Annotated in this window: 56 protein-coding genes and 1 riboswitch (2 of these 57 only partly in view); of the genes, 30 read left to right on the top strand and 26 right to left on the bottom strand. The window is 69.2% G+C overall.

The annotated features are described in order from the left end of the window. Together AC4GYY_RS08680 and AC4GYY_RS08675 are read right to left on the bottom strand one after the other, a co-directional pair. Positions 1-1,019 carry the 5' portion of a hypothetical protein gene (locus tag AC4GYY_RS08680; RefSeq protein ID WP_491119869.1) on the bottom strand. It extends 256 nt beyond the left edge of the window, so 1,019 of the gene's 1,275 nt are visible here — the first part of the coding sequence; its start codon is at positions 1,017-1,019; its stop codon lies beyond the left edge, outside the window. 190 nt (positions 1,020-1,209) lie between these two features. Then, a complete protein-coding gene (locus AC4GYY_RS08675) occupies positions 1,210-3,531 on the bottom strand; it encodes an FtsK/SpoIIIE family DNA translocase (protein ID WP_491119868.1) in 2,322 nt (773 codons plus the stop codon). Positions 3,532-3,639: 108 nt separating this feature from the next. On the opposite strand from AC4GYY_RS08675, the gene AC4GYY_RS08670 reads away from it, so the two are divergent. Beyond that, complete coding sequence (locus AC4GYY_RS08670; protein ID WP_491119867.1) at positions 3,640-4,854, top strand: FAD-dependent monooxygenase; 1,215 nt, start codon at positions 3,640-3,642, stop codon at positions 4,852-4,854. Between the two features lie 72 nt (positions 4,855-4,926). On the opposite strand, the gene AC4GYY_RS08665 is transcribed toward AC4GYY_RS08670, so the two are convergent. The 3 genes from AC4GYY_RS08665 to AC4GYY_RS08655 are packed head-to-tail and all read right to left on the bottom strand — an operon-like array spanning position 4,927 to position 7,917. After that, on the bottom strand, positions 4,927-5,445 hold the full coding sequence (locus AC4GYY_RS08665; RefSeq protein ID WP_491119866.1) for a YcnI family protein: 519 nt from the start codon (positions 5,443-5,445) through the stop codon (positions 4,927-4,929). An 11-nt stretch (positions 5,446-5,456) separates the two neighbouring features. Continuing rightward, positions 5,457-7,484: a TonB-dependent receptor family protein gene (locus AC4GYY_RS08660; protein ID WP_491119865.1), complete on the bottom strand. Its 2,028-nt coding sequence runs from the start codon at positions 7,482-7,484 to the stop codon at positions 5,457-5,459. A 46-nt stretch (positions 7,485-7,530) separates the two neighbouring features. After that, on the bottom strand, positions 7,531-7,917 hold the full coding sequence (locus tag AC4GYY_RS08655; protein ID WP_491119864.1) for a DUF2946 family protein: 387 nt from the start codon (positions 7,915-7,917) through the stop codon (positions 7,531-7,533). A 125-nt stretch (positions 7,918-8,042) separates the two neighbouring features. On the opposite strand from AC4GYY_RS08655, the gene AC4GYY_RS08650 reads away from it, so the two are divergent. Then, positions 8,043-8,615: a biliverdin-producing heme oxygenase gene (locus AC4GYY_RS08650; protein ID WP_491119863.1), complete on the top strand. Its 573-nt coding sequence runs from the start codon at positions 8,043-8,045 to the stop codon at positions 8,613-8,615. Further along, positions 8,608-11,181 carry an HWE histidine kinase domain-containing protein gene (locus AC4GYY_RS08645; RefSeq protein WP_491119862.1) on the top strand — a complete coding sequence of 858 codons (2,574 nt, stop codon included), beginning with the start codon at positions 8,608-8,610 and terminating at the stop codon, positions 11,179-11,181. Before AC4GYY_RS08650 ends, AC4GYY_RS08645 begins: the two co-directional genes overlap by 8 nt. On the opposite strand, the gene AC4GYY_RS08640 is transcribed toward AC4GYY_RS08645, so the two are convergent. The 3 genes from AC4GYY_RS08640 to AC4GYY_RS08630 form a co-directional block, all read right to left on the bottom strand. Beyond that, on the bottom strand, positions 11,178-12,200 hold the full coding sequence (locus tag AC4GYY_RS08640; RefSeq protein WP_491119861.1) for a glycosyltransferase family 4 protein: 1,023 nt from the start codon (positions 12,198-12,200) through the stop codon (positions 11,178-11,180). The genes AC4GYY_RS08645 and AC4GYY_RS08640 overlap by 4 nt on opposite strands. 5 nt (positions 12,201-12,205) lie before the next feature. After that, entirely contained in the window at positions 12,206-13,045 is an 840-nt protein-coding gene (locus AC4GYY_RS08635) for a UDP-2,3-diacylglucosamine diphosphatase (protein ID WP_491120239.1), read from the bottom strand. A 112-nt stretch (positions 13,046-13,157) separates the two neighbouring features. After that, complete coding sequence (locus tag AC4GYY_RS08630) at positions 13,158-13,775, bottom strand: glutathione S-transferase family protein (RefSeq protein WP_491119860.1); 618 nt, start codon at positions 13,773-13,775, stop codon at positions 13,158-13,160. A gap of 79 nt (positions 13,776-13,854) precedes the next feature. On the opposite strand from AC4GYY_RS08630, the gene AC4GYY_RS08625 reads away from it, so the two are divergent. Next, a complete protein-coding gene (locus tag AC4GYY_RS08625) occupies positions 13,855-14,967 on the top strand; it encodes an S-(hydroxymethyl)glutathione dehydrogenase/class III alcohol dehydrogenase (RefSeq protein WP_491119859.1) in 1,113 nt (370 codons plus the stop codon). 23 nt (positions 14,968-14,990) lie between these two features. Further along, positions 14,991-15,374: a VOC family protein gene (locus tag AC4GYY_RS08620; protein ID WP_491119858.1), complete on the top strand. Its 384-nt coding sequence runs from the start codon at positions 14,991-14,993 to the stop codon at positions 15,372-15,374. A gap of 47 nt (positions 15,375-15,421) precedes the next feature. On the opposite strand, the gene AC4GYY_RS08615 is transcribed toward AC4GYY_RS08620, so the two are convergent. Further along, positions 15,422-16,498 carry an SAM-dependent methyltransferase gene (locus AC4GYY_RS08615; protein WP_491119857.1) on the bottom strand — a complete coding sequence of 359 codons (1,077 nt, stop codon included), beginning with the start codon at positions 16,496-16,498 and terminating at the stop codon, positions 15,422-15,424. A gap of 90 nt (positions 16,499-16,588) precedes the next feature. Here AC4GYY_RS08615 and fghA point away from each other — a divergent pair, with 90 nt between their 5' ends. The 7 genes from fghA to AC4GYY_RS08580 all read left to right on the top strand — a co-directional run bounded on the left by fghA (position 16,589) and on the right by AC4GYY_RS08580 (position 21,009). After that, a complete protein-coding gene (fghA, locus tag AC4GYY_RS08610) occupies positions 16,589-17,422 on the top strand; it encodes an S-formylglutathione hydrolase (RefSeq protein ID WP_491119856.1) in 834 nt (277 codons plus the stop codon). A gap of 32 nt (positions 17,423-17,454) precedes the next feature. Further along, a complete protein-coding gene (locus AC4GYY_RS08605; RefSeq protein WP_491119855.1) occupies positions 17,455-18,357 on the top strand; it encodes a heme o synthase in 903 nt (300 codons plus the stop codon). Then, positions 18,354-18,491, top strand: coding sequence for a cytochrome c oxidase system small membrane protein (locus AC4GYY_RS08600; protein ID WP_491119854.1), 138 nt, complete (start codon positions 18,354-18,356; stop codon positions 18,489-18,491). The genes AC4GYY_RS08605 and AC4GYY_RS08600 overlap by 4 nt, the downstream gene beginning before the upstream one ends. Continuing rightward, positions 18,491-19,048: a cytochrome c oxidase assembly protein gene (locus AC4GYY_RS08595; protein ID WP_491119853.1), complete on the top strand. Its 558-nt coding sequence runs from the start codon at positions 18,491-18,493 to the stop codon at positions 19,046-19,048. Before AC4GYY_RS08600 ends, AC4GYY_RS08595 begins: the two co-directional genes overlap by 1 nt. A gap of 62 nt (positions 19,049-19,110) precedes the next feature. Beyond that, positions 19,111-20,037, top strand: coding sequence for a cytochrome c oxidase subunit 3 (locus AC4GYY_RS08590; RefSeq protein WP_491119852.1), 927 nt, complete (start codon positions 19,111-19,113; stop codon positions 20,035-20,037). 10 nt (positions 20,038-20,047) lie between these two features. Next, complete coding sequence (locus AC4GYY_RS08585; RefSeq protein WP_491119851.1) at positions 20,048-20,422, top strand: DUF983 domain-containing protein; 375 nt, start codon at positions 20,048-20,050, stop codon at positions 20,420-20,422. After that, the gene (locus AC4GYY_RS08580; RefSeq protein ID WP_491119850.1) at positions 20,419-21,009 is read left to right on the top strand and encodes an SURF1 family cytochrome oxidase biogenesis protein; all 591 of its coding nucleotides are present in this window, start codon (positions 20,419-20,421) and stop codon (positions 21,007-21,009) included. The genes AC4GYY_RS08585 and AC4GYY_RS08580 overlap by 4 nt, the downstream gene beginning before the upstream one ends. Here AC4GYY_RS08580 and AC4GYY_RS08575 read toward each other — a convergent pair. Beyond that, the gene (locus AC4GYY_RS08575; RefSeq protein WP_491119849.1) at positions 21,006-21,659 is read right to left on the bottom strand and encodes an SOS response-associated peptidase family protein; all 654 of its coding nucleotides are present in this window, start codon (positions 21,657-21,659) and stop codon (positions 21,006-21,008) included. The genes AC4GYY_RS08580 and AC4GYY_RS08575 overlap by 4 nt on opposite strands. Positions 21,660-21,806: 147 nt before the next feature. Here AC4GYY_RS08575 and AC4GYY_RS08570 point away from each other — a divergent pair, with 147 nt between their 5' ends. From AC4GYY_RS08570 to AC4GYY_RS08540, 7 genes are all read left to right on the top strand, one after another. After that, on the top strand, positions 21,807-22,247 hold the full coding sequence (locus AC4GYY_RS08570; RefSeq protein WP_491119848.1) for a pyridoxamine 5'-phosphate oxidase family protein: 441 nt from the start codon (positions 21,807-21,809) through the stop codon (positions 22,245-22,247). Further along, the gene (locus AC4GYY_RS08565) at positions 22,238-22,483 is read left to right on the top strand and encodes a DUF3253 domain-containing protein (protein WP_491119847.1); all 246 of its coding nucleotides are present in this window, start codon (positions 22,238-22,240) and stop codon (positions 22,481-22,483) included. Before AC4GYY_RS08570 ends, AC4GYY_RS08565 begins: the two co-directional genes overlap by 10 nt. A gap of 31 nt (positions 22,484-22,514) precedes the next feature. Further along, a complete protein-coding gene (locus AC4GYY_RS08560) occupies positions 22,515-22,769 on the top strand; it encodes a type II toxin-antitoxin system Phd/YefM family antitoxin (protein ID WP_491119846.1) in 255 nt (84 codons plus the stop codon). Continuing rightward, on the top strand, positions 22,766-23,032 hold the full coding sequence (locus tag AC4GYY_RS08555) for a Txe/YoeB family addiction module toxin (protein WP_491119845.1): 267 nt from the start codon (positions 22,766-22,768) through the stop codon (positions 23,030-23,032). Before AC4GYY_RS08560 ends, AC4GYY_RS08555 begins: the two co-directional genes overlap by 4 nt. Before the next feature lie 19 nt (positions 23,033-23,051). Beyond that, entirely contained in the window at positions 23,052-23,225 is a 174-nt protein-coding gene (locus tag AC4GYY_RS08550) for a hypothetical protein (protein ID WP_491119844.1), read from the top strand. Positions 23,226-23,285: 60 nt separating this feature from the next. Continuing rightward, positions 23,286-23,486: a hypothetical protein gene (locus tag AC4GYY_RS08545; protein ID WP_491119843.1), complete on the top strand. Its 201-nt coding sequence runs from the start codon at positions 23,286-23,288 to the stop codon at positions 23,484-23,486. A gap of 88 nt (positions 23,487-23,574) precedes the next feature. Continuing rightward, positions 23,575-24,621, top strand: a complete 1,047-nt coding sequence (locus AC4GYY_RS08540; protein WP_491119842.1) for an FRG domain-containing protein — start codon at positions 23,575-23,577, stop codon at positions 24,619-24,621. Positions 24,622-24,694: 73 nt separating this feature from the next. Here AC4GYY_RS08540 and thiC read toward each other — a convergent pair whose 3' ends face one another. The 6 genes from thiC to AC4GYY_RS08510 all read right to left on the bottom strand — a co-directional run bounded on the left by thiC (position 24,695) and on the right by AC4GYY_RS08510 (position 31,032). Then, positions 24,695-26,554 (bottom strand): phosphomethylpyrimidine synthase ThiC, encoded by a 1,860-nt coding sequence (gene thiC, locus AC4GYY_RS08535; protein ID WP_491119841.1) that lies wholly within the window; start codon positions 26,552-26,554, stop codon positions 24,695-24,697. A gap of 29 nt (positions 26,555-26,583) precedes the next feature. Then, positions 26,584-26,694, bottom strand: a riboswitch (TPP riboswitch). Positions 26,695-26,740: 46 nt separating this feature from the next. After that, positions 26,741-27,829, bottom strand: coding sequence for a ferritin-like domain-containing protein (locus AC4GYY_RS08530; RefSeq protein ID WP_491119840.1), 1,089 nt, complete (start codon positions 27,827-27,829; stop codon positions 26,741-26,743). Position 27,830: 1 nt separating this feature from the next. Beyond that, a complete protein-coding gene (locus tag AC4GYY_RS08525) occupies positions 27,831-28,799 on the bottom strand; it encodes a ferritin-like domain-containing protein (protein ID WP_491119839.1) in 969 nt (322 codons plus the stop codon). A 124-nt stretch (positions 28,800-28,923) separates the two neighbouring features. Next, complete coding sequence (locus AC4GYY_RS08520; RefSeq protein ID WP_491119838.1) at positions 28,924-29,793, bottom strand: MipA/OmpV family protein; 870 nt, start codon at positions 29,791-29,793, stop codon at positions 28,924-28,926. 71 nt (positions 29,794-29,864) lie between these two features. After that, the gene (locus tag AC4GYY_RS08515; RefSeq protein ID WP_491120237.1) at positions 29,865-30,251 is read right to left on the bottom strand and encodes a DUF2141 domain-containing protein; all 387 of its coding nucleotides are present in this window, start codon (positions 30,249-30,251) and stop codon (positions 29,865-29,867) included. Continuing rightward, positions 30,220-31,032, bottom strand: coding sequence for a sterol desaturase family protein (locus tag AC4GYY_RS08510; RefSeq protein WP_491119837.1), 813 nt, complete (start codon positions 31,030-31,032; stop codon positions 30,220-30,222). Before AC4GYY_RS08510 ends, AC4GYY_RS08515 begins: the two co-directional genes overlap by 32 nt. Positions 31,033-31,094: 62 nt before the next feature. On the opposite strand from AC4GYY_RS08510, the gene AC4GYY_RS08505 reads away from it, so the two are divergent. The 3 genes from AC4GYY_RS08505 to AC4GYY_RS08495 are packed head-to-tail and all read left to right on the top strand — an operon-like array spanning position 31,095 to position 34,027. Further along, positions 31,095-31,295 (top strand): hypothetical protein, encoded by a 201-nt coding sequence (locus AC4GYY_RS08505; RefSeq protein ID WP_491119836.1) that lies wholly within the window; start codon positions 31,095-31,097, stop codon positions 31,293-31,295. 51 nt (positions 31,296-31,346) lie between these two features. Beyond that, positions 31,347-32,507: a lycopene beta-cyclase CrtY gene (gene crtY / locus AC4GYY_RS08500; protein WP_491119835.1), complete on the top strand. Its 1,161-nt coding sequence runs from the start codon at positions 31,347-31,349 to the stop codon at positions 32,505-32,507. Next, positions 32,504-34,027 carry a phytoene desaturase gene (locus AC4GYY_RS08495; RefSeq protein WP_491119834.1) on the top strand — a complete coding sequence of 508 codons (1,524 nt, stop codon included), beginning with the start codon at positions 32,504-32,506 and terminating at the stop codon, positions 34,025-34,027. The genes crtY and AC4GYY_RS08495 overlap by 4 nt, the downstream gene beginning before the upstream one ends. A gap of 804 nt (positions 34,028-34,831) precedes the next feature. On the opposite strand, the gene mutS is transcribed toward AC4GYY_RS08495, so the two are convergent. Next, on the bottom strand, positions 34,832-37,420 hold the full coding sequence (gene mutS / locus AC4GYY_RS08490) for a DNA mismatch repair protein MutS (protein ID WP_491120235.1): 2,589 nt from the start codon (positions 37,418-37,420) through the stop codon (positions 34,832-34,834). Positions 37,421-37,530: 110 nt separating this feature from the next. On the opposite strand from mutS, the gene AC4GYY_RS08485 reads away from it, so the two are divergent. Beyond that, entirely contained in the window at positions 37,531-39,789 is a 2,259-nt protein-coding gene (locus AC4GYY_RS08485) for an NADP-dependent malic enzyme (protein WP_491119833.1), read from the top strand. A gap of 68 nt (positions 39,790-39,857) precedes the next feature. Further along, positions 39,858-40,265, top strand: a complete 408-nt coding sequence (locus tag AC4GYY_RS08480; RefSeq protein ID WP_491119832.1) for a hypothetical protein — start codon at positions 39,858-39,860, stop codon at positions 40,263-40,265. Between the two features lie 48 nt (positions 40,266-40,313). Here AC4GYY_RS08480 and AC4GYY_RS08475 read toward each other — a convergent pair whose 3' ends face one another. The 7 genes from AC4GYY_RS08475 to AC4GYY_RS08445 form a co-directional block, all read right to left on the bottom strand. Beyond that, positions 40,314-41,111, bottom strand: coding sequence for a calcium-binding protein (locus AC4GYY_RS08475; RefSeq protein WP_491119831.1), 798 nt, complete (start codon positions 41,109-41,111; stop codon positions 40,314-40,316). A 74-nt stretch (positions 41,112-41,185) separates the two neighbouring features. Then, positions 41,186-42,229 (bottom strand): cell wall hydrolase, encoded by a 1,044-nt coding sequence (locus AC4GYY_RS08470; RefSeq protein ID WP_491119830.1) that lies wholly within the window; start codon positions 42,227-42,229, stop codon positions 41,186-41,188. Between the two features lie 180 nt (positions 42,230-42,409). Then, positions 42,410-43,711 carry an amidohydrolase family protein gene (locus AC4GYY_RS08465; RefSeq protein WP_491120234.1) on the bottom strand — a complete coding sequence of 434 codons (1,302 nt, stop codon included), beginning with the start codon at positions 43,709-43,711 and terminating at the stop codon, positions 42,410-42,412. Next, positions 43,711-45,117, bottom strand: coding sequence for an amidohydrolase (locus tag AC4GYY_RS08460; RefSeq protein ID WP_491119829.1), 1,407 nt, complete (start codon positions 45,115-45,117; stop codon positions 43,711-43,713). Before AC4GYY_RS08460 ends, AC4GYY_RS08465 begins: the two co-directional genes overlap by 1 nt. A 158-nt stretch (positions 45,118-45,275) precedes the next feature. Next, complete coding sequence (locus tag AC4GYY_RS08455) at positions 45,276-46,733, bottom strand: S10 family peptidase (RefSeq protein WP_491119828.1); 1,458 nt, start codon at positions 46,731-46,733, stop codon at positions 45,276-45,278. A 140-nt stretch (positions 46,734-46,873) separates the two neighbouring features. Further along, a complete protein-coding gene (locus AC4GYY_RS08450; protein ID WP_491120233.1) occupies positions 46,874-48,700 on the bottom strand; it encodes a DUF885 domain-containing protein in 1,827 nt (608 codons plus the stop codon). A gap of 179 nt (positions 48,701-48,879) precedes the next feature. After that, positions 48,880-51,033, bottom strand: a complete 2,154-nt coding sequence (locus AC4GYY_RS08445; RefSeq protein WP_491119827.1) for a TonB-dependent receptor — start codon at positions 51,031-51,033, stop codon at positions 48,880-48,882. A 145-nt stretch (positions 51,034-51,178) separates the two neighbouring features. Between AC4GYY_RS08445 and AC4GYY_RS08440 the strand changes: the two genes are divergently transcribed. Both AC4GYY_RS08440 and AC4GYY_RS08435 read left to right on the top strand, forming a co-directional pair. Continuing rightward, a complete protein-coding gene (locus AC4GYY_RS08440) occupies positions 51,179-51,829 on the top strand; it encodes a DUF969 domain-containing protein (RefSeq protein ID WP_491119826.1) in 651 nt (216 codons plus the stop codon). Next, positions 51,826-52,743 carry a 5-oxoproline transporter, DUF979 family subunit gene (locus AC4GYY_RS08435; RefSeq protein WP_491119825.1) on the top strand — a complete coding sequence of 306 codons (918 nt, stop codon included), beginning with the start codon at positions 51,826-51,828 and terminating at the stop codon, positions 52,741-52,743. The genes AC4GYY_RS08440 and AC4GYY_RS08435 overlap by 4 nt, the downstream gene beginning before the upstream one ends. Before the next feature lie 8 nt (positions 52,744-52,751). Here AC4GYY_RS08435 and AC4GYY_RS08430 read toward each other — a convergent pair whose 3' ends face one another. Both AC4GYY_RS08430 and AC4GYY_RS08425 read right to left on the bottom strand, forming a co-directional pair. After that, the gene (locus AC4GYY_RS08430) at positions 52,752-53,234 is read right to left on the bottom strand and encodes an EF-hand domain-containing protein (protein ID WP_491119824.1); all 483 of its coding nucleotides are present in this window, start codon (positions 53,232-53,234) and stop codon (positions 52,752-52,754) included. 19 nt (positions 53,235-53,253) lie between these two features. Next, a complete protein-coding gene (locus AC4GYY_RS08425; RefSeq protein ID WP_491119823.1) occupies positions 53,254-53,820 on the bottom strand; it encodes an HNH endonuclease in 567 nt (188 codons plus the stop codon). A gap of 50 nt (positions 53,821-53,870) precedes the next feature. Here AC4GYY_RS08425 and gluQRS point away from each other — a divergent pair, with 50 nt between their 5' ends. The 4 genes from gluQRS to egtB form a co-directional block, all read left to right on the top strand. Beyond that, positions 53,871-54,734: a tRNA glutamyl-Q(34) synthetase GluQRS gene (gluQRS, locus tag AC4GYY_RS08420; protein WP_491119822.1), complete on the top strand. Its 864-nt coding sequence runs from the start codon at positions 53,871-53,873 to the stop codon at positions 54,732-54,734. A gap of 9 nt (positions 54,735-54,743) precedes the next feature. Next, positions 54,744-54,974 (top strand): twin transmembrane helix small protein, encoded by a 231-nt coding sequence (locus AC4GYY_RS08415; protein WP_491119821.1) that lies wholly within the window; start codon positions 54,744-54,746, stop codon positions 54,972-54,974. A gap of 22 nt (positions 54,975-54,996) precedes the next feature. Then, complete coding sequence (locus AC4GYY_RS08410; protein ID WP_491119820.1) at positions 54,997-55,551, top strand: cob(I)yrinic acid a,c-diamide adenosyltransferase; 555 nt, start codon at positions 54,997-54,999, stop codon at positions 55,549-55,551. A gap of 76 nt (positions 55,552-55,627) precedes the next feature. Beyond that, positions 55,628-55,919 carry the start of an ergothioneine biosynthesis protein EgtB gene (gene egtB, locus AC4GYY_RS08405; protein ID WP_491120231.1) on the top strand. Its footprint extends 923 nt past the window's final position, so only the first 292 of its 1,215 coding nucleotides appear in the window; its start codon is at positions 55,628-55,630; the stop codon falls past the right edge of the window.

Genomic DNA, 55,919 nt, shown 5'->3' with positions numbered 1-55,919 from the left:
GGGCTCACGGCGAGGAAGCGTTGCGGGTCGGCGCTCGGCAGGGGCTTCCACGGCGCGACCGCGTCGTGCCAGTCGCGGGCCGCGACATTGGCGCCGAGATGAAGCCAGAACGCGGTTTCGCGCGGTTCCGGGGCGAGCCCCTCGAGCGACTTGGCCGCGCCGAGATACTCGTATTCATGACCCGACGTGCAGGTGAAGGCGACATCGTGATCGCGGACGGCCTTGCTGGCCCAGCGCGCCAGCGACAGCCAGACGGCGACACCAGGGCCACGCTCCCCCGCGCAGACGGTCCACCCCGAGCGCGGGGTCGACACGACGAGCCAGCGTCCGCGACCACGATCGATCCGCCCGGCAAGATTGAATGCGGGACGACGCCCGCCATCGCCGGTGACGGTCAGCGTCGCCCGCTCGCCCCGGATCGCCGCGGCCAGGAACGGTTGCGCGTCGCGGGGTGCGAGCAGCGCGACGGGGCCGGGAAACATCGCCGCGCGGCCATCGGCGTTGAGCGGGATGACCTGCCCGGTGGGCCCGGTGGTGATCACCACCACGGCCTTCGCGCCCGCCGCGAATGCGTCCGCGACCGGCTTCGCGACCGGCTTGGCCACGGCGGTGCTCCAGCGTGCGAAGGGCAATTCGACGAGCGCGATCGCGCCCGCGAGCGCCCCGCCGCCGTCGATCCGCACCAGTGGACCGGAAACTCCGGCATCTCCGGTCGGAACGACGATCCGCTGCGGCCAGACGCCCGCGGTCGTCCCGCCGCTCGCCAGCTCGGCTCGGCGGGCGGTGAAGTAGGGAACCGAGATCGACTGGCGCTCGATCGCGTAGCCGTTCCCTTGCAGTTCGCCGGCGAGCCACGCCCCGCTCGCCTCGTCTCCGCGACCGCCCGACCGCTTTTCGCCATAGCCGATGTAGCGGTCGAGGTCCGCGGCCGCCGAGTCCACTTGGGCCGCGGGCGCGCGAACGACCAGCGGAAGCGCGGCTCCGCCGGCGAGGACCGCGCGTCTGTTCGGTTCGATCATCCGCCCACTCTCCGGCTCGACCCCGCTTCAACCCTCATCAGAGGCGGAGAGATTGTGCAAGAGCGGCAGACAGGCGGTGCGCAGCCAAGAGCGACGGCCGTGCTGGCTGCGAGCATGGCCGCGCCGCCCCGGCGCGCTGATGGCCGGGGACGGAACCCGACCGCGGCGCCCTCGCCGGCGCTGCCGCGTGTCAGATCGCGTGGCCTTCGGCGTCCCGCAGCACTTCGCGCCGCCCGACGTGGTCGGGGCGACCGACGATGCCGTCCTTCTCCATCCGCTCGATCAGGCGTGCCGCCGAATTGTAGCCGATGCGGAGCTGGCGCTGGAGCCAGGAGGTCGACGCCTTGCGGCTTTCGCAGACGAGCTGGATCGCGGCGCGATACTGCTGATCCTCGGCCGAATCCTCGCCGGTCGGCGCGCCGTCGAGCGCGAAGCTCTCCTCGGGCTCCTCGGTGACGCTCGAGATGTAATCGGGCTGACCCTGCGCGCGCCAGTGATCAGTGACCGCCTGCACCTCTTCGTCCGAAACGAAGGGGCCGTGGACGCGGACGATGCCCTTGCCGCCGGGCATGTAGAGCATGTCGCCCTTGCCCAGCAGCTGCTCGGCGCCCTGCTCGCCCAGGATCGTGCGGCTGTCGATCTTCGAGGTGACGTGGAAGGAGATGCGGGTCGGCAGGTTCGCCTTGATCACGCCGGTGATGACGTCGACCGAGGGGCGCTGGGTCGCCATGATGAGGTGGATGCCCGCCGCGCGCGCCTTCTGGGCGAGCCGCTGGATCAGGAACTCGACCTCTTTCCCCGCGGTCATCATCAGGTCCGCGAGTTCGTCGACGATGACGACGATCTGCGGCAGCACGCGGTAGTCGAGCTGCTCCTCCTCGTAGATCGGCTGCCCGCCGTCGCCGAACCCGGTCTGGACGCGGCGGCCGAGGGGCGCGCCCTTGACCTTGGCGGCGCGGACCTTGTCGTTGAAGCTGCCGAGCGAGCGGACGCCGAGCGACGACATCTGGCGGTAGCGGTCCTCCATCTGCTCGACCGCCCATTTGAGCGCGCGCACCGCCTTCGCCGGATCGGTGACGACGGGGCTGAGCAGGTGGGGGATGTCGTCGTACATGCTCAATTCGAGCATCTTCGGGTCGATCATGATCATCCGGCACTGGTCCGGAGTCAGTCGGTAGAGCAGCGACAGGATCATCGAGTTGAGGCCCACCGACTTGCCCGAGCCGGTGGTGCCGGCGACCAGCAGGTGCGGCATCGGCGCGAGATCGGCGATGACGGGATCGCCGGCAATGTTCTTGCCCAGGATGATCGGCAGCTGCGCCGAGAGATCGTGGAAGGTCTGCGACCCGATCAGCTCGTGGATCGAGACCGGCTCGCGCCGCGCGTTCGGCAGCTCGATCCCGATCACGCTGCGACCCGGGATGGTGGCGACGCGCGCGGAGATCGCGCTCATGTTGCGCGCGATGTCGTCGGCGAGCTGGATCACGCGGCTGGCCTTGATCCCGGCGGCGGGCTCCAGCTCGTACATGGTGACGACCGGGCCGGGGCGGACCTCGACGATCTGGCCACGGACGTTGAAGTCGTCGAGCACGGTTTCGAGCAGGCGGGCGTTGCGCTCGAGCGCGGCCTTGTCGATCGCGCCGGGCGGCGTGGGCGGGGAGGGGATGAGCAGGTCGAGCGAGGGCAGCTCGTAATCGTCGCGCAGATCGAGCGATTGCTGCGGCTTCGGCATCGCCGCCGACGGCGCGACGGCACGCTCGCCGATCTTGGGGGCGGGACGCGGATCAGGGGTGGCGACCGCGCGGGGCGCGACGCCGCGGCGGATCTCGGCGCGGGGCTCGGGCCGACGCTCGATCGCCTCGGAACCGTCATCCTCGTCCTCGTCGGCCCGCGCGTAGGTCAGCCGCTCGACCCGCGCCGCGCGCCAGCGGCTGGCCCGGCCGCCCAGGTCCATCTCCAGGCTGCGCGCCCAGACGATCACCCCGGCGAGACCGATCAGGCTGCCGAGCCCGATCAGCCCCCAGCGCTCCCAGACCGGATCGCCGATCTGCGCCAGCGCCAGCCTGGCCGCGCCCGACACGCCGAGCCCGACGACCCCGCCCCAGCCGGCGGGGAGCGCCAGCACCGCCCGGTCGGAGACGAAGGCGAGCGCGCTCGCCATGAGCGCGACGCCCAAGGTCGCGCCGCGCAGCATCCGGCCCCAGCGTCCGGCGGGGGCATCGCGCCAGAGCCGCAGGCCGACGATCGGCGCTACCGGGAGGAGCAGCGCGGCCGTGGGGCCGAAGACGGTGAGCGCGAGATCGGCGAACCAGGCCCCGACCGGGCCGAGCCAGTTGGCGACCGACCCCCCTTGCGTGTTGAGCGCGCTGTCGCCCGGATGGTAGCTGGCGAGCGCCGCGGCCATCGCCAGCGTCGCGGCGAACAGCGCCAGCGCGCCGATCAGCGCGCCGCTGCGCAGCGCGCCCGCCTTTACCGATTCGCGCCACAAACTCGGCTGCGCCCGCGACGCCATCGCCCGTGTCCTGTCAGAAGAAGCCCCGCGGAATCATCCTCTCCCCGCGACTCCGCGTCAAGGCGAGCGGCGTTGTCGGCGCGGTCGGCGGCGGCTAGGGCGAGTCGAATGGAGCATGATGTCCTGATCCTGGGCGGCGGGCTGGTCGGCGGCACCCTGGGGGTGGCGCTGGCGAAGTCCGGCCTGTCGGTGGTGGTGGTCGATCCCGCCGACCCCGCGGTGACCGCCACGGCGGCGTTCGACGGCCGCGCCTCGGCGATCGCGAGCGCCAGCGGGCGGATGCTGGACGCGATCGGCATCGGCGAGCGGCTGAAGGGTCAGGGCTGCGCGATCCGTCAGATCCGGGTCGCCGACGGGCTGGAGCCGGGAAAGCTCGACTTCGTCGCGGGCGAGGCGGACGATCCGCTCGGCACGATGTACGAGAATCGCCGGCTCCGCGCGGCGCTCTACGCGACGGCGGCGGAGACGCCCGGGCTCGACCTGCGGATGACGACGCGCGCCGTCTCGGTGGATCGCGGCGCGGCGAACATAACGGCGCATTTGTCCGACGGCAACGTCGTCACCGCCGCGCTGCTCGTCGCCGCTGACGGACGCGCCTCGCCGACGCGCGAGGCGGCGGGGATCAAGGTCGCGCGGTGGCGCTACGATCACCAGGCGGTGGTCGGCGCGTTCCACCACGAACGCCCGCACGAGAGCATCGCGTTCGAGATCTTCTATCCCTCCGGTCCGTTCGCGCTCTTGCCACTCCTCGACGACGAGATCGGGCACCGCTCGGCGATCGTCTGGACGGTCGATGCCAGGGACGGACCCGCCATGCTCAAGCTCGGCGACCGCGCGTTCCTCGCAGAGGCGGAAGCGCGGATGGGCGGGTTTCTCGGCGCGCTGTCGTCGGCGAGCCCGCGCGCGGGCTGGCCGCTCGGCTTCCACCATGCGGCGCGGATCACGGCGGAGCGGCTGGCGCTGGTCGGCGACGCCGCGCACGGCATCCACCCGATTGCAGGGCAGGGGCTGAACCTCGGCTTGCGCGACGTCGCGGCACTGACCGAGGTGCTGGTCGAGGGCAAGCGCGTCGGGCTCGATCTTGGCGATGCGGCGCTGCTCGCGCGGTATCAGGCGTGGCGCGGGCTCGACACGCTGATGACCGCGGCGGCGACCGACACGCTGACGCGGCTGTTCGGCATTCGGGGCCGCGCGGCGAGCGCGGTGCGGCGCTTCGGCATCTCGGCGGTCGACCGGATCGGGCCGCTCAAGGACCGCTTCATGGCGGAAGCGCGGGGCGAATCGGGCGATCTGCCGAAGCTGTTGCAGGGGCTGCCGGTCTGACCCGTGTCCCCGCGCAGGTGGGGACCCGGAGCGGCAAACACCGCGCTCGCGGCTCTGGGCTCCAGCACCGCGCTACATCGGGTGATCCATCGCCATTGGCTTCGCGCCGAGCATCAGCATCGGCGCGGGCGAGGGCGTCGCATGCCATTGGTCGGGCGACGCCGGTATCGCCGTCCACGCATTCACCCCGTTCTCGCACGTCTGCGTCGTCGGGAAGTACAGCGGCCCCGCCGCGTCGGGCAGCTTGAGCGCCATCCCGAACTGGTCGAACTCGTCGGCGGGGAGCTTGCCCGTCCAGGTGATCGCGGTGACGCGGGTGGTGATGCTCGCGCCGCCTTCGCCCTTGATCGGGATCGCCAGCGGCGCGCGGTCGATCCGGAGCGTCCAGCCGGGCTTGGGCTGCGGCCGCGCCGAGAGCACGTCGGCGGGAATGTCGACCCGCACCGACACCGTCGGCGACTCGCCGCACCCGTGCGTCACGCGCAGGAAGCCGGCGTAATAGCCGCCGGCGGTCGCCTGCGGCTGATCGAACACGACGTGCGCGCCCGCGGCGGCGGGGAGGAGCGCGGCGAGAACGATGAGCTTTTTCATGGTCGGACTCCTCAGAAGGCGAAGCGGAGCCCGCCGAAGACCGATCGGCCCTCGCTGGGATAGAAGACGGCGGTGTTGACGCCGGGCAGACGTGCGTCCGTGATCGCGCCGAACTCGGCGGCGTAGCGTTCGTCGGTGAGGTTGCGCGCGTCGACGAACAGCGTCGTCGGCCCGAGCGCGACGCCGGCGCCGACGTTCAGCAGCGCGTAGCCGGGCGCCTTGAGCGTGTTGGCATAGTCGACCCACACGTCGCGGATGCGCCAGTCGACGAACGGTTCGACATAGAGGCCATGCGCGCCGTCGTAGCGCAGCCCGGCACGATATTGGTGCTCGGGCGCGACCGGCAGGCGGTTGTCGCCGTAGCTCGGATCACCCCGAAATCGGAAGTCGGACCAGGCGTAGGTCTGGCGCAGGCGGACGTGACGGAGAATGCGCCAGTCGAGGCTTGCCTCCACCCCCTGGTGGCGCGTGCGACCGGCGTTGAACACGGTCGCCGGCAGGCTGGCGGCCGGGATGAAGCTCAGCAGCTCGCCGCGGATCGCCGCGCGGTAGTAGTCGACGTCCCAGGTGACCGCGCCCGCGCGGCCGCGCGTGCCGACCTCGAACGTCCAGGCGCGCTGGGTCGCGAGGGGGACGAACAGCTGACCGCCGGTGTTCGTCTGGGTCAGCGCGCCGAAGGTCGGCGGTTCGACCGAGCGGGTGTAATTGGCATAGACCTGCGTTGCCCCGTGTTCGAACAGCAGCCCGGCGCGTGGAGCGAACCAGTCGTAGCTCGCGTCGTCGGTGCGCCCGGCGAGGCGGTCGAGGGAGGTGCGTCCCGCATGGCCGTACGATCCGCCGGCGACCAAAGCGAGCTCGGGCAGAACGAAGAAGCGCGCCTCGCCGAACACGTCCAGCCCTTGCGCGAGCTGGCGCGCGTCGCCGATCCTGGGGCCGTTCTGACCGGCGAAGTTGAGGTAGAGGTCCTGCTCGGTCCCGCCCTCGCGGTAGAAGGCGCCGACGTACAGGTCCGCCTTGTGGCCGGCGATCTCGCCGGTGATGTCGAAGCGGCCGAACCCGCCCTGCGTATCGGTGTCCTGGTCGATCACGATCGAGATCGGGTGGTGGAGATCGGTCTGGGTCGCATAGGCCGCGCCCTCGAACACCACGCCGTCGGACAGGCGCAGGCGGGTCTGGACCGTCACCCGCTCGACCGTCTGGTCGCGCGCCTGCCGACGGGCGACCACGCCGTTGCCGGCATAAGTGGGGCGGGTGAGCGCGTCCGCCAGCGTCACGGCGCCGGGAACCTGCTGGCGGATGTCGGCGGCATAGGCGATGGCGCGGACCTCGCTGTCGTCCCCGAAGGACCAGCCGAGGTTAAGCGTGCCGCGCTCCTGGTCTTGCGCCTCCTGCTCGCGGAAGCCCGCGGAGTGATAGCTGTTGAGGCTGGCGAGATAGTCGAATGCGCCGCTCCGCCCTGCTCCCGCCGCCTGTGCGCGCCAGGTGTCGAACGAACCGCCCTCCAGCCGCATCGCGAACGGCGTCTCGGCGGTCTTGCCGTTGGCGGTGACGAGGTTCACCGCGCCGCCGAGCTGCGCGCCGCCGAAGCGCAGCGCGTTGCCGCCCTTGTAGACCTCGATCAGCCGCGCGTTCAGCGGATCGACCTTCTGGAAATCGGAGAAGCCGTCGGCGTCGGCGAACGGCACCCCGTCCTGCGCCAGCAGCACGCCCCGCTGGTGGTAGCTCTGGTCGAGTCCCGAACCGCGGATCGAGAGCCGCGATTCCTCGCCGTAGCGCTTGTTCGAGAGCACGCCGGGCACGTCGCGGAGCAGATCCGGCAGGCCGACGACGCTGCGGTCGTCGTAGGTTTCGGCGGCGACGACCGCGACCGCGCCGGGGGTTCGCGACAGGCGCGCGCGGGCGTCAGCGACGACGGGCGGATCGCCGTCGTCGGGGTGGGCGGTGACGATCACGTCGGGATCGGTGCGCGGCGTCGTCTGGGCGAGCGCGGGCACGGCGGCGGTGGTCGCGGCGAGCGCGACCAGCAGATGCTTGGTCATGGAAGTCCCCTGGTGTCTGTTCGCTGTCGCGCCAAAGCGCGGCGGATCAGACGAGGGGAGGGGCGCGCAGCGGGGGGCGCAACCGCGCGGCTTTGCGCGTCGGCACCGGGACCATACACCGGATCGCCAGTGCCAGGATGAAGGCCGGTGCGGCGACGAGGAGCGCCGGGCCCGCCGCGCCGAGCGCCGGCAGCGCCAGGTCGGCGTAGGCGCAGGGGCCGACAGCCCGACCTTCGTCCTCGTGATGCGCCATCCCGCGCATCGCCACCGGCGCGGCGGGCTGCACGCCCGCGCATAGCGTCAGCGTCGGGCGACCGTCCAGGACGGTCGGCATGAATCCGGCGGGGACGAGCACGCGCAGCATCAACGATGCCGCCACGATCCAGGCGGCAAGCCAGGGATATGATCGCAAGGCGTGGCGCGCTTCAGTCACGCCGCACACCTAGGGAACGATCGAAGGTGTGTCACGCCGGAGAGATGCGCATTGATCTGGATCATCGTACGGTGGGGCGGCCTTGCACGTCCTTGGAGTTGCTTATAATTCGTGGAGCCTCTTCGATGGCCACGGTTCTCGATCACTCGCGCCCGCTGTCGGCCGCTCAGACCCTGCGACGCGCGACGGCGACGGCGCATGGCGAGGTCGATGCGATCTTCTCGAGCGTCGATCTGTCGACCGCGGTCGGTTATCGCGCGTTCCTCTCGGCGCAAGCCGAGGCGCATCTGCCGGTCGAGGCGGCGCTGGACCGCGCCGGGGCCGAGCAGGTCTTGGCCGACTGGTCCTGCCGGCGTCGCGCCACGCTGCTCCGCGCCGATCTCGACGATTTGGGCGCGGCGCCGGCGCAGTGCCGCGCGCATGTCGTCGACGGCGCGGCGGAGATCGCGGGGGCGGCGTACGTCATCGAGGGATCGCGGCTCGGCGGGGCGATGCTGCGGCGCTCGGTCGGGGAGGGTCTGCCGGTGCGTTTCCTTTCGGCTTCGGCGGAGCCGGGCGCGTGGCGCGCGCTGTTGCTGCGGCTCGACCAGGTCCTGGCGGACGAAGCCGACCTCCGGCGGGCGGTCGCCTCGGCGATCGCGGTCTTCGCACTGTTCGCCACCGCGGGGCGCGCTGCGGTGGAGCCGGCGCGTGGCTGACGGCGGCGACGGGACGGTCACGCTCACGAACTGCGATCGCGAGCCGATCCACCTGCTCGGTGCGATCCAGCCGATCGGGTTCCTCGTCGCGATCTCGACCGATTGGATCGTCGAGCGGGTCTCGACGAACCTCAAGGACTTCCTCGGGATCGAGCCCGCGAGCGCGCTGGGCCGGCCGATCGCCGAGCTGTTCTCCGCGGAGGCGATCCACCTGCTGCGCAACCGTCTGTCGCTGCTGCTCGGGGCGGATGCGGTCGAGCGCGTGTTCGCGTGCCGGCTGCGCGAGGAGTTGCCGCGGTTCGACGTGGCGCTTCACGTGTCCGGCAGGCAGGTGGTGATCGAAGCCGAGCCCACCGCGGGCGAGCCCGGCGACGCGACCAACACGGTCCGGTCGATGATGGCGCGCGTCGACCGTGCGGAAGCATTCGGCACCTTCTTCACCGAGGGCGCGCGGCTGGTGCGGGCGCTGACCGGATTCGATCGGGTGATGGTCTATCGCTTCGACGAAAGCGGATCGGGCGAGGTCGTGGCCGAGGCGTGCCGCGCCGGGATCGGCTCGTTCAAGGGGCTCCATTATCCCGCCGCCGACATCCCGGCGCAGGCGCGCGTCCTCTACAAGCGCAACGCGGTGAGGGTGATCGCCGACGTCGGCGCGACTCCGGTGCCGATCGTCCCGGCGTTCGATGCGAGAGGGGGGCCGATCGACCTGTCGCTCTCGATCCTGCGCTCGGTCTCGCCGATCCATATCGAGTATCTCAAGAACATGGGCGTCGCCGCCTCGATGTCGATCTCGATCATCGTCGACGATCAGCTCTGGGGCCTGTTCGCCTGCCATCATTACGCGCCGATGGCGCCCAGCTACGAACGCCGTTCGACCTGCGAGCTGTTCGCGCACCTGTTCTCGATGCGGATCGAGAGCCGCCAGCGCAAGGAGACGATGGAGTTCGAACGGCGCGCGCGCGACATCTCCGACCAGCTGCTCGGCGCCGTCGCGTCGGACGAGACCCTGCTGAACGATCCCGATTGGTTGGGGGACATCCTGACGCAGGCCATTCCGGCGGACGGCGTCGGCGTGTGGATCAACGGGTCGAGCGCCTTTTCCGGCTCGACGCCTCCGCCGGGCGATTTCCGGCGGCTGATCGCCCGTCTGGGCGAGGTCGGCGGGAGCCGTGTGTTCACCACGGACCAGATCTCGACCCTCCTGCCCGGCGCAGAGGCATGGGCGGGCGAGGCGGCGGGCATGCTTGCCATTCCGATCTCGCGCGCCGCGCGCGACTATGTCGTGCTGTTCCGCCAGGAGCGGATCCGCTCGGTGCGGTGGGGCGGCGATCCGTACAAGCCGGTCGAATACGGGCCCAACGGCCCGCGCCTCTCCCCGCGCGAGAGCTTCGCCGAGTGGAAGGAGCTGGTCCACGGCCGCGCCAAGGCGTTCACGCCGTCGGAGCTGCGGGTGGCCGAGACGCTCCGCGCGACGCTGATCGAGGTGGTGCTGCGGATGGCCGACGCGGCGAGCAGCCAGCGGCAGCAGGCGAACGAGCGGCAGGAGCTGTTGATCGCCGAGCTCAATCACCGCGTGCGCAACATCCTGGGCGTGATCCGCGGGCTGATCCGGCAATCGAAGCCGCACGACGACAGCATCGAAAGCTTCGTCCGGCTGGTCGACGGCCGCATCCATGCGCTCGCCCGCGCCCACAATCAGATCACCGACGATCACTGGGGGCCGGCGCCGATCCAGGCATTGATCGACGCGGAGGCCGCCGCCTTCCTCGCGGACGACCCGGACCGGATCCGCACGACGGGGGGCTATGTGCTGCTCAATCCGCAGGCCTATTCGACGATGGCGCTGGTGATCCACGAACTCGTCACCAATTCGGCCAAGTACGGCAGCCTGTCGGCCGGCGGGCGGGTCGAGATCGACTGGCGGCGCAACGCCGAGGCGGACCTCGAGATCGTCTGGCGCGAGATCGACGGCCCGCCGGTGGCACCGCCCTCGCGCAAGGGCTTCGGGAGCACGATCGTCGACCGCTCGGTTCCGTACGATCTCGGCGGCAAGGCCTCGATCGAATATGATGTCGGCGGTGTGGTCGCGCGATTCTGCATCCCCGCTCGCCATGTCAGCGAAGCGGGGCTCGACCGGGCGCCCGCGATCCGCGTTCAGCGGCCCGCGGTCGGACACCCGGCACCGCCGCCGCAGCGCATCTTGGGTGGCCACGAGGTCCTGCTCGTCGAGGACAGCCTGATCATCGCGCTCGACGCCGAGGATCATCTGGTCCGGCTCGGGGCGGATGCGGTCGCCACGTCGGCGAGCGTCGGCGCCGCTCTGGCGAGCATCGACGCGGCTCCGCCGACGCTGGCGGTGCTCGACATCAATCTCGGCGACGGGACGAGCTTTCCGGTGGCGGACCGGCTGAAGGCCTTGGGAGTTCCGTTCCTCTTCGCCTCGGGCTATGGCGAGCAGGCCAACCTGCCGCCCGAGCACGCCGAGCGTCGCGTCATCCAGAAGCCTTATACGATCGAGAACCTCGCCCGGGCGATGGCCGAACTGATCGCGCCCGCCACCGCCTAAGCGGCGATGCGGGCGGGGACGAAGGGGACCAGCGCGTCGAGGAACTCGCGGGCGCTCGCCTGCCAGGTGAAGGTCGCGCCGTAGCACGCGCAGGCGGCGCGGTCGCGGGTGAGCGAGCCGGCGACGGCGACCGCGAGGTCGCGGTCCATCGCCGCGACCTCCGCGGTCAGCACGTCGACCGGTCCGGTCACCGGATATGCGGCGACCGGGGTGCCGCAGGCGAGCGCCTCGATCATGACCAGCCCGAACGTGTCGGTGCGGCTGGGAAAGACGAGCGCGTCGGCGGCGCGGTAGGCGGCGGCGAGATCGGCCCCGTGGCGCGCCCCGACGAACCGCGCGGCCGGATATCTCGCGGCGAGCGTCGCACGCGCCGGACCGTCCCCGACGACCACCTTGGTCCCGGGCATGTCGAGGTCGAGGAAGGCGGCGATGTTCTTCTCGGGCGCGACCCGGCCGACGTGGAGCAGCACCGGGCCGGGCAGCGCGCGGATCGCCGCTTCGATCGCGCCCTCGGGCGTGAAGAGGCCGAGATCGACCCCGCGCCCCCAATGGCGGACCTGCGTCAGCCCGTGCGCGTGGAGCGTCGCCGCGATCGACGCGGTCGACGCCAGCACATTTTCCGCCGGCGCGTGGAACCACCGGATGTAGCGCCACAGCAGCTCGGGAGGGAGGCCGGTCCGCGCGGCCACGTAATCGGGAAACTGCGTGTGGTAGGCGGTGGTGAAGGGAATGCCGCGGCGCAGGCACCAGGCGCGCGCGGCGAGCCCGAGCGGGCCCTCGGTCGCGATGTGCAGCGCCTCGGTCCCGAACCGCTCGACCGCGGCCCCGATCGTCCCGGGCAGCGCCGCCGCCAGCCGGATCTCGGGATAGGTCGGGCAGGGCCACGACCAGCGTCCCTCGGGCGAGATCACCAGCACCTCGTGGCCCCAGGCGGTCAGCTGCGCGCGCGTCGCCTCCAGCGTGCGGACGACGCCGTTGATCTGCGGGCGCCAGGCGTCGGTGACGATCGCGATCCGCATGGAGGTCAGGCCGCCAGCGGCAGGACCGTCGCGTCGGGCCCGGCAGGGCGCCGCGCCATTTCGTCGGCCCAGTGGATCAGCTCCATCCGCCCGTCATGATGCTCGACCAGGGCGGTGCAGCCCTCGACCCAGTCGCCGTCGTTGTAATAAGCGACGCCGGCGATGTCGCGGATCTCGGCGGTGTGGATATGTCCGCACACGACCCCGTCGACCCCGCGCACTCCGGCCTCGTGCGCGACGACCTCCTCGAAGTGCGAGATGAAGTTCACCGCGTTCTTGACCTTGGCCTTGGCGTGCTTCGAGAGCGACCAATACGGCATCCCGAATCGCCGCCGTACCGCGCTGACGTGGCGGTTGAGCTGCATCAGCACGGTATAGGCAACGTCGCCGACATGCGCGAGCCAGCGGTGGCCGAGCGTGATCGCGTCGAACTCGTCGCCGTGGAGGATCAACAGGCGGCGGCCGTCGGCGGTCTCGTGGATCGCCTTGCGGCGGATCTGGATGCCGCCGAAGTCGAGCCCGGCGAACTGGCGGAACATCTCGTCGTGGTTGCCGGGGATGTAGACCATCCGCGTGCCGCGACGCGCGCGCTTCATCAGCCGCCAGATCACGTCGTTGTGCGCGGCCGGCCAGAAGAACTTCTTCTTGAGCCGCCAGCCGTCGATGATGTCGCCGACCAAGTACATCGCGTCGCTGTCGACATGGTCGAGGAAGTCGATCAGCAGCTCGGCGTTGCAGCCGCGCGTGCCGAGATGGACGTCGCTGATCCAGACGGTGCGGTAGTGACGGCGCTCCTCCACCTGCCGTTCCGGATGGTGCGGGCGGGTGGCGGCGAAGTCGAGCAGATCGGTCACGTCGGCAGCGGTGATGGTCGTCGGCACGCAGCGGCCCTCCCTCACCCCGCGCCAATGGACTCGTTATGTTACGTGGGCGTCTCGCCCGCGTGACGGTTCCGCGTCAGGCGGTGATCGGGATATGGCGCGGCGTCGCCGCGACGCGGGTGATCCATGCCTGCACGTTGGGATAGGAGTGCAACGCCACGCCGCCCTCCTCGGCGACGTGCGTGTAGGCGTAGAGCGCGATGTCGGCGAGCGTGAAGCGGTTGCCCGCGAACCACTCGGCGCGCGCGAGCTGCGCGTCCATCAGCGAGAGCGCGTCGTGCGCAGCCGCCTCCTTCGCGCCGAGCTGGAGACGCTGTGCATCGCTCAGCCGATCCTCGCCCACGAACGCGCGCCAGAAGCGCAGCGTCGCGACATTGGGTTCGTGATGATATTGCTCCCAGAACATCCAGCGCAGCATGTCGGCGTGGTCGAACCGGTCGTGCGGGATCAGCGCGGAGCCGTGCGCGAGATAGACGCAGGCAGCGTTGCTCTCGGGGAGGAAATCGTCGCCGATCTGGAGCACCGGGATGCGCCCGTTCCCGTTGACCTCGGCGAGGAACGCGGGCGTTCGCGTCTCGCCGCCGAGGATGTCGTACGCCCGACGCGCGAGCGGAATGCCGAGATGCGCGGCGGTCAGGCGGACCTTGTAGCAGTTTCCGGACAAGGCGTACTCGTGCAGGATCAGATCGGACATCGCGGGCCTCCCGCCGTCGCCCTTGATCCGTGCGCGACGCCGGTACAAGGCTCGCCGCGCGATCACTTGAGGAGTCCCGATGAAGACCCGCGCCGCCGTCGCCTTCGAAGCCAAGCGCCCGCTCGAGATCGTCGAGCTCGATCTCGAAGGTCCGAAGGCGGGCGAGGTGCTGGTCGAGATCATGGCGACCGGCATCTGCCACACCGACGCCTATACGCTGGGCGGCCTCGACAGCGAGGGCCTGTTCCCGAGCGTGCTGGGCCACGAGGGCTGCGGGGTGGTGCGCGAGGTCGGGGCGGGGGTGGCCAGCGTGGTGCCGGGCGACCACGTCATTCCGCTCTACACGCCGGAATGCCGCCAATGTAAGTCGTGCCTCAGCGGCAAGACGAACCTGTGCACCGCGATCCGCGCCACCCAAGGCAAGGGCGTGATGCCCGATGGCACCAGCCGGTTCAGTTACCGGGGCCGGCCGATCTTCCACTACATGGGCTGCTCGACCTTCTCGAACTTCACCGTCCTGCCCGAGATCGCGGTGGCGAGGATCCGCGCGGACGCGCCGTTCGACACCAGCTGCTACATCGGCTGCGGCGTGACGACCGGGGTCGGCGCGGTGGTCAACACCGCCAAGGTGGCTCCGGGCGAGAATGTGGTGGTGTTCGGGCTCGGCGGGATCGGCCTCAATGTGATCCAGGGTGCGAAGCTCGCAGGTGCGGCGAAGATCGTCGGCGTCGACATCAACCCCGACCGCGAGGACTGGGGCCGCCGCTTCGGCATGACCCACTTCCTCAACTCGAAAGGGCTGAGCCGCGACGAGACGGTCGCGAAGGTCGTGGAGCTGACCGACGGTGGCGCCGACTATACCTTCGACGCGACCGGCAACACCGAGGTGATGCGCACCGCGCTGGAGGCGTGCCACCGCGGCTGGGGCACCAGCATCATCATCGGCGTGGCCGAGGCCGGGCGCGAGATCGCGACCCGGCCGTTCCAGCTCGTCACCGGCCGCAATTGGCGCGGGACCGCCTTCGGCGGCGCCAAAGGACGCACCGACGTGCCGAAGATCGTCGACTGGTATATGGACGGGATGATCGAGATCGATCCGATGATCACCCACCGGCTGACGCTCGACGAGATCAACACCGGCTTCGATCTGATGCATGCGGGCGAGAGCATCCGCAGCGTCGTGATCTACTGAGACCAACGAGGGAGGAGAGGACGATGTTCAGTCATGTGGTGCTCGGCTCGAACGACATCGCGCGTTCGAAGCGGTTCTACGACGCGACGCTGGGTGCGCTGGGGGCGAAGCCCGGGTTCACCGACGACAAGGGCCGTCTGATCTACATGCACGACGGCGGGCTGCTGCTGGTCACCCCGCCGATCGACGGCGAACCCGCGACTCACGCGAACGGCGGCACGATCGGCTTCACGATGTCCGGTCCCGAGCAGGCGGACGCATGGCACCAGGCGGGCGTCGAGAACGGCGGCACTGCGATCGAGGAGGCGCCGGGCGTGCGCAAGGGCGGCTTCGGCGATCTGTACCTCGCCTATCTGCGCGATCCCGACGGCAACAAGCTGTGCGCGCTCCACCGGATGCCTGCCTGAGCCGCTGGTCCGGACTCCACGTCGTGCCCGACGTGGAGCGGTTCGGCTCAGGCCGCCTTGGTGACGGTGATCCCGAAGCAGGTGGTGACGAAGCCGTCGATGGCCACTTTCAGGTGCGCCTTGCTGCCCAGCCGTCCGCTGAGGTACGCCATCGTGCCTTCGTCCCAGGGCGGCAGATCGATGAACTGGTCGAGGGGCTTGTTCCCCGGATCGAAGTTCAGCTTCGCCACCTTGTGCCCGGCCGCTGTCAGCCGCTCGGCGAGCGCCTCGAAATGCTGCCGCTGGAACAGCACGGTGCCCCAATTGTCGATCGTCGGCCCAAGCGGGTTGATGTTGTATTCGGTCGTATGGATCGCGACGCCGCCGGGCTTCAGCGGCCGAAGCGAGTTCTCGATGAAGGCGAGGCCGTGCTCGATCGAGCCGAGATGCTCGAGCGCGCACGTCGACCAGCAGAAGTTGTAGCCGGTCAGATCGTCGGGGATCGCGTTCATGTCGACGCTGCGGTACTCGACCAGCGCGTCGAACTGCTCGCGCGAGACGAGCTTTGCGACATGCGCGTCGTCCAGCGTCGAGGCGTGCTGGTTCGTGCCGGTCCAGCTTTCGCTGCGCGCGTCTTCCGGGGCGAGGTCGGTCATCGTCACCGCGACGCCGCGTGCGGCGAAGTAGCTCGTGAGCGGCTCGACCCCGCAACCGAAGCCCAGCCCGCGCCGACCCGGCTTGAGGTTGCCGGTGTTGTGAGCGACCTGGAGGATGTAGGCGAGCTCCCACAGCTTGCGGTGATAGACCACCGGCACCTGGAGCTGGCCGCACCAGTGCCGAACCCAATCGCTCTCCATGTCGCGCTGCGTCGATGGCTTCGACCCCAGGCGGACCCGACCTGCCTCGGTGTCTTCCGGAGGAGGCAGTGCGGCCGCCATCTGGGTCGCGAGCTGATAGCCGAGGGCCTTCACGCTCAGCGCCATCAGATCCAGATTTCGGCTGACCTGAGTGAGCGCGTTGATGTTCGGCTGCGAGTCGTCGTTGAGCAGCGCCATGATCCGCCGGAGCTTCTCGTGATCGATGCGCTGCGCGTCGTCGCGGCTCGGGCCGACGACACGCCGCCGCAGAGTCTTGAGCCAGGTCATGCCGCCGACATAGCGGTTTGCCGCCGCGACGGAACCCGTTAACGCTCGGCCGCGTCCCGGGACAGGTCCGGCCGGGAAGGCGGGGGCGAGATGACCATCGAGACGATTTCCGAGGTCATGGCGCAGGGTGGGGTCCAAGGGGTCTATCGGCATCGCTCGGCTGCGACGGGAACCATGATGACCTTCTCGGTCTTCGTTCCCCCGCATGCGCCCGGTGCGGCGCTCCCCGTCGTCTGGTATCTTTCCGGCCTCACCTGCACCCACGCGAACGTGACCGACAAGGGCGAGTACCGGCGCGCCTGCGCCGATCTGGGGCTGGTTTTCGTCGCGCCGGACACCAGCCCGCGAGGCGAGGGCGTTCCTGACGATCCTGCCTGGGATTTCGCCCAGGGCGCCGGCTTTTACGTCGATGCGACGCAGGCGCCGTGGGCGACCAACTTCCGGATGTGGCGCTACGTCACCGACGAGCTGCCGACGCTGATCGGCGAGTCCTTCCCGGTCGACCTTCGGCGGCAGGGAATCACGGGTCACTCGATGGGGGGGCACGGCGCGCTGACCATCGCGCTGACCTATCCTGACCGCTACCGCAGCGTCTCCGCCTTCGCGCCGATCGTCGCGCCGATCCAGGTGCCGTGGGGAAAGGCGCTCGACCGGTACCTGGGCGACGACATCGCGGCGAAGCGCGCGCACGACGCCGTGGCGCTGATCGAGGACGGCGCGCGCGTCGCCGAACTGCTGGTCGACCAGGGCGAGGCCGATTCGTTCCTCGCCGAGCAGCTCCGCCCCGAGCTGCTCGACCGCGCCTGCGCCGAGGCGGGCATCGCGCTCACGCTCCGGCGGCATGCGGGCTACGACCACAGCTATCTCTTCGTCTCCACCTTCATGGCGGATCATCTGCGCTGGCACGCCGAGCGGCTGGCGTGAAGGGAGAGTCACGCCTATAGCGCGCGGCGACCATGACCGTTGCCGCTCCCGTGCTGCCTCCCGCCGACTGGCGGGATTTTCTTGCGCTGACCAAGCCACGGGTGATGACGCTCGTCGTCTTCACCGCGTTGTGCGGGATGCTCGCCGCGCCGACGCCGATCCATCCGGTGCTGGGGTTCACCGCCATCCTCTGCATCGCGCTGGGCGCGGGTGCCGCGGGCGCGCTCAACCAATGGTATGAATCCGACATCGACGCGGTGATGAAGCGGACGCGCGCGCGTCCGTTGCCCGGGGGGCGGATGGACCGCCAGTCGGCGCTCCATTTCGGGGTCGGGCTCAGCGCGTTCTCGGTCATCCTGATGGGGCTGGCGCTCAATGTCGTCGCAGCGGCGATCCTGGCGGCGTCGATCCTGTTCTACGTGCTCGTCTACACCGTCTGGCTCAAGCGGCGGACGCCGCAGAACATCGTCATCGGCGGCGCCGCGGGCGCCTTCCCGCCGCTGATCGGCTGGGCGGCGGCGACCGGCGGGGTCGACGTGCTGCCCGTGCTGCTGTTCGCGCTCGTCTTCCTGTGGACGCCGCCGCATTTCTGGGCCTTGGCGCTGTTCGTCGAGATCGATTACGCCAATGCCGGGGTGCCGATGCTGCCGGTGGTCGCGGGCGAGGCCGAGACGCGCCGCCAGATGGCGCTCTACACCGTGCCGATGGCCGCCGCCGCGATCGCGCCCTGGCCGTTGGGGCTCGCCGGCCCGGTCTATGGCGTGCTCGCCACCGCGCTGACCGCCGCGTTCGTGGTGCTGGTCTGGCAGGTCGCCCGCCACCGGCCCGCGACCGGGGACCCGATGATCCCCGAAAAGCGCCTGTTCCGCTATTCGATCCTGTACCTGTTCGCCGTGTTCGGCGTTCTGGTCGTCGACCATTGGATATCCGCATGACCCCCGAAGACCAGGCTCTGATCCAGCGACGCCAGCAGGCGCGCGCCAGGGTGATGGCGCTGCTGCTCGGCGCGTTCGTCGTGCTCGTGTTCGCGATCGCGATCGTCAAGATCGCGGCGGGCGCGCGCCACTGATGCGCATCGTCGCGGGCAAGGGGCGCACCGCGCTGCTCGCGGTGCTCGGCATCTGCTTCATGACCGGGCTCGCCTTCGCCAGCGTGCCGCTCTACCGGCTGTTCTGCCAGGCGACCGGGCTCAACGGGACCACCAACCGCGGACTGACGGCGCCCGGGGCGACCGACCACCGCGTGGTGATCCAGTTCGATTCGAACGTCGCCCCGGACATGCCGTGGCGCTTCCGCCCGGAGACCCGATCGGACACGATCGACATCGGCGCGCGCGACATGGCCTTCTTCACCGCGACCAACACGAGCGACCACGAGGTCACCGGCACCGCGACCTACAACGTCACGCCGGCGATCGCGGGCAAGTATTTCACCAAGATCCAGTGCTTCTGCTTCACCCAGCAGACGCTGAAGCCGGGCGAGACCGCACGGATGCCGGTGATCTTCTTCGTCGATCCCAAGATCCTCGACGATCCCGACACTAGGGACGTGCAGGCGATCACGCTCAGCTACACCTTCTTCCCGGTGACCGGCGGCGCGGGCAAGCGCGCGTCGCCCGAGGGGTGATCCGTTGACGCGCGCGGAAACGCGGGTAGAGACCAAATCGAACGTATAGGGGATGGGCGCAGATGGCCGGCGCGAAGAACCACGATTACCATATCCTTCCGCCCGATCCGTGGCCGATCATCGGCTCGTTCTCGGCGCTGGCGATGGCGGCGGGCGGGATCGCCTGGATGCACGGCGGCCACGTCGGCAAGCCCAATGGCGGCGGCTTCCTGTTCTTCGCCGGGCTCGCCGCGGTGCTGTTCACGATGTTCTGCTGGTGGCGCAACGTCATCAAGGAAGCGCATCACGGTGACCATACCCCGGTCGTCCAGCTCCATTTCCGCTACGGCATGATCCTGTTCATCGCGTCGGAGGTGATGTTCTTCGTCGGCTGGTTCTGGGCCTATTTCGACTTCAGCCTGTTCCCGACCGCGATGAGCTTCGCCGACGGGCAGGTGACCCGCGCCAGCGAGGGTGCGGCCGCGCTCGCCGCGACCTGGCCGCCCAAGGGGCTGGAGGTGATCGATCCCTTCAAGTTCCCGTTGCTCAACACGCTGATCCTGCTGACCAGCGGCACCACCGTCACCTGGGCGCACCATGCGCTGATCCACAATCAGCGGGGCGGCGTGAAGAAGGGGTTCTGGGGGCTGCTGGGCGTCGGCGACCGCGACAGCGTGCTCAAGGGCCTGTGGCTGACGATCCTGCTCGGCGTGCTGTTCTCGTCGATCCAGGCGTATGAGTACATCCACGCGCCCTTCCCGTTCAAGGGCATCAACTACGGCGCGTCCTTCTTCATGGCGACGGGCTTCCACGGCTTCCACGTCCTGATCGGGACGATCTTCCTGACGGTGTGCCTGGTCCGCGCATATCGGGGCGATTTCACCCCCAAGCAGCATTTCGGGTTCGAGGCGGCGGCCTGGTATTGGCACTTCGTCGACGTCGTGTGGCTGTTCCTGTTCGTGGTGATCTACGTCTGGGGCGGCTGGGGCGCGCCGATCGCGGTCGAGTGAGCCGCGCCACGTGACCGACGGTGGCCGCGTCGAGCCCCGCCCGCTCGACTGCGGCCTCCACGGGCTGTGTCCGCGCTGCGGCGCGAAGACGATCTTCACCGGCATGATCAAGTTCGCCGACCGCTGCCGCGCCTGCGGGCTCGACATATCCGCGTATAACGTCGGCGACGGTCCCGCGGCGTTCCTCACGCTGATCCTGGGGACACTGGTCGTGATCGGCGCGGTGGCGCTGGAGCTGTCTCTCGCGCCGCCGTTCTGGATCCATCTCCTCATCTGGCCGCCGGTGACGATCGCCGGGGTGATCGTCTCGCTTCGTCTCGCCAAGGGCTGGCTGCTCGCGCTCGAATATCGCAACGCCGCGGTCGAGGGCCGGTTGAAGCCGTGAGGCGCGCGCCGCCGATCCCGACGATCGTCGTCGGCCTCGCGGTCGCGGCGATGGTCGCGCTCGGGCTGTGGCAACTGCTGATCCGCTTGCCTCAGAAGGAGGCGTATCTCGCCCTGCTCGCCGCCAATCCGGCCCGGCCGCCGGTCGCCTTTCCGCGGCGGCCCGACGACACGCTCCTCTTCCGGCGCACCTACGCCACCTGCCGGCCGCCGGTGACGATCGACCGCGCGGGGGCGGGGAACGCCGGCTACCGGCTGATCGCGACCTGCGCCGACGGGGCGAAGGTGCAGCTGGGGACGACGCATGATCCCGTCCGCACCGTCGCCTGGCCGGGCGGACCGGTGACCGGCTGGGTGAGCCACGCTCCCGATTCCGCGCCGCTGATCGCGCAGCTGTGGGACCGCCGCCCGCAGACGATGCTGCTGGTCGCCGCAGCGCCGGTCGCCGGGCTCGCGGCGAACACACGGCCGGATATCGGCCTCGTTCCCAACAACCACCTGGCCTATGCCGTCCAGTGGTTCATCTTCGCCGCGCTGGCGGCCGTGATCTACGCGCTGGCGGTGCGGCGGCGGGGGCCGCCGCGCTAACGCACCTGACGCACCTCCAGGCTGCCGCGCGGCAACGGCCGGCACAGGTCGGCGGCAGAGACCGACGGGTCCAGCCAGCGCGCGGCGTCGGCGAGCGAGAGCACCACGACCTGACGATCGTGATACGGCGCGATGTCCTCGCTCGGCGGACAGGTGAGCATCGCCCACGCCTCCCCGACCGACGGCTCGGCGCGCCAGACGCCGGCGATGCAGAACCAGTCGTGGCGGGCCAAGGTGAACGCCCACTTGCTCTTGAGCGGCTTCTTCGCGCGCGCCGGGGCGCCGGCCGGCGGGGCCGGGGGATTGGTGAACTCGAAGAAGCCGTCGACGGGGATCAGGCAGCGCTGCGCGGCCGGGATGACGCGCCCGTCCGAGCGGACGTTGTAGACGGGGCGGCCGCCCGGCGCGGGCCAGCTCCAGCGACGGGTGACCATCTCCGCTGCACCGGACGCCTCTGCCACCGGGCGGACGATCTCGACGCGGTCGGTGATGCGGAAGCCGTCGAGCGGGGCGAAATTGGGAATGCCCTCGGGGAAGCGCAGCGGAATCCGCAGCTGCGCGAAGTCTTGTTGCACCTGACCGATCTGGGCGTGGCGATAGGCCTCGTTGCACATCGCGGCAGGGTAGCGCCAGCCGAGGACGCGCGCCACCGGCGGGGTTTCGCGGAGCCGTCCCGACGCGGCCGTCGACGGGAGGCGCATTTATCACGTGACCGCGCGGGGTCCGCATCCGGCAGAACGCGGGGTGCGAACGGCGGCCCCGTGCGTTGTCGCGGCGACACTGGAGGAGTTCGCGCGATGACCGACAAGACCTGGGACGTGGCGGCGCTGGCCGAGCGGATGCGCGACATCGACTTCTGCGTGCTGTCGACCCGAGCGCCGAACGGCGCGATCGCGGGGCGGCCGATGAGCAACAACCGCGAGGTCGCGTTCGACGGGACGAGCTGGTTCTTCGCCGACGACAGCGCGCACCTGGTCGGCGAGATCGAGGCGGACCCGCAGGTGGGGCTTTCCTATCAGGGGAAGGCCGGGCTGCTCGGGATGCGGCCCCTGTTCATCACGATCGAGGGCCGCGCCGAGATCGTCCGCGACCGCGCCGCCTTCGCCGCGCACTGGACCAAGGACCTCGAGCGCTGGTGGCCCGAGGGGATCGATGCGCCGGGGCTGGTGCTGGTCAAGGTCGCGGCGACGCGCGCGCATTACTGGGACGGCGAGGACGAGGGCGAGGTGTGGCTGTAGCCGCCGACGCCCGCGCCGCGGTGCTGGCGCTGCTCGACGCGCGCGCGGACGGGGCGACGGTGTGCCCGAGCGAGGCGGCGCGGGCGCTGGCGGGGGATGGCGACTGGCGGGCGGAGATGGCTCCTGTCCGCGAGGCGGTGGACGCGCTGGTGGCTGAGGCTGCGGTGCGGTTGAGCTGGAAGGGAGATGGGCTGGCGCAGCGGGCGGGGCCGTATCGGATCGGGCGGGCGGATTGACATTGGACAAGTCTTTGTCCAACTTAATGCCATGTATGCTGTCAGCTATTCCGAAGCGCGCGAGAACCTGAAGGCGATGATCGACAAGGTCGTCGCCGACGGCGCGCCGCTCGCGATCACCCGCCAGCGCGGGGAGGGTGCGGTACTTATCTCGGCGAGCGAATGGGCCTCGATTGAGGAGACCCTGCACCTGCTCTCGTCGCCGCGGAACGCCGAAGTGCTGCTGGCGGCGGTGCGCGGGCTGGAAACGGGCGGTGGCGAAGAGCATGAGCTGATCGACCCGTGAAGCTCACCTTTTGGCCCAGCGCCTGGGCTGAGTACCTCGAATGGCAGGGCGACGACGGGCGAGGGCTGGAGAAGATCAACGCGCTGCTGCGCGACTGCAAGCGCGATCCGTTTCGCGGGATCGGCAAGCCCGAGCCCCTTGGCGGCAACCTTGCGGGCTGGTGGTCTCGCCGGATCACCGGCGAGCACCGCTTGGTGTACCGAGTGGTCGGTCGCGGCGAGGAGCAGGTGCTGGAGGTCGCGCAATGCCGGTATCATTATTGAGGCCGACACGGGAGGCACGGTGAAGGTCATCTTTGAGAAGGCGGATGAGCGCGAGACGCGAGAGATCGACCGTCTTCGTGCGGCGTGGACCGACGGACTCGCCAGCGGTCCGCCGGTCGACGGAAACTTCGATGTCGAGGATATCGTCCGTCGCGGCCGGAAGCGGTTGGCGGCGGAGCGCGACGCCAAGTGAGGCTTCGCCACTCGTCGCAGACGACCCCGTGCGACGACGAGTAGGCGTTATTCGGCGCTGATGCTGCGGATCATCGACCTGGCGTTCGAGCAGCCGGTGCGCTCGATCTCGAACATCGCGGAGGCGCTGGGCGTTACCTATGCGGGGGCCGCGAACAACGTGCGCGAGCTGGTGACGCAGGGCGTGGCGGAGGAGGTGGAGGGGACGTACCCCAAGCTGATCCGGTTCCCGGGGGTGGTGGAGGCGTTGCGGGTGGTATAAGTAAGAGAAAGCGCCACAAAAACCGGCTAGTAGGACCATGCCGCATTCGAGCACAGACCCTCTAGGAGTACAAGGCCAGTGGATCGGTGTGCCGAGCGGCACCAACGTAGGGCTTGTGGTTCTTGATCTTGATGAGCTAGAACATGGCTACGCGGGGCACGCATACCTCTTTGACGAAGAGCCTGGGGTTCCACATTCCGCAACGAAAGTTGAGCTCGCGGATAAGGCCGGTAAGTACGAAAATCTGACGACATCGGTATTTGCCCTACATCCCAGGTTCCCGATCACGCTGTCGGCTCTAGATCTTGCTCGGGATTTCCCAAGCGTTTCCTTCCCCCAGTCCGCTCAAATAAGCCTGACTCTAGATAGTGAAATTATTCACGCGACTTGGACTACAAATATCGGCACGGGTGGGACGGTTGACTTGCATAAAAGCAGGGCAAGCTGCAAATCCGATTTGCGTATCTTAACGGAGGTTCATGGCTGGGAGGAGTTTAAGAGCTTTGCTCTTGACAGAGAGCCGCGCAGATTTGTCTTTCGAGGGCAAGATAAGCCATATCGTCTTCGTACATCCTTTCATCGCACTCGCAGAAAGGATCTTATAACTTATCTGCGTTATGACATACCAAGCGCGCATCATACGCTGTCAGCTCAGACAAAGCATTTGTTCAATCTTGGTAATAACGTCGAGAACGCGGCTTTCTTCAACCTGTTGCAGCATCACGCTTACCCAACACCTCTGTTAGACTGGACGTACTCACCCTTTGTCGCCGCTTTTTTCGCCTATCGCTTCCGAAGAAACCGGTCTACTAGTGACGATCACGTTAGAATCCTTATGCTTGATAAGGTAGGATGGGAAGAACGGTTTGAGCCGGTATCAGCGATAGCGTTTGGGAGACCTCATTTTTCAATGCTCGAGCCGTTGAGTATAGAAAACCCTCGAGCATTACCTCAGCAATCAGTCAGCAGCGTAACCAACCTTGATGATATCGAAACCTTTATTCAAAGCCAAGAAACGATAGTTGGTCGCGACTTTCTTACTGCTATAGACCTGCCATTTTTCTTCTCGTCGAAAAGTCATGCAGGAACTAAGCGCTATGGGTATTACGGCCGGCTCTCTATTTCCGGGCCTTGACGGAGCTTGTGAAGAGCTTCGCGGCCGCTTCTTCCATCCATTTGATTAAAACTCGCTCCTTACTTGTGAGCGGCTAATCATTTTCACGTCCACCCGCTCCTACATACAATTCGCGACCAGACTCGTTATAGAGTTTGCTCATCCCCGCCATCCCAGCCTCCGCCTCTTCCGCCGCGACGAACGTCTCCACTCCCGCGTTCTGCTTCGCGGCGAACTCGCGGACTTCGGCGGTGATCTTCATCGAGCAGAACTTGGGGCCGCACATCGAGCAGAAGTGGGCGGTCTTGGCGCCCTCCGCCGGCAAGGTCTGGTCGTGGTACGATTCCGCGGTGTCGGGGTCGAGCGACAGGTTGAACTGGTCGCGCCAGCGGAACTCAAAGCGGGCGCGGGACAGCGCATCGTCGCGGACCTTGGCGGCGGGGTGGCCCTTGGCGAGATCGGCGGCGTGGGCGGCGAGTTTGTAGGTGACGACGCCGACCTTGACGTCGTCGCGGTCGGGCAACCCCAGATGCTCCTTGGGGGTGACGTAGCAGAGCATCGCGGTGCCGTACCAACCGATCATCGCCGCGCCGATGCCGCTGGTGATGTGGTCGTAGCCCGGCGCGATGTCGGTGGTGAGCGGCCCCAATGTGTAGAAGGGGGCCTCGCCGCAGACCTGGAGCTGCTTGTCCATGTTCTCCTTGATCTTGTGCATCGGCACGTGGCCGGGGCCTTCGATCATGACCTGGACGTCCGACTTCCACGCGCGGTGGGTGAGTTCGCCGAGCGTGTAGAGCTCGCTGAACTGCGCCTCGTCGTTGGCGTCGGCGATGCTGCCGGGGCGCAGGCCATCGCCGAGCGAATAGGCGATGTCGTACGCCTTCATGATCTCGGTGATCTCGTCGAACCGCTCGTAGAGGAAGCTCTCCTTGTGGTGGCTGAGGCACCATTTCGCCATGATGCTGCCGCCGCGGCTGACGATGCCGGTGACGCGCTTCGCCGTCATCGGGATGTAGGCGAGGCGGACGCCGGCGTGGATCGTGAAGTAATCGACGCCCTGTTCGGCCTGCTCGATCAGCGTGTCGCGGAAGATCTCCCACGTCAGCTCCTCGGCGACGCCGCCGACCTTCTCGAGCGCCTGGTAGATCGGCACGGTGCCGATCGGGACGGGCGAGTTGCGGAGGATCCATTCGCGGGTGTCGTGGATGTTGCGCCCGGTCGAGAGGTCCATCACCGTGTCCGCGCCCCAGCGGATCGACCAGACGAGCTTGTCGACCTCGGCGGCGACGTTCGAGGCGACCGCGCTGTTGCCGATGTTGGCGTTGATCTTGACCAGGAAGTTGCGGCCGATCGCCATCGGCTCGGATTCGGGGTGGTTGATGTTCGACGGGATGATCGCGCGGCCGCGGGCGACCTCGTCGCGGACGAACTCGGGGGTGACGTAGTCGGGGATGCTCGCGCCGAAGGACTCGCCGTCGCGGACGTGATCGCGGATCATCGCGCGGCCGAGGTTCTCGCGCGTGGCGACATATTCCATCTCGGGGGTGATGATGCCGCGGCGCGCGTAGTGCATCTGCGAGACGTTCTGCCCGGGCTTGGCGCGCAGGGGCCGCTTGATCGTGTTAGGATAGCGCGGGACGCCGCCCGAACGGTCCGGGCCGAGCTGGCCGTTATCCTCGGGGCGGAGTTCACGGGCGTCGTAGCTCTCGACGTCGCCGCGCGCCTCGATCCACTGGCGGCGGAGCTGGGGGAGGCCGGTCTGGATGTCGATGCGCGCGTTCGGGTCGGTATAGGGACCCGACGTGTCGTAGACGTTGAGCGGGGGCTCGCCGCAGCCGGGGTCGAGGTCGATCGCGCGCATCGCCACGTTCAGCGGGCCGACGTGGACTTTTCGCGACCCGCGGATCGGGCCGGTGGTGACGCCGATCTCGATTTTGGAGGGGATGTCGGCCATGTCTCTTGTCTCTCCATGCTGGAGTGAAGAGACGCGAGCCGCTCCACTCCCTACGCCGGTGTGAGCCGGATCAGGTTCGGCGGGTCGCAGGCTGCTGCCTGCCTCTCAAGCGCGCATGAGCGCTCCCCCGGGGATGCGGGAAGGTTAGGCGGACGGGGCGCGGTTGTCCACCGCTCCCCGTCCGGCTCAGGTCGTGGCGGCGGCGGTGCCGACGGTCGGGTCGGTCGAGTTGAGCGTGCCGTTCACCCCCGCCGGGAAGAACCCGCCCTGCTTGACGTAGGGAGTCGGCTTCGACGGGTCCGGCGACGGCGTGAGGAACACGATGTCGAACACCTGCGCCGGGCTGCGGATGAAGACCAGCCCGTTGGTGTCGGCGGGTGTGATGTTCGAGGCGGTATCGCTGCCGACGATCGGCTGGTCGAGATCGCTGCCCGAGCCGTCGAGCTGATCGCGCGCGTTCGAGATCGCGGTGGTCGCGGTGAGCAGCGAGGCGGTGTTGACGCCGCGCGCATAGAGCACCGAGCGGATCAGCCCGGCGTGATACGCCTCGGCGGCATGGATGCCGGCGGCCGCCTCGATCGTCGCCTTCGCGCGGATCGAGGTGATCGCGCCGCGATAGGCGGTGACCCCGACATCCTCGAACAGGAAGGCGGCGAGGAGGAAATTGTCGTCGCTCGCATAGGGATCGAAGATCGCCGGCTTGGTCACGACTCCCGCCCCGCGCGCTGCCGCGGTGAACGCCCCGATGTACGTCTCGTCGCCGTTGACCGCGCCGTCGATGTTGATCGCCGGCCGTGCCACCGCCGACGCGCCGAGCGCGGAGCGGAGGAAGGCGACGTGCGCGATCTCGTCGGCCGCGATCTCGCGCGCGTAGGCGGCGACGGTCGCGTCGGCGAACGACACCTGGCGGCCGCCGGTGACCGTGCCCGGGGTGCCGGTCCCGGTCACAAGCGCGGCCGGAAGGTCCGTCCCGAACGCCGCGAACGAATAGAAGGTGGCCTCGAGATATTCGAGGTTGAGCGCGAAGTTGAGCACGTCGACCTCGGCGAACGCCGGCGACGGGGTGGGCGTAGGCGTCGGCGACGCCGTGGACGACGGGGTGGGCGTCGGCGTCGGCGTGGACGTCCCGCCGTCGCCGCCGCCGCACGCCGCGAGCAGCGATAGGGTACCGGCCGAGGCGGCGGCCCCGCCGGCGAACTTCAGGAAGCGGCGGCGCTCGGCGCGGCGCTGGTCGGAAGCCTCGAGCGCGAGGCGCAGGGTGTCGGGATGGATCATGTCAGGCGCCCGCGTTGGTCTTGATGACGCCGTTGACGCCGACGGGGAAGAAACCGCCGCCGGCGACCGGGGTGGTCGTCAGATAGAGGATGTTGAGCACCTGGCCGGTGCTGCGGCTGTAGATGACGCCGTCCGTATCGGCGGGGACGATGTTGGTCGCCGTGCCCGCGGGAGTGGCGACCGGCGCGATCCCCTGGTCGGTGTCGCCGCCCCCGTCGAAGCGGTCGCGAAACGCCGACAGCGCTTCTGTCGAGGAGATCAGCGAGGGATTGGTGAGCCCCTTGCGATAGAGCGTCGTGCGGATCATCGACGCATGATAGGCGCTCGTCCCAAGCATCGCCGCGAGCAGATCGAGATAGATCAGGTTCGAGATCAGCGGCGCGATGCCCTTGAACGCGGTGACCGTCACGTCTTCGAACATGAACGCGCCGAGCAGGAAGTTCTCGTCGGAGGCGTAAGGATCGAAGGTCGCGCCGTCGCCGATCAGCCCCGAGGCGCGCGCGAAGACGCTGAAGGCCGTGGCCGCATTGACGCTCAGGTCTATCGCGGGCTGCGCCACCGCCGCCGCGCCGAGCGCCGAACGGAGGATGGCGACATGCGCCAGTTTCTCCGCGGCGATCTCGACCGCGAACTTGGAGACGAGCGTGTCGGTGAAGGTCAGCTTGCGCCCGCCGGTCGCCGCCCCGGCCGCGCCCGCGGTCGTGACGCCGCTGGTGTAGGCGGCGGTGATCGCCGCGCCGGTGGTGACGAAGGCGTAATAGTTCGCTTCGAGATATTTGAGGTTGAGCGCGAAGTTGAGCAGATCGGCGTCGGTGACTGTCTGCGCCTCGGCGCGGCTGGCGAAGGCGAGCGCGCCCGCGCCGGCGGTGACGCCCAGCGCGGCGGTGAAGAGCGCGCGGCGCGTCTCACGCCGCTCGGCGAGGGGTTCGGGCGCGGCGTCGCGCTCCTGGGTCGGGGTCTGGTCGGACATCGCGCGCGGCGCTCCTCGATTACTCACTCGAGGAGCGCCTTAGCGCGGTGGAACGGGAACGGCGAGACCCCTAAACGCTCGCGCCGACCGGCGCCTTCAGCCCGGCGCCTTCTGCCCGGCGCCTTCAGAAGGTGTAGCCGAGCCCCAGCGCATAATACCATTGGTTCCGGCTGCCCGCGACGCTGACGATCGGCGAGCGCGCGAAATCGTTCAGCAGGCGCGAATAGGAGACGCCGCCGACGAGCAGCAGCCCGTGGAGCAGATCGCCGGTCAGCGAATAGGTGCCAAGCCCCGAGACCGACCAGTTCTTCCATCCGGCGCGCGGATCGTAGAACGGCAGTCCGCTGGCGAGCGCGGCTGCGCCGTCGACGCCGAAATAGGTGTTGGCATAGCGGTTGCCGGCATAGGTCGCGCTGCCCGAGATGCCGACATAGGCCTTGCGGCTGAGCGGGGTGCCGTAATCGATCTGCGGAGTCAGCGTATAGCTATGGTTCACCCCGGACACGTCCTGGACATAGACCACACTCGCCGAGAGCTTGTCATAGTCGCTGGTGAGCACGCCGGTCTTGCCGACGCCGGCATAGCCGCCGAGCTCGAGCGCGACCTTGCGACGGCCGACCGCGTCGACGCGGTCGTCCTTGGGATCACCGTTGCGATTGAAGTTGAGCGAGACGACGGGACCGAACTGATAGTCCCAGGTCGGTCCCGGATCGTTGGGGATGATGTCGACCAGGAACTTGGTTCCGCGTGTCGAGAAGGAATAGCCGTCAATGTTCCCGCGCAGCGCGGGAACGGGAACGACGCGCGAATCGTCCGATCCCTCATAGCTGGGGACGACGCCGATCCCGGCGCCGATCGTCACCGAGTTCCGGGCGAGGTCCGCATCCGGGACGATCGGGCCCTGGGCCGGGGCGGGGCCGGAGTCGTCCTGCGCGAGCGCGGGGGTGGCGGCTGCGATCAGGGCGACGCCGGCGAGAAGGAGGGGTGCGCGCAAGGTGTGGTGCTCCGGCCAAAAAGTTTCAGGCGCGTAACACAGTTTATCGCGGATTGATCCGCGCGCTCCGGCTAGAAGATGTAGCGCATTCTGATCTGTTGCCGGTTTGCATCACCCGCGAGATCGAACCGAGCCGCCGCGAACTTGGGCGGCCCGAAGCGCACGGGGGCGTTGTTGGAGAAGCCATAGCCTTCGCGCGGGATGCCGGCGAGCGTATCGAGGCGGTTGTTGCCGTTCTCGTCGTGGATCACCGCCACCGCATAGGCGCCGCGCGGCAGCCCGTCGAACCGCAGGGCGTGGTCGGCGGCGGGAACCGATCGTCCGATCGCATGCGCGTCGTCGATGCAGTTCGGGAAATTGTCCGGCTCGGCGGTCAGGCAGACGCGGAGCATCCCCTGATCCGAGCGCAGGTGATCGACCCCGACCTCAAGCGAGGCGATCGGCGCCGCGCCGATCAGCGCCGGCACCAGTGCCGCCATCCCGAGCGGCCCCGCGACTCGCCGCGCGCGCATGGTCGCGCGCGAAGTCGCCGACGCCGCCGTCGGTGCCGCACAGCCGATCCCAGACGCGGAAGTAGAGACCATAATTGCACCCGTACCGCTCGTGGTGACGTTGATGGTGGCTTGCGGTGATCAGCCAGCGCCCCGCTACGCCCCGCCACATGAACGGGGGGAAAATCTCCCAACCCATGTGATTGGTCACGCCCATAACCGTCATGATCGTCAGGACCAGCCCGAGCGCGGCGACATGGATCGGAATCAGGAATACCAGTAGCGGAATTGCCACAGCGCCGGTCAGCGCCTCGATCGGGTGGAACGCCATCGCCGCCCAGGCGGTCGGCGGTCGGCTGGCGTGGTGGACCGCATGGGCGAGCTTGAACGGTCCGGGCCGGTGCATCCAGCGGTGGGTCCAATAGAACCAGGTGTCGTGCGCGGCGAGGTAGAGCAGCACCGCGACCGGCCAATACCAGAGCGGGAAGGCGTGGACGTCGGTGTAGATCCGCGTCCAGCCGTGTTCGCGCCAGCCCCAGGCGACGACGCCCGCGGGCACGCCGTAGATCGCGGCGGATGCGAGGCTCCAGGCGATCTCCCGCCGGACCTGCCCGTCCAGGCCGCGGTAGAGCCCGGGATGGCGGACGCGCGTCGCCAGCGCGAACCCGCCGCTGGCGAGCAGATACCGCACCCCGACGATGGCGGTCATCGCCAGCGCGGAGAGGAGGAGGGCGAGGAGCACCGACATCGGGGCTCGTATAGCGGGAGCCTGCGGCCGTGTCGCCCGTTGGTGGCGCGAGGAGATTCGCCATGCCCACCGATCAGCCCGGCGCCACGCCGGGAACCCCGTCCGAGACGGTCGTCCCACCCCCGCTCGAGGTGGAGGGCGGGGCGCCGCGAGGCCCCGATCACAACAGCCCGATCGATCCCGGGATGCCGCCGACCGACGCCGGCGGGACGCCGCGGCCGGGCGGCGTCGACGGACCGGGCCAGCACCCGCGCTGGGAGTAGGTACGCCCGCCGCGGTTGCCGCGGCTCGGGATCGGGCCTAGTCCCGTGCCCATGACGGGAGCGGCAAGGTGCGACGTGGCGATCGTCGGCGGGGGGCTCGCGGGGACGCTGATCGCGCTCGCGCTGCGACGGCGCGATCCGGCGCTCGACATCCGCGTGATCGAGGCGGGCGAGACGCTGGGCGGCAACCACGTCTGGTCGTTCTTCGGATCGGACGTGGCGGAGGCGGACCGCCCCTTGGTCGCGCCGCTCGTCTGCCATGCCTGGCCCGAATATGAGGTCGCCTTCCCCGGCCACCGCCGGACCATCCGCCAACCCTATTACTCGATCACCTCCGACCGGCTGGACGAGGTCGCGCGGCGGCAGCTCGGCGACCGGTCGCTCCTGTTCGGGCGCAAGGCGCTGGGGCTGAGCCCGACCGCGGTCGTGATGGCCGACGGCGAGCGGGTCGAGGCGGGCGGCGTGATCGACGCGCGCGGAGCGGGCGATCTGTCGACGCTCGAGGTCGGCTGGCAGAAGTTCGTCGGGCGCGAGTTCCACGTGCCGGCGCGGCACGGTCTGGAACGCCCGGTCGTGATGGACGCGACCGTGCCGCAGTTCGACGGCTATCGCTTCGTCTATCTGCTGCCGTTCGACGAGACGACGGTGTTCGTCGAGGACACCTATTATGCCGACACGCCGACGCTCAACGCCAAGGCGCTGTCCCGCCGCATCGACGCTTATGCCGCCGCGCGCGGCTGGACCGTCGCGCCGACCGGACGCGAGGAGCGCGGCGCGCTGCCGGTGGTGATCGGCGGCGATTTCGAGGGTTATTGGCGATCGGGCGGGGCGAAGGTGGCGAAGGCGGGGGTGCGCGCGGGACTGTTCCAGCCGACCACCGGCTACTCGCTGCCCGATGCGGTGCGGCTGGCGGCGGCGATCGCCGCGTCGCGCGACCTCGCCGGCCCGGCGCTGCACGACTTGACCTATGCCCGCGCCAAGGCGGCGTGGGAGGAGCGGGGATTTTACCGGATGCTCGATGCGATGCTGTTCCGCGGTGCGGAGCCCGAGGGGCGCTACCGCGTCCTCGAACGCTTCTACCGGCTGTCGCCGGGGCTGATCGGGCGCTTCTACGCCAGCCGCTCGACGCTGGCGGACAAGGCGCGGATCCTGATGGGTCGGCCGCCGATCCCGATCGGACGCGCCGTGCGCGCGATCGCGAGCGTCCGATGAGCGATCTGGCGACAGCCTCCCGGGCGATGACCCCGCCGGCGACGCGGGGACGCACCGCGATCGTGGTCGGCGCGGGGTTCGGCGGGCTGGCGCTCGCGATCCGGCTGCAGTCGGCGGGGGTCGCGACGACGATCGTCGAGGCGCGCGACAAGCCGGGCGGGCGGGCGTACTTCTGGGAACGCGACGGCTTCACGTTCGACGGCGGGCCGACCGTGATCACCGATCCGGCGTGCCTCGCCGAGCTGTGGGCGCTGTCGGGCAACGACATCGCGGCAGACGTGACGCTGATGCCGATCCAGCCCTTCTACCGGCTCAACTGGCCCGACGGGACGAACTTCGATTATACCAACGACGACACCATCCTGCGTGAGCAGATCGCGCGACTGAACCCCGACGATGTCGCGGGCTATGGCAAGTTCCTCGACTATTCGGCGGGCGTGTACCGCGAGGGGTATGAGAAGCTGGGGCACGTCGCCTTCCTCGACTTCGCGTCGATGGTGAAGGCGGCGCCGGCGCTGATGAAGTACCAGGCGTGGCGCAGCGTCTATTCGATGGTCTCATCCTTCGTGAAGAGCGAGAAGCTGCGCGAGGCGCTGTCGTTCCACACGCTGCTGGTCGGCGGCAATCCGATGACGACGAGCGCGATCTACGCGCTGATCCACAAGCTCGAACGCGACGGCGGGGTCTGGTTCGCCAAGGGCGGGACCAACCGGCTGATCGCGGGGATGGTGGCGCTGTTCGAGCGGCTCGGCGGGACGCTGCGGCTGGGCGACGCGGTCGCCTCGATCGACACCGTCGGCGACCGGGTGACCGGGGTGACGACCGCGAGCGGGTGGCAGGCGAGCTGCGACATGCTGGCGGCGAACGGCGACATCGTCGACACCTATCGCCACCTGCTCTCCGGCTCGCGGGCGGCGCAGCGGAGCGCGGATCGGCTGGAGGGGAAGCGCTTCTCGCCGTCGCTGTTCGTGGTGCATTTCGGCGTCAAGGGGACGTGGCCGGGCATCCCGCACCACATGATTCTGTTCGGGCCCCGCTATAAGGGGCTGCTCGCCGACATCTACGATCACGGGGTGCTCAGCGAGGATTTCTCGCTGTACCTCCATCACCCGACCGTCACCGATCCGTCGATGGCGCCCGAGGGGATGAGCACCTTCTACGCGCTGGCGCCCGTCCCCCACATGGGCAAGTTCCCCGAGGACTGGGACCGCGTCGCGCCGATCCTGGAAAAGCGGATTCTGGACGAGGTCGGGCGGCGGCTGATCCCCGACATTCACGAGCGGATCGTGACGAAGTTCTCGTACACGCCGAAGGACTTCTCGCAGGATCTGGGAGCGCATCTGGGGTCTGCGTTCAGCCTGGAGCCGGTGCTGACGCAGAGCGCCTACTTCCGCGTCCACAACCGCGACGACGCGATCCCGAACCTGTACTTCGTCGGCGCGGGGACGCATCCGGGGGCGGGCATCCCGGGGGTGGTGGGGAGCGCGAAGGCGACGGCGGCGCTGATGTTGAGGGGGTGAAGGCGGTTAGCGGTTGCGTCGCCGCCTGACATAGGGCGATCGCCTCCAAGCGGCCTCGCTGTACTCCACGCAGACACGTTCCCATCCGCACTTCAGACGGAGCGCGATTCTTCGTTTCGTTCTCTAAACGTTGCTACCATGCGATGCTTTGTCCACGACTAGCACAGTTGCTGGTGTGGGCATCAAAGCATCAACTTGACTTAGATACCTGCGAAATGTCGATGCGTCGACCTGCTGCTTATTCCAGAAGAGCTTGTTTCGACGCAGCTCCAGGAGGTTGTAGGTCATCAGCTCGCCAGACTGGCAACCGTGCGCTCGCCAGCCGTTCGGGAAGGGGCGACACACCCGCTCGTAGCTCTCCTCAATATCGACCGGTGCCGCAACGGACTGAGCAGGGAGGGCAGCTGTCGCGACGAGTACCGCGCGCCAAAGTTCACAGTGCATAACGGTCACCGGCCGACACTGTCACATGCCGGAACCTTCGTCACCCCGGGCTTGACCCGGGGTCCCGCTGCCTTGCCCCGTAGAAGAAGAAGCGGGACCCCGGCTCAAGGCAGGGGTGACGATGGGGTGGATTTGAAACCGCTTACCTCAATCGCCTCCCCGGCGAAGGTCGGGGCCCAGTCTCGGGCTGCGTCGCGACTGGGCCCCGGCCGTTGCCGGGGAGGCGGTGGTGGTGTGGACTGGCTATTCGCTCCCCGCATCCGTTCGTCCTAAGTAGTGGCTGAGCGAACGCAAAGACGCATATCGAAGGACTTGGGGCGGGGTCCTTCGATACGGGCTTTCGCTGCGCTCAATCGCTACTCAGGACGAACGGGAAGGGATGTCCCGCGCGAGCGTCTTAAGGCGGTAAAGGGTGTCGAGCGCCTCTCTCGGCGTTAGCGCATCCACATCCAGCGCCTCGACCTCGGCGCGGATGGCGTCGCATTCCTCTTCTTCGGCCTGGGCGGCGGCGGCGAACAGGGGGAGGTCGTCGAGGCCCGCCGCCAGCCCGCCGGTCTTCGCCCGCCCCGCCTCCAGCTTCGCCAGCACCGCCTTGGCTCGCGCGACCGTCGCCGGGGCCATGCCCGCCAGCCGGGCGACCGCGAGGCCGTATGAGCGATCCGCCGGGCCGTCGGCGAGTTCGTGGAGCAGCACCAGATCGCCCTTCCATTCGCGCGCGCGGACGTGGTGGAGGGTGAGCGCGTCGCAGCGTTCGGCGAGGCGGGTCAGCTCGTGGTAATGGGTCGCGAACAGGCAGCGGCAGCAGTTGTCGTCATGGATCGCCTCCGCCACCGCCCAGGCGATCGCGAGACCGTCGTAGGTCGAGGTGCCGCGGCCCACTTCGTCGAGGATGACGAAGCTGCGCGGGGTCGCCTGCGCGAGGATCGCGGCGGTCTCGACCATCTCGACCATGAAGGTCGATCGCCCGCGCGCGAGATTGTCCGACGCGCCGACGCGGCTGAACAGGCGGTCGACGAGGCCGATCCGGGCGCTCGTCGCGGGGACATATGAGCCCGCCTGCGCGAGCACCGCGATGAGCGCGTTCTGGCGCAGGAAGGTCGATTTGCCGCCCATGTTGGGGCCGGTGACGAGCCACAGCCGCGACTGCGGTGACAGGCGGCAATCGTTGGCGACGAAGCGCTCGCCCGACTTCGCCAGCGCCGCCTCGACGACCGGATGACGGCCGCCTTCGATCTCGAAACAGGGTTCGTCGGCGAGCGTCGGCCGGGTCCAGCCGCCTTCCGCGGCGCGTTCCGCCAGCGCCGAAGCGACGTCGAGCCGGGCGAGCGCGTCGGCGGTGGCGGCGATGGCCTCGCGGGTGGCGAGCGCGCCGGCCGTCAAGTCTTCGAGGTGCGCGGCCTCGGCGGCGAGCGCATGCGCGCCGGCCTGCGTCACGCGCGCGGCGACCTCATGCAGCTCGGGCGCGTTGAAGCGCACGGCGCCCGCCATCGTCTGGCGGTGGGTAAAGCCGGAGTCCGCCCGCATCAGCGCGTCGGCGGATTTGGCGGGGACCTCGATGTGGTAGCCGAGCACGTTGTTGTGGCGGATCTTGAGCGTCGACACGCCGGTCCGCTCGCGGAACTGGGCTTCGAGCGCGGCGATGGCGCGGCGGCCGCCTGCGCCCGCATCGCGCAGGTCGTCGAGCGCGATGTCGTAGCCAGCGGCGATATAGCCGCCGTCGGCGGCGTCGATCGGCGGGGTGGGGACGAGCGCGCGCTTGAGCAGGTCGATCAGCGCACCGTGGCCGCGCAGGTCGGGGAGGAGCGCGGCGAGGAGCGCGGGCATCTCGGGAGCGGTGGTGAGCCGCTCCGCCAACAGCCATGCGCCGTCGAGGCCGTCGCGGAGCAGCCCGAGGTCACGTGGAGAGCCGCGACCCGCCGCCAGCCGTCCCAGCGCGCGGCCGATGTCGGGGGCGGCGCGCAATGTCTCGCGGACGCGGTCGCGGCCTGCCGGATCGTCGTGGAAGAATCCGACGAGGTCGAGCCGGGCGCGGATCGCGGCGCCGTCCATGAGGGGAGCCGAGATGTCGGCCGCGAGGAGGCGCGCGCCCGCGCCGGTGACGGTGCGGTCGACCTCGCCGAGCAGGCTGCCCTTGCGCTGGCCCTGCGTGGTGCAGGTGAGCTCCAGGCTTTCACGGGTGGCGGCGTCGATCGCCATCGTCGCGCCGCTCGCGGCAAGGACCGGCGGGCGCAGGAAGGGGAGCGCGCCCTTGGCGGTGTGATCGAGATAGGCGACCAGCCCGCCCGCGGCGGCGAGCGCGGCGCGGCTGAACTGGCCGAAGCCGTCGAGCGTGGCGACGGCGAACAGCGCCTTCAGCCGCGCCTCGCCCCGCGCGCTGTCGAACTCGGTGCGCGGGCGCAGGACGGTGGCGGGGGCGTCGCTCCCTTCGGCGGCGACCACTTCGGCAGCGTCGAGACGGGCGAGCTCGGCGGCGAGGGACGACGCATCGCACGCGACGATCTGAAACGCGCCGGTCGAGACGTCGGCGGCGGCCAGCGCGACCTCGCCCCCGACCTCGCCGATCGCGACGCACCAATTGGCGGCGCGCGCGTCGAGCAACGCCTCCTCGGTCAGCGTCCCCGCGGTGACGACGCGGACGATCGCGCGGTTGACGAGCGCCTTCGATCCGCGCGCCTTCCTTGCCGCTTCCGGGCTCTCGGTCTGCTCGGCGACGGCGACGCGGTGCCCGGCCTTGATGAGGCGCTGGAGATAGGCGGTCGCGGCATGGACGGGGACGCCGCACATCGGGATCTTGGTCCCCTCATGCTCGCCGCGTGCGGTCAGCGCGATGTCGAGCACGGCGGCGGCGATCTTCGCGTCGTCGAAGAACAGCTCGAAGAAATCGCCCATCCGGTAGAACAGCAGGCAATCCCCGGCCTCGGCCTTGAGCGCGAGATACTGCGCCATCATGGGGGTCGCGTCGGCCATGCGGCGGGGCGTAGCCGAGCATGGGAGCGATCTCTAGCAGGACGCGCGCATTCGGGGTGACGCAGGGGCGGCCGGGAGGTTAAGGGGCGAATATGTCAGACAACGCCAACATCCAGTTCTCCGAGCGCGAGGCTTTGCTGTTCCATTCGGAAGGGCGGCCCGGCAAGATCGAGATTGTCGCCTCGAAGCCGCTGACGACCCAGCGCGACCTGGCGCTGGCCTATTCGCCCGGCGTCGCGGTGCCGGTGCAGGCGATCGCCGACGATCCCGCAACCGCCTACGATTACACGGCGAAGGGCAATCTGGTCGCGGTGATCTCGAACGGGACGGCGATCCTGGGGATGGGCAATCTCGGCGCGCTCGCCGCCAAGCCGGTGATGGAAGGCAAGGCGGTGCTGTTCAAGCGCTTCGCCGACGTCGACTCGATCGATATCGAGCTGAAGACCGAGGACGTCGACCGCTTCATCGACGCGGTCGAGCTGATGGAGCCGACCTTCGGCGGGATCAACCTGGAGGATATCAAGGCCCCGGAGTGCTTCATCATCGAGCAGACCCTTCGGGAACGCATGAACATCCCGGTCTTCCACGACGACCAGCACGGCACCGCGATCATCACCGCCGCCGGGCTGATCAACGCCTGTCTGCTGACCGGGCGGCGGCTGGGCGGCATCCGGGTGGTGGTCAACGGCGCGGGCGCGGCGGCGATCGCCTGTACCGAGCTGATGAAGGCGATGGGCGTCCGCCACGATCACGTGATCCTGTGCGACCGCACCGGCGTGATCTATCAGGGGCGCGAGGGCGTGAACCAATGGCAGTCGGCGCACGCCGCCAAGACAGATGCGCGCACGCTGACCGAGGCGCTGACCGGCGCCGACGTGTTCCTGGGGCTGTCCGCCGGCGGCGCGCTGAAGCCGGAGATGGTCAAGGACATGGCTCCCGCCCCGATCATCTTCGCGATGGCGAACCCCGAGCCGGAGATCCGCCCCGAACTGGCCAAGGCGGCGCGGCCCGACGCGATCATCGCGACCGGACGGTCGGACTATCCGAACCAGGTCAACAACGTGCTCGGCTTCCCCTTCATCTTCCGCGGCGCGCTGGACGTGCGCGCGACGGGGATCAACGAGGAGATGAAGATCGCCGCCGCGCAGGCGATCGCCGAGCTGGCGCGCGAGCGCGTGCCCGAGGAAGTGGCGATCGCTTACGGCACGCAGCACAGCTTCGGCCCCGATTACATCATCCCCGCGCCGTTCGACCCGCGGCTGATGGAGGTGGTGCCCGCCGCGGTCGCCAAGGCGGCGATGGATTCGGGCGTCGCGACGCGGCCGATCCTCGACCTGGCGGCATATCGCCAGTCGCTCCGCGCGCGCCTCAACCCCACCACCTCGGTGCTCAGCCTCGCCTACGAGGGCGCGCGCGCGCATCCCAAGCGCGTGATCTTCGCCGAGGCCGAGGAGGAGGTGGTGCTGCGCGCCGCGATCTCGTTCAAGGAGGGCGGCTACGGCACCCCGGTGCTGGTCGGGCGCGACGACGTGCCGGATCGGCTGCGCGCGCTGGGCGTGTCGAACCCCGAGGAATACGAGCTCCACAACAGCCGCATCTCGCCGTTGGTGCCGCAGATGGTCGAGCGGCTCTACACGCGGCTCCAGCGGCGCGGCTACCTGCGCCGCGACTGCGAGCGGATGGTCAACCAGGACCGCAACATCTTCGGCTCGCTGCTGCTCGATCTGGGCGAGGGCGACGCGATGATCACCGGCATCACGCGCACCTATGCCGAGACGATGCGCCAGATCTACCGCGTGATCGATCCGGCGCCGGGGCGCACGCCGTTCGGCATCCACCTGCTGGTCGGGCAGGCGCACACCGTGTTCGTCGCCGATACCGCCGTCAACGAGCGGCCTAGCGCCGAGCAGCTCGCCGACTTCGCCGAGGAGACCGCGGAGGTCGCGCGGCGAATGGGGCATACGCCGCGCGTCGCGTTCCTCAGCTATTCGAGCTTCGGCAACCCCAAGGGCGAATGGCTCGACAACATCCGCGAGGCGGTGACCGTCCTCGACGCGCGCAAGGTCGGGTTCGAATATGAGGGCGAGATGGCGCCCGACGTCGCGCTCAACCCCAAGCAGCTGGCGAACTTCCCGTTCGCGCGGCTGTCGGGCCCGGCGAACGTGCTGATCATGCCGGGGCTCCAGTCGGCGCACATCTCCGCCAAGTTGCTGCGCGAACTGGGCGGGGACACGGTGATCGGGCCGATGCTGATCGGAATGGACAAGCCCGTACAGGTCGCGCCGATGACCTCGACGGCGAGCGAGCTGGTGACGCTGGCGGTGCTCGCGGCGGGCGGCATCGCGCGGTAGCGATTGATCTGGGGCAACCTTCGCCGACCCGGATCATTCCACCCTCGGTACAACCGAGGAGTGAAACCATGCGGAGTGTTGCGTTGGCCGCGATCGGAGCGGCGGTGATGGTGACGGGCTGCGTCGGCGACGGCGGGCCCGGTCCGGCGACCGAAATCGGCTATTCCCGTTACGATTATGACCGGCCCGATCCGGCGGCGGGAGGCTATTACGCCGACCAATATTATCGCGACGCCCCGCGCTATCGCGAGCGGCGGCTGGCCGACAACGACCGGGTCTATGTCGGGCGGGACGGGCGCTATTACTGCCGGCGCAACGACGGCACGACCGGGCTGATCGTCGGCGGGATCGCGGGCGGCGCGCTCGGTGCGGCGATCGCTCCCGGCGGGTCCGGGGTGCTCGGCGCGATCCTCGGCGGCGTCGGCGGCGCGGCGGCGGGCCAAGCGATCGACAAGAACAACGTCCGCTGCCGCTGAGGCGCGGGCGAAGGCGGGCGCCGGTCGCGAGACCGGCGCCCGTCGTTGTCAGAGCAGAAAGTCGGCCGCGACGGGCGCCTGGTTGGTGTCGACGCGGATGTAGCCGTCGGCGATCTTGTCGCCGTCGATGTCGCCCATCAGCACCGTCTCGCCGCCCTGGACCTCGAAGCGCAGCTCCCCGGCGACGCCGGTGAACGCGCCGGAGCCGATGAAGGTGAAGGCCTGGTCGCCGGCGGCGGTGGCGTTGGCGTCGATTCCGGTCAGGTCGATCAGGTCGCGGTCGGCGTGGCTGAAGTCGCCGATCAGATCGGCCTTCGCGAGCGTCGCGGAGACCTCGCCATCGACGAAGACGAAGCGGTCCGCGCCCGCGTTGCCGACGGTCAGGTCCTGTCCGCCGCCGCCCCGCAGCACGTCGTCGCCGGCGTTGCCGAACAGCTCGTTGGTCCCGTCGTCGCCGCGGATCGTGTCTGCGAACTTGGAGCCATAGACGCCCTCGATCGCGGTGAGCGTATCGTGCCCGCCGTTGCCGTCGTCGTCGGCGACCCCGCCGATCAGGCTGACCGAGACCCCGGCTTTGGCGTAGAAATAGGTCGCGTAATCGTAGCCGCTGCCGCCATCGAGCGCGTCGTCGCCGCGCTCGCCCGCGAGCAGATCGGAGCCGCCGTCGCCGAACAGCGTGTCGTCGCCGTCGTCGCCCACGACGAGATCGTTGCCCTTGCCGCCGTGCAACTCGTCGTCGCCGCCATAGCCGAACAGGTCGTCGTTGCCGCCATAGGCGAAGACGCGCTCGTCACGGTTCGATCCGTCGAAGACGTCGCGTCCGTTGGTACCGCGATAGGTGCGCATGGTCCGTTACTCCCGTACTGACGCCGCGACCGATGCGGCGCTGGCGATGAACGCCGCTGGAACGGCGGTGTTTCTCAGCGGATCGGCTTCCCCGAATCCTTCCACTTGTCGAGGATCTGCGACTCACCCGTCGCGGCGAGGGCCGTCCCGCTGTCGGCATGGTCGGGCTGGATCGTCGCGGGCGGAGTGACCGGCGCCGCGGCCTTCTGTGTCGCGGCGAGCACCTGCGTCGGCGCGACCGGGGCGAGCGGGGCGAGCGGCGGCGCGAGGCGCGCATGCGGGCCCGGGACCGGCTCGCCGCCGCGGTAGCGCTGGCTGAAGGCAAGCGCGGTCCCCCAATAGCCCTTCCAGCGGTGGAAGAAATGCGCGCCGATCGCATCGGTCATCACCAGGGTCCGGTTCCAGGCCGGGGTGACGGCATAGGTGTGGTAATGGGTAGCGAGCCCGACCGGCGCGAAGACGAAACCGGCGAGCGCATCGGCGGCGATCCGGGTCGCACGCGCCATGCCGCTGCGCGACGGCGCGCGCGCCATCGCTCCGTCGCAGGCGAAGGAGAATTGGCAGCCGCTCGGCCGCTCGCTGCCCTGATAGACGACGCCGCAGACGGTGCCGGGAAAGGCGGGATGGCGGGTGCGGTTGAGGATCACCTGTGCGACCGCGCGCTGGCCGTCGTCGGGCTCCGACGCGGCTTCGTAGTAGATCGCGGTGGCGAGGCAATCGAGCGCACGACCGCGGTCGGTCGCGCTCGCGCCCACGGTCGAGAACGGCCGGGCGGGTGTGACGGTGGCGTCGCCGAGCACCACCGGGACGATCGCCGGCTCCGGCGGGAGCGCGATCGTGCCGGTCGTTCCCTGCGCGGGCGCGGCGAACGGCGCGGCCTGGGCGAAGCCGGTGGGGATCGCGGGCGTCTCGGCGGGCGCGGCGACCGCCGCCGCGAGGCGGCGGACCGGCTCCGCGCGCGAGGCGTCGCCCGCCACGAACAGGCCGAGCGCGGTGATGCAGGCGACGATCGGCGCCGCGATCAGCGCCGCCTGCCGCCAGAGCCGCCACTCCTGCGGCCGCGCGGCGGCGCGGGCCGCGGCGCGTTCGGCGGGGTGAAGGGCGGTGGTCGACGGCACGGACGCTCCGAATCGCGCGGACGAAGGTCCGGCAGCGAGCGCCTAGCGCGTCGAGGATTACTTTTCCGCTGCGTTTTCAGAGCTGTGTCGCAGCGGGACGAGTGATGGTTAACGCAAGCGTCCCGCCTCCCTCGTCCGCCCCGCGACACCCTCTCCCTCCCGATCGGGAGAGGGAGCGGGCTACGGCCGCTCGTACGCCTTGGGCAGCGCGCCCTCGGTCGGCGTCAGATAGCGGTCGCGCAGCAGCCGCTGGCGCGACTGGAGCGACTCCTGCCGCCCGTCGATCCAAACCGCGACGGGGGCGGAGGAGAGTTCGAGCGGGTCGCCATCCCACATCACCACGTCGGCGCGGCGGCCGGGGCGCAGGCTCCCGATCTCGCCGTCCATCCCGAGCGCGGCGGCCGGCAGCGAGGTGACGGTCGCAAAGGCGCGGCCCCAGTCGAGCCCGGTCGCACCGGGCACCTTGGTGATCGCGACGAGGTTGCCGGCATATTGCTTGAGGATGTGCTCGCCCGGCGCGGTGTTCGCGCCGACGGTCGAGATCGCGGTGGGGACGCCCGCCGCCGTCAACCGGCCGACGTTCGACTCGGTCGCGGCGAGCGATTCGAACGAGGAGGGCAGGTCGGCGAGCGCGGCGGCGATCACCGGGACCTTGGCGGCGGCGATCTCGCGCGCGACCATCCAGCCCTCGGTGGCGCCGAGCAGGACCAGCCTGATCTTGGGGTAATCGCGGGGAAGCGAGAGGACCTGGAGGATGTCGCTTGCGCGCTCGACATGGACGACGAGCGGCTCGGTCCCGTCCAGGACCTTGAGCAGCGCCTCGGCGTCGGCTCGGGTGAGGAGCGCGTTCGTGCTGCGGCCGTCGAACGACGCCGGGGCGCGGCGATAGTCCTGCGCCTGGGCGAAGGCGTCCTTGAGCGCGACATAGGCGGCGGGGCGGCTGCCGCCCGCATTGCGGGCGCCGCCTTCGCCCAGATCGACGAACTGGAAGGCGCGCGCCTTGGTGACGGGCTGCGCGTCGCTGCCGAGGTCGATCACCGCGCCCTGGCCGGCGAAGATCGACTTGGCGGTGTCGGGGGAGACGATCGCGCGGGTGATGCCGCCCGCGCGCTCGTTGGCAATCGGATTCGCCTGGGGGTTGATCGCGACCGACACGTCGATCGCGGCGTGGAAGGCGCTGTCGCGCGCGCGCTCGTCGTTCGATTCCTCGACACCGTTCGCGTCCATCAGGCCGAGGTTCGTGAAGCCCGCGACCATGCCGGCGGCCACCCATTTGCCGCGGGCGTCGACCGTGGTCGCGCCGGGCGGGACGGCGACGTTCGCGCCGGCGGCGACGATGCGCCCGCCCTGCATCACGACGGTGCCGTTGGCGATCGGTTGCGAGCCGTCGCCGATCGCGACGGTGCCGCCAGTGATGGCGATGGTCTGCGCAAGCGCGGGCGTCGCCAGCGTCGCGGCGGCGGTGAGGAGAAGCGCGCGGATCACTTGGTCTCTCCCATACCGGGCTGGCCGAGTTCGAAGTCGCTCACCGGCCGTCGCTTCGGATCGTTCATGTCGTAGAGCAGCGCGCCGTCGACCCAGACCTTCTCGGGGCGCGTGTAGACCGAGAGCGGATTGCCGTTCCACAGCACCACGTCGGCCATCTTGCCGGGCTTGAGGCTGCCGGTCTTGTCGGCGATGCCGAGCGCCTTGGCCGGGTTGATGCTCAGCCATTCCCAGGCGACCGCGTCGGGGATGTCGATGCCCGCGTGGCGACCCGAGGCCTGCGCCTTGGCGACTTCTTGGTTGAGGCGCTGGATGCCGTTCTCGTCGTCCGAATGGATCATCGCGCACGCGCCCTCCTTCTGGAGGATGGCGAGGTTCTCCCCGATGCCGTCGAAGCTCTCCATCTTGAACCCGTACCAATCGGCCCAGACCGCGGCGCAGGTGCCCGACGCCTTGAGCAGGTCGGCGATCTTGTACGCCTCCACCGCGTGGTGGAACGCCGAGACGTGGTAGCCGAACTCCTTGGCCATATCGAGGACGTTGGCCATCTCGTCGGCGCGGTAGCAATGGTTCTGGACCAGGATCTCGCCCGCGAGCACACCGCGCAGCGTGTCCATCGCGATGTCGCGATCGGGCTTGTCGCCGCCGTCCTTCTCGTACTTGTCCCAGCGCGCCTTGTACTGCGCGGCCTTGGCCCAGGTCTGTCGATCGACCGCGATGTTGCCCATCCGCGTCGAGGGTTCACGGTTCTTGGAGCCGTAGACGCGCTTCGGATTCTCGCCGCACGCCATCTTGAGGCCGTAGGGCGCACCCGGGAACTTCATCGCCTGCGCCGTGCGCGCATAGACGTTCTTGATGACCACCGAGCGGCCGCCGAACAGATTGGCCGAGCCGGGGAGGATCTGGAGCGTGGTGACCCCGCCGTTGGCGAGCGCGCGGCTGAAACCGGGGTCCTGCGGCCAGACGCTGTGCTCGGCCCAGACTTCGGGCGTGACGGGCGAGGTCGCCTCGTTGCCGTCGGAGTTCGCCTCCACCGACGGCGACGGATAATCGCCGAGGTGGCTGTGGATGTCGATGACGCCCGGGGTCACGAACTTGCCGGCCCCGTCGATCACCTGCGCTCCGGCCGGCGCCTCGACCGTCTGGCCGACCGCCGTGATCTTGCCGTCGGCGAATGCGACCTGGCCGCGGTCGATGCGATTGCCTTCGCCGTCGAAGATCGTGACGTTGGTGAGGACCGTGGGCGTCCCCGGATAGGGGCGATAGGTCGACGGATAGGGATCGTGGGCATAGCCCTTGTTGAGCCCGGGTCCCTTGCCGCCGGCCGATTCCGGCTTCTCGCCGTTCGCGGTGCAGGCGACGAGCGCCAGCAACGACGCCGTGGCGGCCACGATCCTTCTCATGCGGAACCCCTTCTCGTGTTCTTATGGCGGGTAGGTAAGCGATGTTGGCGTGACGGGGCAAGCGGGTGATATGTTTTCGCCTTCCCTGCGAGGGGAGGTGGCGCGCCCCCAATCGTCACGCCTTCGGTGCGCCATCTCCCCTTGCGGGAAGGCAAGGGCTAGAGCCCGTACACCGCCCGCGCGTCGCGCTTGAACGCCGCGCCCGAGTCCGGTCGGCTGTAGAACATGTGCCCGCCGGGATAGACGCTGACGTGGACCCGGTCGGCCATGCCGTTCGCGGGCAGCTGGTCGAGGATCAGCTTCGAGGCGAAGAACGGGCAGGAGAGGTCGTCCCAGCCGTGGACGATCATCACCGCCATCCGCGGATCGTTCGCGACCGCCTTGCGCAGATCGGTCACGGGATCGTCCTTGGGACGGCCGCGGTCCCAGGTAGTCGCGACGTCGTAGGACAAGGCGTTGTAGCGCGCGTCGGTCTTCCAGCCGACCTCGCGCGTGACGAAATCGACCATCGCGCTGGTGGTGGGCGCGATCAGCGCGTCGAGGATGGGGTCGTTCGACTGTTGCTGCGCACCCCAGGGGAAGGGATCGAAGGCGGTGACGTTCGAATCGTAGACGCTGCCGATCCGCCCCTCGCCGCGGCGCACCTCGCGCAGATAGGTGCCGATGTCGACGCGCCCGCCCATCCGCTGGACCAGCGCCGGGTCGAGCCCGGTCAGCTTCGTCACGTTCTGGACGAGACGCGCGGTCGCCTGCGGGTCGGAGCGGCCCTTCAAGAGATCGGTCGCGAACTCACCGCGGACATAGGCCTCGACCCCCGCCATCGCCTCGGGCGTGAGCGCATGCTGGCGCTCGAGGTTCGCCGCCGCCATCGACGGAAGCGAGATCATCCACGGCATCGGCGATAGCGCGGAACCCGTGTCCTCGGCGGCGGGATCGAGATAGGGCGAGACGAGGATCAGCCCGCTCACCCCGACGCCGATCTGCGACTGGAGCTCGTAGGCGATGCGCGGGCCGCGATAGCCGCCGTAGCTTTCGCCCATGACGTACTTCTTGGAGCGCAGGCGGCCGTTCTTGACGAGCCAGTCGTAGACGACCTTCGACAGATATTTGATGTCGGGATCGTTGGCGTAGAACGCCTTCTTGGTCGTCTCGGCATCGACCAGGCTGCGGCTGAAGCCGGTGCCGATCGGATCGATGAAGACGAGATCGGTGAAGTCGAGCCAGCTGTTGGCATTGTCGACCGCGGCCGGGCTGTCCGACGGCGCGTCGCCGTTCGCGCCGAACTGGACGCGCTTCGGCCCGACCGCGCCCATGTTGAGATAGACCGACGCCGCGCCGGGCCCGCCGTTGAAGGCGAAGGTCACCGGCCGGTTCGCGCCGGGCACGACGTAGCTGGTGGTGACGACCTCGCCGATCGCCTTGCCCTTGTCGTCGCGGACGGTGAACTTGGCGATCGTCGCGTCATAGGCGAGCGAGCGGCCGCCGATCACCGCCGACTGGCGGACGGTCTTGTCGGCGGGAAGGGGCGGGAACTTGAGGTCGCCGTCCTCGGTCTTCTGCTCGACCGTGGTGGTCTTCTTGTCCTCGGCGTGCGCGGGGGCCGAGATCAGCAGCATCAGCGCCGCAGCCCACCCCCAGCCGTTCGTCCCGAGCGTAGTCGAAGGACGGGTGGCGGAGCGCTGGGCAAGGTCCCTCGACTTCGCTCGGGACGAACGGGGGTTGAAGATTCGAGACGAACGGATGTTGGGGAGCACCCTCACTTCGCCGCGCCCTTCGTTGCCGCGATATAGGTCGTGATCTTCGCCTCCAGCACCGGCATCGGCAACGCGCCGGTGTCGAGCACCTGCGCGTGGAAGGCGCGCGGATCGAACTTCGCGCCGAGCTGCGCCTTCGCATCGGCCTTCAATCGGCTGATCGTCAGCTGACCGATCTTGTAGGCGAGCGCCTGGCCGGGGATGGCGATGTAGCGCTCGACCTCGGCGGTGGCGTCGGGTTTCCCCATCGGCGAATGCGCGAGCATGTAGGCGATCGACTGATCGCGGGTCCAACCCTTGGCGTGGATGCCGGTGTCGACGACGAGGCGCATCGCGCGCAGCATCTCGTCGTTGAGGCCGCCCATCCGCTGGTACGGATCGCTCTCCATCCCGAGCTCGGGCCAGAGCGTCTCCGAATAGAGGCCCCAGCCTTCGGCATAGGCGGTGTTGCCGCCGAAGCGCATGAAGGCGGGAAGCGCCACGTTCTCCTGTGCGAGGCTGATCTGGAAATGGTGTCCGGGGATGCCCTCGTGGAGGAACAGCGTCTCCTCCTCCCAGGTCGAGCGCGTCGGGAGGTCGTAGGTGTTGTAATAGAACACGCCCGGCCGCGAGCCGTCGGGGGTGCCGCCCTGGTAGCTGCCGCCGGCCTCGGTCTTTTCCTTATAGGCGGGGACGGGGCGGATCTCGAGCGGGGTCTTGGGGACAAGCGAGAATTGCTCGGGGATGCGGCGGAGCACCTTCTGCTCGATCGCGCGATAGTCGTCGCGCAGCTGTTCGGCCGACTTGGGCTGGAACTTCGCGTCGGTGCGCAGATATTCGAAGAACTCCGCGAGCGTGCCCTTGAAGCCGACCTTGGCCTTCTGCGCCTCCATCTCGGCGGTGATCCGCGCGACTTCGCGCAGGCCCAGCTGGTGGACGTCCTCCGCCTTGAGCGGCAGCGTCGTGTTCTGCTCGATGAGGTAGGCGTAGAGCTTGTCGCCGCCCGGCATCCCGCCCAGCCCGACGCTGTCGCGCGCTTTGGCGAGATAGTCGTTCGCGAGGAAATCGCGCATCCGCTGGTGCGCAGGCAGGATCACGGTGCGGATCTGCTCGGCGTAGGCGGTGCGCAGGCGGGCCTGGTCGGCGGCGGAGATCGTGTCGGGGAACTTCTTGACCGGTCCGTAGAAGGCGGAGCCTTCGACGCCCTGCTTGATCAGATTGTCGAACTGCTCGATCATGTTGTTCACGACGAGCTTGGGCTGGACGATGCCCTTGGCCTCGCCCTGCTTGAACAGCACGATCGCACGGTCGAGCGCGGGCGCGTATTGGGCGTTGCGCTTCAGGTTGTTCTCGTAGTCGACCAGCGTCTTGAACGGCGCCGCGCCCTGGCCGCTCGCGAAGTCTGGATAGAAGGTCTGGACGCCGAAGAAGTGATCGAGCGGGCGCAGCTCCTGCAAGGGGAGCAGGTCGGCGGCGAACCCGCGCAGGCCGATCTCGCTCTGGTTCTTGAACACGTCGTAGGCGATCTGATCGACGTGGGTCAGCTTCGACCGGTCGATCGCCGCGAGCCCGCGCAGGTCGGCCTCGGCGGCGGCCTTCTCCTCGAGCAGCGACTCGTGGGTGAACCAGTTGCCGATGCGGTCGGCGTAGCGCAGGTCGCCGCGGAAGATCGCGCTGATCGGGTTGCGCTTCAGGCTGGCTTCGTCGCTGTCGTAGAAGAGTGTCTTGAGCTTCATGTCCTCCGCACTGTCTCCCGGCAGCGCCGTCGGCGGCGGCAGCGCCTGGGCAAGGGCGGGCAACGGGAGGGTGGCGGCAAGCAATGCCGCGAGCAGAGTGATGCGCAAGAGTATGTCCCCAGAACAACGGTGCTTTGGTGTAATAGGACACCCGCGGGGCGGCAAGCGGGATAAATCTTCCCTGCTTGCGGGGAGGTGGCGCGCAGCGCCGGAGGGGGCTCTCCGCACGCGACCCGCTGGTGGAGAACCCCCTCCGCCAGCCTTCGGCTGCCACCTCCCGGTGAACGGGGGAGCTAGATCCCGAGTCGCAGCGTCAGCCGGATGTCCCTTCCCGCGAGGGGAGCGAAGTCCTTGAGGAAGCTCGAGTGCCGCCGGGCCAGCACGTCGAACAGGTTGTTGCCGCTGAGCACGAGCGACGTGCGGTCGCTGCCCCACGGCTTCCACGCGACGGAGGCGTTGACCATCGTGTAGCCCGGCGTCGTCGTCTCGAAGTCGGCGATGCGGGTCTGGTCGAAGACATGCTCGACCTCGGCGCGCGCGGTCAGCCTGTCGGCCTGCGCCTCCAGCCCGCCGAGGACCCGCATCGGCGGGATGCGCGGGACGGGACCCTGATCGACGATCGTCGCCTTGACCCAGTCGCCGAGCAGATCGGCGTTGATCGCGAACGCGCCGAGCGTCGCCAGCTTCGCCGAGGCGTCGGCTTCCAGGCCGTAATACCGCGCGTCGCGTTGCTGGTACTGGAAGCAGGGCAGGTCGACCGTGCGGCCCGACGGATCCGCGGCCGTCTGACAGACCGAGGTCGCGACCTGGTTCTCCGAGATGTAGTTGGTGAACCAGGTGTAATAGGCCGAGGCGTCGAGGCTGTAGCCGTCGCCGTGGACGTGGAGCGTGCCTTCCAGCCCCCACGATGTCTCCAGCGCGAAATCGGGGTTGCCCAGCTCATAGGCCTGGGTGCCGCCGTGCGGGCCGTTGGCGAACAGCTCCTCTGCGGTCGGTGTGCGCTCGGTGCGCGAGAGGTTGAGGCCGATGCGGACCGCGTCGCTCAGCCCGTAGGAGCCGCCGAGCGAGGCCGACACCGCGTCGAAGTGGCGCGTGCCGTTGAAGAAACGGAGGTCGTTCGCGGCGTCGTGCGCGACGAGGTCGGTGGTCTCGTAGCGCGCCCCGCCTTCGAGCTTGAACGCGCCCCAGTCGAACTGCTGGAGCGTGAACAGCCCGGTCTGGGTGGTCTCGTTGCGCGGCAGGAACGCCTCGTCGCCGACGACGTCGAACTGGCGGTTGAAGAACTGGACGCCCGACGCTCCGCTCCACGCGCCGTGCTTGGCCTGGACCGCCTCGATCCGCCCTTCCAGCCCCTTGTTGTAGAAGGCGGTGCCGACCGCATTGTCGGGCTCGAGCTCGAAGTGGCGATAGTTGGCGTAGACCGCGCGGGCGCGGACCGTGTCGAGGACGCCGCCGCCGGTCTCGACCTCGCCGCGCAGGTCGAAGCGGTTCTGGACGATGTCGAGACGGGGCGCCTCCTGTCCCTGCCCGATCTCGGTCGCGTAGCGCACGGGGACGCCGTAGAGGCTGTCGTAGTGGCTGTACGACACGCCGAGTTGGCCGGTGTCGGTGATGATCGCCGCGCCGACGCCGGCGGTCCAGGTCTCGGCGGCGGTGTTGGGGAGCGTGCCCCTGAGGTTCGCGGCATAGGCGAAGTCGATCGGCTCGGGCGTGTCCTGCGGCAACCCGACTTGCGACAGCGCCGCGGCGCGCGCGGCGGGAGCGAGGATGTATCCGTCGCCGGTCTTGAGGTCGTCGGCCTTCAGGTACGAGCCGTCGGCGTGGAGCACGAGATGCTCGCCGACCGCGACATCGCCCGCCGCCCCGCCCGAACGCTCGTTCGCCGCCGAGCCGTAGGTCGCGGTCGCATCGAGCTTGTAGCCGTTCGCCGGCATGCGGCGCGGGATGCGGGTGTCGATGACGTTGACGACGCCGCCGACCGCCGACGAACCGTAGAGCAAGGCGGCCGGGCCGCGCAGCACCTCGATCCGCTCGGCGAGCAAGGGATCGATGACGACGGCGTGATCGACCGAGGTGTTCGAGACGTCGACCGAGCCGACGCCGTCGGTGAGCACGCGGATGCGATCGCCCTGGAAGCCGCGCAGGATCGGGCGCGAGGCGGAGGGGCCGAACGAGGTCGCCGACACGCCGGGCTGGCGCGCCAGCGTCTCCCCGATCGTCGGGCGCATCTCGCGGGTCAACTCTTCGCCCGACACGACCGACGTGCCCTGGAGCACGTCGCGCTCGCTGGTCTGGACCGCGGCGGTGACGATCACGTCCTTGGGTTGCGGTGCGGCGGCGGAGTCGTCGGCCGATGCGGCGGCGGGAGGTGCTGGATCGGGGACAGCCCGCGCGGTGCCCGCAAGGAGGAACGAGAGGGTGAGCGCCGAGGCGGCCAGCTTGATCATGCGCGAATCCCGAGAGTGTTGCGGCGCACCTAAGCTGCATGATACATTGTAACAAGTGACAATCGTGTCACGTTTCCCGGCCGTCGCGCCCGGTCGCCCGGGCGGGGGGCTTGCCGTTCGGTGAACGGGATGCTGACGTGGCGCGATGCTCGTCCTTTCCGGCATCGCGGTGATCGCGCTCGGATTCCTCCTGAGGTTCAATCCGCTTCTGGTGGTCGCCGCCTCGGCGCTGGCGACCGGGCTGGCGGCGGAGATCGCGCCGCTCGCGCTGCTGGCGACGTTCGGCAGGGCCTTCAACGACAGCCGCTTCGTCACCGCCATCTATCTGGTGCTGCCGGTGATCGGGCTGCTCGAGCGCTACGGGCTGCTCGCGCGGGCGCGGGCGCTGGTGGCGGCAATGCGCGGGGCGACGCCGGGGCGATTGCTGATCGGCTACATGCTGTTGCGGCAGGGATCGGCGGCGCTGGGGCTCAACGCGGTCGGCGGCCACCCGCAGACGGTGCGCCCGCTGGTCGCGCCGATGGCCGAGGCGGCGGCCGAGCGGATGACCGGCGACGACGCGGCGAACGAGGCGGTGCGCGCGATGGCGGCGGCGACCGACAACGTCGCGCTGTTCTTCGGCGAGGACATCTTCCTGGCTGTCGGGTCGATCCTGCTGATGAAGGGCGTGCTCGAAGGCATGGGCATCTCGGTCGAACCGCTCGCGCTGTCGGTATGGGCGATCCCGACCGCGGCCGCGGCGGCGCTGATCCATGCCGGACGACTGCTGTGGCTCGATCGACGGTTGCGTCGATGATCGAAACGGGGATCGGACTGGGCGCGGTCTATGCGCTGGCGGGAGCGACGTTCGCGCTGTTCGCGGTGCTTTCGCTCGGCGAGCGGCGGTTCGCCAATGCGGCGTTCCACGCCTTGCTGGCGACGAGCTTCCTGGCGGGCGACCGGATCGGCGACACGGGAAACGGCGTGCTGGTGCTCGCGCTGATCGCGGTCGCCGCATCGGGACGGATGCGGCGGAGCGCGCCGGAAACCGACCTGCCGAGCCCGCGCGGCAACGGGCTGTTCGCCGTCGCTCTGCTGATCCCGGCGGTCGCGCTCGCCGGGACCGTCGCGTTCAAGACCTGGCCGGGGCTGGTCGATCCCAAGCAGGCGACGCTGGTGGCGCTGGCGCTCGGGGCGCTGGTCGCGCTTGCCGCCGGGTCCGCCTGGCTGCGGCCGGGTCCGCTTCAGCCGTTCCGGAGCGGGGGGCGGTTGATGGACGAGATCGGCTGGGCGGCGGTGCTGCCGCAGATGCTGGCGAGCCTGGGTGCGGTGTTCGCCGCCGCCGGGGTCGGGCAGGTCGTCGGCGGGCTGTTCGGAGCGGCGATCCCGTCCGACAGCCTGTTCGCCGCGGTCGCGCTCTACGCGCTCGGGATGGCGGGGTTCACGATCGTGATGGGCAACGCCTTCGCCGCCTTCCCGGTCATGGCTTCGGCGGTGGCGATCCCGGTGCTCGTGCAGCGGTACGGCGGCGCGCCCGCGCCGGTCGCGGCGATCGGGATGCTGGCGGGGTTCTGCGGCACGCTGCTTACGCCGATGGCGGCGAACTTCAATCTCGTCCCAGCGGCATTACTCGACCTCAAGGACCGCTACGCCGTGATCCGCGCGCAGGCTCCGACGGCGGTCGCTTTGCTGGCCTTGAACGTCGTCCTGCTCTGGGCGGTGCTGCGCTGACCGCGCGATCAGACGCCGTTGTCGACCTCGTCACTGTCGTCGTCGAACCCGTCGTCGCTCACGTCGCGCTTGCCGCCGCCCCGGTGCTTGCCGCCCTTCTTGCCCTTTTCGTCGCTGGTCAGATTGCCGTCGTGGTTGGCGTCGCGCTTGTCGAACTTCTGGAGCATGACGGCGCTCCACTCGCTCGCGTCGAGCACGCCGTCGCCGTTCTTGTCGCCCTTGCGCAGCAGCTTATCGGCGCGCTTTGGCGGCAGCTCGTCACGCTGGAGCTTGTCGTCCCCGTTCTTGTCGAGCTTGCGGAAGCGCCGTTCGATCTTGCCGCCGTAATCGGCGCGCGAAATCGAGGTCGGGGGACTGAAGCCCGCGGGCGCGGCGGTGCTCGGTGCGGCGGGAGTGGCGGCGGGAGAGACCGTGTTCGACGCGGCGCCCTCCTTCGTGTTGCAGCCGGCCAAAGCCAGCCCCGTCGCCGCGATCGCCAAGATCACCCGCATCGTCGCACTCCAGCTATCGTTACGCTTCCAGCTCAACGTCCCAATAGAGCCAATCGTGCCACGTCTCGTGGAGATAATTCGGGCGGAAGGCCCGACCATGTTCTTGCAGCTGCCAGCTGGTCGGGCGGATCGGCGCACCGAACAGGGGCATCGCCGCCTGCTTGGGCGTGCGCCCGCCCTTCTTCAGGTTGCACGGCGCACAGGCGGTGGCGACATTCTCCCACGTCGTCCGTCCGCCCTGTGCGCGCGGAATGACGTGATCGAAGGTGAGGTCCTTGGGCGAGCCACAATATTGACATTCGAACCTGTCGCGCAGGAACAGGTTGAAGCGGGTGAACGCCGGAAATTGCGACGGCTTCACGAATTGCTTCAGCGCGATGACCGAGGGCAGCTTCATCGTCCGGTTCGGACTGTGGACCTCGCGCTCGTAATGCGCGACGATGTCGACGCGGTCGAGGAACACCGCCTTGATCGCGGTCTGCCACGGCCACAGGCTCAGCGGATAATAGGATAGCGGAGTATAGTCGGCATTAAGGACCAGAGTCGGGCACGACTCGGGATGACGCAGCAGATCGGGATGAAACACGAGTTCTCCCTCCTTGACCCGCGCGCGCTGTCGCGCGGCATGGTGACGGCATGATGACAGCCGCGGAATCGGCGCGTCAAGTCGTCACGCGCTTCGCGCCGAGCCCGACCGGGCTGTTGCATCTGGGCCACGCCGCCAGCGCGGTTCGCGCGCACGATTTCGCGAGGGAGCGCGGCGGCCGATTCCTGGTCCGGATCGAGGACATCGACGGCACGCGCAGCCGCGAGGCGTACGTCGCCGAGATTACGGCCGATCTCGCCTGGCTGGGGCTTACGTGGGACGGGCCCGTCGTGCGCCAGTCGGAACGGCTGGATACCTATGCCGCGGCGCTCGATCGGCTGCGGGGCGCGGGGCTGCTCTACCCCTGTTTCTGCACCCGTGCCGAGATCGCCGAGAGCATGGCCGCGCCGCATGGTTCGTCCGCGATCTATCCGGGGACGTGTCGCGACGTCGACCGATCGGCGCGGCTGCACGAGCCGCATTGCTGGCGGCTCGACATGGCGAAGGCGGCGGCGCGGGTCGGGCCGCTCGTCTGGGAAAACGGCGGACTCGCAATCGCGGCCGACCCGTGGTCCCACGGCGATGTCGTCCTCGCGCGCAAGGATGCACCGGCGAGCTATCACCTTGCGGTGACGGTCGACGACGCATGGCAGGGTGTTACCGACGTGCTCCGCGGCGACGACCTGTTTGCGGCGACGCATGTGCACCGGCTGCTTCAGGCGCTGCTCGACCTGCCGACCCCGCGCTACCACCACCATCCGTTGCTGACGGGCGCGGACGGCACGCGCCTGGCGAAGCGCCACGGCGCGCCGTCGCTCGCGGCGATGCGCGAAGCGGGCGAGGATGGACGCAACGTTGCGGCGATGCTGCGCGTCGGGCGACTGCCGACTGGCTTTTCCGGCGCGATCGCCTAAGTTCAGCCGATGCAGACCTTCCTCGTCCTTCTCCTCGTCGCCGCGATGATCGCGACGCTCGTCGCGCTCGTCCGCGGCGTCGTGAGCTTCCTTCAGACCGCGAGCGCGGACGTGCGCGCCGGCGATGGGCCGAGCGCGAGCCAACTGAAGTCGAACCGGATGATGCAGCAGCGCATCCTGTTCCAGGCGATCGCGGTGCTGATCGTCGTCGTGCTGCTGTTCGCGGCGGGGCGGACGTGATCCGACGCGCTCGGTAGGACGCATGGTCAAGCTCACCAAGATCTACACGCGCACCGGCGACGACGGCACCACCGGGCTGGTCGACGGCTCGCGCGTGGCGAAGTCCGCGGCGCGGATGGCGGCGATCGGCGACGTCGACGAGGCCAACAGCGCGATCGGCGTCGCGATCGCGTCGCTCGGCGAGCACCCGCTCGCGACGGCGCTGACGCGGGTGCAGAACGATCTGTTCGATCTGGGTGCGGACCTAGCGACCCCGGGAGACGATTTCGCGCCGTCGGAGATGACGCTGCGGATCGTCGCGTCGCAGGTTGCGCGGCTGGAGGCGGAGATCGACGCGCTCAACGCCGATCTTGCGCCGCTCGCCAGCTTCATCCTGCCCGGCGGTCGGGCCGCTTCGCTCCACCTGGCGCGTGCCATCGTGCGGCGGGCGGAGCGGTCGGCGGTGGCGGCGGGGGGGCTCAACCCGCAGGCACTCGCCTATCTGAACCGCCTGTCGGACTTCCTGTTCGTCGCCTGCCGTACCGTGAACAAAAACGGGGCGGAAGACGTTCTGTGGGTCCCGGGGGCGTTGCGCTAGGTTAAGACGCGCGTCCGCGGTTCGGAGGATCTGCCCCATGACCGCCCGTCCGGCGCTCGCGCCCGACCTGCTCACGATGCGCTTCGCGTCGGTACGGTCGCTGTCGACCACCCTCGTCGCGCCGCTGTCCGACGCCGACGCGAGCGTTCAGTCGATGCCCGACGCCTCGCCCGCGAAATGGCATCTGGCGCATACGACGTGGTTCTTCGAGACGTTCGTGCTGCGCGATCATGCGCCCGGCTACACCCTGCACGACACGCGCTTCCCGTTCCTGTTCAACAGCTATTACGAGGCCGAGGGTCGACGCCACGCGCGCGATCGTCGCGGGATGATCACGCGGCCGGCGCTGGCCGAGGTCCTCGACTATC

It is taken from the genome of Sphingomonas sp. SP6 (genome assembly GCF_058313435.1).
This window is presented reverse-complemented; position numbering and strand designations above follow the sequence as displayed.

Bases quoted from the DNA above. Each gene is read 5' to 3' on its own strand.
- AC4GYY_RS08435 (WP_491119825.1), top strand. From the start codon at position 51,826: ATGATCGAAACGGGGATCGGACTGGGCGCGGTCTATGCGCTGGCGGGA.
- AC4GYY_RS08410 (WP_491119820.1), top strand. From the start codon at position 54,997: ATGGTCAAGCTCACCAAGATCTACACGCGCACCGGCGACGACGGCACC.
- AC4GYY_RS08525 (WP_491119839.1), bottom strand. From the start codon at position 28,799: ATGTCCGACCAGACCCCGACCCAGGAGCGCGACGCCGCGCCCGAACCC.
- AC4GYY_RS08445 (WP_491119827.1), bottom strand. From the start codon at position 51,033: ATGATCAAGCTGGCCGCCTCGGCGCTCACCCTCTCGTTCCTCCTTGCG.
- AC4GYY_RS08615 (WP_491119857.1), bottom strand. From the start codon at position 16,498: ATGACCTGGCTCAAGACTCTGCGGCGGCGTGTCGTCGGCCCGAGCCGC.
- AC4GYY_RS08475 (WP_491119831.1), bottom strand. From the start codon at position 41,111: ATGCGCACCTATCGCGGTACCAACGGACGCGACGTCTTCGACGGATCG.
- AC4GYY_RS08510 (WP_491119837.1), bottom strand. From the start codon at position 31,032: ATGTCGGTGCTCCTCGCCCTCCTCCTCTCCGCGCTGGCGATGACCGCC.
- AC4GYY_RS08485 (WP_491119833.1), top strand. From the start codon at position 37,531: ATGTCAGACAACGCCAACATCCAGTTCTCCGAGCGCGAGGCTTTGCTG.
- thiC (WP_491119841.1), bottom strand. From the start codon at position 26,554: ATGGCCGACATCCCCTCCAAAATCGAGATCGGCGTCACCACCGGCCCG.
- AC4GYY_RS08530 (WP_491119840.1), bottom strand. From the start codon at position 27,829: ATGATCCATCCCGACACCCTGCGCCTCGCGCTCGAGGCTTCCGACCAG.
- AC4GYY_RS08625 (WP_491119859.1), top strand. From the start codon at position 13,855: ATGAAGACCCGCGCCGCCGTCGCCTTCGAAGCCAAGCGCCCGCTCGAG.
- AC4GYY_RS08620 (WP_491119858.1), top strand. From the start codon at position 14,991: ATGTTCAGTCATGTGGTGCTCGGCTCGAACGACATCGCGCGTTCGAAG.
- AC4GYY_RS08665 (WP_491119866.1), bottom strand. From the start codon at position 5,445: ATGAAAAAGCTCATCGTTCTCGCCGCGCTCCTCCCCGCCGCCGCGGGC.
- AC4GYY_RS08605 (WP_491119855.1), top strand. From the start codon at position 17,455: ATGACCGTTGCCGCTCCCGTGCTGCCTCCCGCCGACTGGCGGGATTTT.
- AC4GYY_RS08430 (WP_491119824.1), bottom strand. From the start codon at position 53,234: ATGCGGGTGATCTTGGCGATCGCGGCGACGGGGCTGGCTTTGGCCGGC.
- AC4GYY_RS08560 (WP_491119846.1), top strand. From the start codon at position 22,515: ATGTATGCTGTCAGCTATTCCGAAGCGCGCGAGAACCTGAAGGCGATG.
- AC4GYY_RS08415 (WP_491119821.1), top strand. From the start codon at position 54,744: ATGCAGACCTTCCTCGTCCTTCTCCTCGTCGCCGCGATGATCGCGACG.
- AC4GYY_RS08600 (WP_491119854.1), top strand. From the start codon at position 18,354: ATGACCCCCGAAGACCAGGCTCTGATCCAGCGACGCCAGCAGGCGCGC.
- AC4GYY_RS08670 (WP_491119867.1), top strand. From the start codon at position 3,640: ATGGAGCATGATGTCCTGATCCTGGGCGGCGGGCTGGTCGGCGGCACC.
- AC4GYY_RS08505 (WP_491119836.1), top strand. From the start codon at position 31,095: ATGCCCACCGATCAGCCCGGCGCCACGCCGGGAACCCCGTCCGAGACG.
- AC4GYY_RS08570 (WP_491119848.1), top strand. From the start codon at position 21,807: ATGACCGACAAGACCTGGGACGTGGCGGCGCTGGCCGAGCGGATGCGC.
- AC4GYY_RS08660 (WP_491119865.1), bottom strand. From the start codon at position 7,484: ATGACCAAGCATCTGCTGGTCGCGCTCGCCGCGACCACCGCCGCCGTG.
- AC4GYY_RS08595 (WP_491119853.1), top strand. From the start codon at position 18,491: ATGCGCATCGTCGCGGGCAAGGGGCGCACCGCGCTGCTCGCGGTGCTC.
- AC4GYY_RS08440 (WP_491119826.1), top strand. From the start codon at position 51,179: ATGCTCGTCCTTTCCGGCATCGCGGTGATCGCGCTCGGATTCCTCCTG.
- AC4GYY_RS08630 (WP_491119860.1), bottom strand. From the start codon at position 13,775: ATGTCCGATCTGATCCTGCACGAGTACGCCTTGTCCGGAAACTGCTAC.
- AC4GYY_RS08590 (WP_491119852.1), top strand. From the start codon at position 19,111: ATGGCCGGCGCGAAGAACCACGATTACCATATCCTTCCGCCCGATCCG.
- AC4GYY_RS08460 (WP_491119829.1), bottom strand. From the start codon at position 45,117: ATGAGAAGGATCGTGGCCGCCACGGCGTCGTTGCTGGCGCTCGTCGCC.
- gluQRS (WP_491119822.1), top strand. From the start codon at position 53,871: ATGATGACAGCCGCGGAATCGGCGCGTCAAGTCGTCACGCGCTTCGCG.
- fghA (WP_491119856.1), top strand. From the start codon at position 16,589: ATGACCATCGAGACGATTTCCGAGGTCATGGCGCAGGGTGGGGTCCAA.
- mutS (WP_491120235.1), bottom strand. From the start codon at position 37,420: ATGATGGCGCAGTATCTCGCGCTCAAGGCCGAGGCCGGGGATTGCCTG.
- AC4GYY_RS08545 (WP_491119843.1), top strand. From the start codon at position 23,286: ATGCTGCGGATCATCGACCTGGCGTTCGAGCAGCCGGTGCGCTCGATC.
- AC4GYY_RS08455 (WP_491119828.1), bottom strand. From the start codon at position 46,733: ATGCTGCTGATCTCGGCCCCCGCGCACGCCGAGGACAAGAAGACCACC.
- AC4GYY_RS08650 (WP_491119863.1), top strand. From the start codon at position 8,043: ATGGCCACGGTTCTCGATCACTCGCGCCCGCTGTCGGCCGCTCAGACC.
- AC4GYY_RS08640 (WP_491119861.1), bottom strand. From the start codon at position 12,200: ATGCGGATCGCGATCGTCACCGACGCCTGGCGCCCGCAGATCAACGGC.
- AC4GYY_RS08480 (WP_491119832.1), top strand. From the start codon at position 39,858: ATGCGGAGTGTTGCGTTGGCCGCGATCGGAGCGGCGGTGATGGTGACG.
- AC4GYY_RS08675 (WP_491119868.1), bottom strand. From the start codon at position 3,531: ATGGCGTCGCGGGCGCAGCCGAGTTTGTGGCGCGAATCGGTAAAGGCG.
- AC4GYY_RS08495 (WP_491119834.1), top strand. From the start codon at position 32,504: ATGAGCGATCTGGCGACAGCCTCCCGGGCGATGACCCCGCCGGCGACG.
- crtY (WP_491119835.1), top strand. From the start codon at position 31,347: ATGACGGGAGCGGCAAGGTGCGACGTGGCGATCGTCGGCGGGGGGCTC.